The sequence below is a fragment of the Kitasatospora sp. NPDC059146 genome (genome assembly GCF_042786665.1).
GTDB lineage: Bacteria > Actinomycetota > Actinomycetes > Streptomycetales > Streptomycetaceae > Kitasatospora.
Genome location: NZ_JBHZCY010000005.1, coordinates 1 through 57,671, shown reverse-complemented (window position 1 = coordinate 57,671; position 57,671 = coordinate 1). Strand labels below are relative to the sequence as shown.

The 57,671-nt window shown below is 71.9% G+C and carries 42 protein-coding genes, 1 tRNA gene and 1 pseudogene (1 of these 44 running past the window's edge); 13 read left to right on the top strand and 31 right to left on the bottom strand.

Annotated elements, in window-relative coordinates; all coding sequences use genetic code 11:
• The 5 genes from ACFXPX_RS03435 to ACFXPX_RS03415 form a co-directional block, all read right to left on the bottom strand.
• Positions 1 to 736 carry the 5' portion of an FAD-dependent monooxygenase gene (locus tag ACFXPX_RS03435; RefSeq protein WP_375887173.1) on the bottom strand. 410 nt of this gene lie to the left of the window's left edge, so the window shows 736 of its 1,146 coding nt (coding positions 1-736); its start codon is at positions 734 to 736; its stop codon lies beyond the left edge, outside the window.
• A gap of 34 nt (positions 737 to 770) precedes the next feature.
• Positions 771 to 1,247, bottom strand: a complete 477-nt coding sequence (locus tag ACFXPX_RS03430) for a PPOX class F420-dependent oxidoreductase (protein ID WP_380523216.1) — start codon at positions 1,245 to 1,247, stop codon at positions 771 to 773.
• A 171-nt stretch (positions 1,248 to 1,418) separates the two neighbouring features.
• On the bottom strand, positions 1,419 to 2,657 hold the full coding sequence (locus tag ACFXPX_RS03425; RefSeq protein ID WP_380523217.1) for an MFS transporter: 1,239 nt from the start codon (positions 2,655 to 2,657) through the stop codon (positions 1,419 to 1,421).
• Positions 2,658 to 2,686: 29 nt separating this feature from the next.
• The gene (locus tag ACFXPX_RS03420; protein ID WP_380396542.1) at positions 2,687 to 3,511 is read right to left on the bottom strand and encodes an oxidoreductase; all 825 of its coding nucleotides are present in this window, start codon (positions 3,509 to 3,511) and stop codon (positions 2,687 to 2,689) included.
• 64 nt (positions 3,512 to 3,575) lie between these two features.
• Positions 3,576 to 4,391: an alpha/beta fold hydrolase gene (locus ACFXPX_RS03415; RefSeq protein ID WP_380523218.1), complete on the bottom strand. Its 816-nt coding sequence runs from the start codon at positions 4,389 to 4,391 to the stop codon at positions 3,576 to 3,578.
• Positions 4,392 to 4,681: 290 nt separating this feature from the next.
• Here ACFXPX_RS03415 and ACFXPX_RS03410 point away from each other — a divergent pair, with 290 nt between their 5' ends.
• Complete coding sequence (locus tag ACFXPX_RS03410) at positions 4,682 to 8,569, top strand: type I polyketide synthase (RefSeq protein ID WP_380639461.1); 3,888 nt, start codon at positions 4,682 to 4,684, stop codon at positions 8,567 to 8,569.
• 185 nt (positions 8,570 to 8,754) lie between these two features.
• Positions 8,755 to 9,336 (top strand): TetR/AcrR family transcriptional regulator, encoded by a 582-nt coding sequence (locus tag ACFXPX_RS03405; protein WP_375887159.1) that lies wholly within the window; start codon positions 8,755 to 8,757, stop codon positions 9,334 to 9,336.
• Between the two features lie 103 nt (positions 9,337 to 9,439).
• On the opposite strand, the gene ACFXPX_RS03400 is transcribed toward ACFXPX_RS03405, so the two are convergent.
• Positions 9,440 to 9,940, bottom strand: coding sequence for a PaaI family thioesterase (locus ACFXPX_RS03400; protein WP_380639459.1), 501 nt, complete (start codon positions 9,938 to 9,940; stop codon positions 9,440 to 9,442).
• A gap of 297 nt (positions 9,941 to 10,237) precedes the next feature.
• Between ACFXPX_RS03400 and ACFXPX_RS03395 the strand changes: the two genes are divergently transcribed.
• From ACFXPX_RS03395 to ACFXPX_RS03385, 3 genes are all read left to right on the top strand, one after another.
• A complete protein-coding gene (locus ACFXPX_RS03395) occupies positions 10,238 to 10,864 on the top strand; it encodes a TetR/AcrR family transcriptional regulator (RefSeq protein ID WP_380532898.1) in 627 nt (208 codons plus the stop codon).
• 251 nt (positions 10,865 to 11,115) lie between these two features.
• Positions 11,116 to 12,282 (top strand): serine hydrolase domain-containing protein, encoded by a 1,167-nt coding sequence (locus tag ACFXPX_RS03390; RefSeq protein WP_380639457.1) that lies wholly within the window; start codon positions 11,116 to 11,118, stop codon positions 12,280 to 12,282.
• Positions 12,283 to 12,405: 123 nt separating this feature from the next.
• On the top strand, positions 12,406 to 13,518 hold the full coding sequence (locus ACFXPX_RS03385; protein WP_380532900.1) for a serine hydrolase domain-containing protein: 1,113 nt from the start codon (positions 12,406 to 12,408) through the stop codon (positions 13,516 to 13,518).
• Between the two features lie 44 nt (positions 13,519 to 13,562).
• On the opposite strand, the gene ACFXPX_RS03380 is transcribed toward ACFXPX_RS03385, so the two are convergent.
• The 14 genes from ACFXPX_RS03380 to ACFXPX_RS03315 form a co-directional block, all read right to left on the bottom strand.
• A complete protein-coding gene (locus ACFXPX_RS03380; RefSeq protein WP_380586633.1) occupies positions 13,563 to 13,925 on the bottom strand; it encodes a hypothetical protein in 363 nt (120 codons plus the stop codon).
• Positions 13,926 to 14,320: 395 nt separating this feature from the next.
• A complete protein-coding gene (locus tag ACFXPX_RS03375) occupies positions 14,321 to 15,646 on the bottom strand; it encodes an MFS transporter (RefSeq protein WP_380586630.1) in 1,326 nt (441 codons plus the stop codon).
• Positions 15,595 to 18,132: an alpha/beta fold hydrolase gene (locus tag ACFXPX_RS03370; RefSeq protein ID WP_380586627.1), complete on the bottom strand. Its 2,538-nt coding sequence runs from the start codon at positions 18,130 to 18,132 to the stop codon at positions 15,595 to 15,597. Before ACFXPX_RS03370 ends, ACFXPX_RS03375 begins: the two co-directional genes overlap by 52 nt.
• A 19-nt stretch (positions 18,133 to 18,151) precedes the next feature.
• Positions 18,152 to 18,979 (bottom strand): aminoacyl--tRNA ligase-related protein, encoded by an 828-nt coding sequence (locus ACFXPX_RS03365; RefSeq protein ID WP_380586624.1) that lies wholly within the window; start codon positions 18,977 to 18,979, stop codon positions 18,152 to 18,154.
• A complete protein-coding gene (locus ACFXPX_RS03360) occupies positions 18,976 to 20,187 on the bottom strand; it encodes an acyl-CoA dehydrogenase family protein (protein ID WP_380586621.1) in 1,212 nt (403 codons plus the stop codon). The genes ACFXPX_RS03365 and ACFXPX_RS03360 overlap by 4 nt, the downstream gene beginning before the upstream one ends.
• Positions 20,184 to 20,459 carry an acyl carrier protein gene (locus ACFXPX_RS03355; protein WP_380586618.1) on the bottom strand — a complete coding sequence of 92 codons (276 nt, stop codon included), beginning with the start codon at positions 20,457 to 20,459 and terminating at the stop codon, positions 20,184 to 20,186. The genes ACFXPX_RS03360 and ACFXPX_RS03355 overlap by 4 nt, the downstream gene beginning before the upstream one ends.
• A complete protein-coding gene (locus tag ACFXPX_RS03350) occupies positions 20,456 to 21,355 on the bottom strand; it encodes a hypothetical protein (RefSeq protein ID WP_380586615.1) in 900 nt (299 codons plus the stop codon). The genes ACFXPX_RS03355 and ACFXPX_RS03350 overlap by 4 nt, the downstream gene beginning before the upstream one ends.
• Positions 21,348 to 21,986 (bottom strand): phosphopantetheine-binding protein, encoded by a 639-nt coding sequence (locus ACFXPX_RS03345; RefSeq protein ID WP_380586612.1) that lies wholly within the window; start codon positions 21,984 to 21,986, stop codon positions 21,348 to 21,350. The genes ACFXPX_RS03350 and ACFXPX_RS03345 overlap by 8 nt, the downstream gene beginning before the upstream one ends.
• A 26-nt stretch (positions 21,987 to 22,012) precedes the next feature.
• A complete protein-coding gene (locus tag ACFXPX_RS03340) occupies positions 22,013 to 22,822 on the bottom strand; it encodes a class I SAM-dependent methyltransferase (protein WP_380586610.1) in 810 nt (269 codons plus the stop codon).
• A gap of 2 nt (positions 22,823 to 22,824) precedes the next feature.
• Positions 22,825 to 27,483 (bottom strand): amino acid adenylation domain-containing protein, encoded by a 4,659-nt coding sequence (locus ACFXPX_RS03335; RefSeq protein ID WP_380639455.1) that lies wholly within the window; start codon positions 27,481 to 27,483, stop codon positions 22,825 to 22,827.
• Between the two features lie 70 nt (positions 27,484 to 27,553).
• Entirely contained in the window at positions 27,554 to 28,567 is a 1,014-nt protein-coding gene (gntD, locus tag ACFXPX_RS03330) for a guanitoxin biosynthesis L-enduracididine beta-hydroxylase GntD (RefSeq protein WP_380586604.1), read from the bottom strand.
• Positions 28,560 to 28,781: an MbtH family protein gene (locus ACFXPX_RS03325; RefSeq protein WP_380586601.1), complete on the bottom strand. Its 222-nt coding sequence runs from the start codon at positions 28,779 to 28,781 to the stop codon at positions 28,560 to 28,562. The genes gntD and ACFXPX_RS03325 overlap by 8 nt, the downstream gene beginning before the upstream one ends.
• Before the next feature lie 31 nt (positions 28,782 to 28,812).
• The gene (locus tag ACFXPX_RS03320; protein WP_380586598.1) at positions 28,813 to 32,190 is read right to left on the bottom strand and encodes an amino acid adenylation domain-containing protein; all 3,378 of its coding nucleotides are present in this window, start codon (positions 32,188 to 32,190) and stop codon (positions 28,813 to 28,815) included.
• Positions 32,187 to 33,008: a phytanoyl-CoA dioxygenase family protein gene (locus tag ACFXPX_RS03315; protein ID WP_380586595.1), complete on the bottom strand. Its 822-nt coding sequence runs from the start codon at positions 33,006 to 33,008 to the stop codon at positions 32,187 to 32,189. Before ACFXPX_RS03315 ends, ACFXPX_RS03320 begins: the two co-directional genes overlap by 4 nt.
• Before the next feature lie 319 nt (positions 33,009 to 33,327).
• Between ACFXPX_RS03315 and ACFXPX_RS03310 the strand changes: the two genes are divergently transcribed.
• Complete coding sequence (locus ACFXPX_RS03310; RefSeq protein ID WP_380586592.1) at positions 33,328 to 33,585, top strand: helix-turn-helix transcriptional regulator; 258 nt, start codon at positions 33,328 to 33,330, stop codon at positions 33,583 to 33,585.
• Positions 33,585 to 34,304: a hypothetical protein gene (locus ACFXPX_RS03305; protein WP_380586589.1), complete on the top strand. Its 720-nt coding sequence runs from the start codon at positions 33,585 to 33,587 to the stop codon at positions 34,302 to 34,304. The genes ACFXPX_RS03310 and ACFXPX_RS03305 overlap by 1 nt, the downstream gene beginning before the upstream one ends.
• 61 nt (positions 34,305 to 34,365) lie before the next feature.
• On the opposite strand, the pseudogene ACFXPX_RS03300 reads toward ACFXPX_RS03305, so the two are convergent.
• Positions 34,366 to 34,599: pseudogene (locus tag ACFXPX_RS03300) on the bottom strand (transposase); the annotation flags it as partial.
• Positions 34,600 to 36,706: 2,107 nt separating this feature from the next.
• Between ACFXPX_RS03300 and ACFXPX_RS03295 the strand changes: the two are divergent.
• Positions 36,707 to 39,418: an NB-ARC domain-containing protein gene (locus tag ACFXPX_RS03295; protein WP_380586586.1), complete on the top strand. Its 2,712-nt coding sequence runs from the start codon at positions 36,707 to 36,709 to the stop codon at positions 39,416 to 39,418.
• Between the two features lie 15 nt (positions 39,419 to 39,433).
• Here ACFXPX_RS03295 and ACFXPX_RS03290 read toward each other — a convergent pair whose 3' ends face one another.
• Positions 39,434 to 40,324, bottom strand: coding sequence for a serine/threonine-protein kinase (locus tag ACFXPX_RS03290; protein WP_380586583.1), 891 nt, complete (start codon positions 40,322 to 40,324; stop codon positions 39,434 to 39,436).
• Between the two features lie 117 nt (positions 40,325 to 40,441).
• Between ACFXPX_RS03290 and ACFXPX_RS03285 the strand changes: the two genes are divergently transcribed.
• From ACFXPX_RS03285 to ACFXPX_RS03270, 4 genes are read left to right on the top strand one after another with little or no spacing between them, the layout of a single operon-like run.
• Positions 40,442 to 41,947 (top strand): PD-(D/E)XK nuclease family protein, encoded by a 1,506-nt coding sequence (locus tag ACFXPX_RS03285; protein WP_380639453.1) that lies wholly within the window; start codon positions 40,442 to 40,444, stop codon positions 41,945 to 41,947.
• Positions 41,830 to 42,990 carry a hypothetical protein gene (locus ACFXPX_RS03280; RefSeq protein WP_380639451.1) on the top strand — a complete coding sequence of 387 codons (1,161 nt, stop codon included), beginning with the start codon at positions 41,830 to 41,832 and terminating at the stop codon, positions 42,988 to 42,990. The genes ACFXPX_RS03285 and ACFXPX_RS03280 overlap by 118 nt, the downstream gene beginning before the upstream one ends.
• On the top strand, positions 42,983 to 46,540 hold the full coding sequence (locus ACFXPX_RS03275) for a hypothetical protein (RefSeq protein ID WP_380639449.1): 3,558 nt from the start codon (positions 42,983 to 42,985) through the stop codon (positions 46,538 to 46,540). The genes ACFXPX_RS03280 and ACFXPX_RS03275 overlap by 8 nt, the downstream gene beginning before the upstream one ends.
• Complete coding sequence (locus tag ACFXPX_RS03270; protein WP_380586572.1) at positions 46,528 to 49,290, top strand: pPIWI_RE module domain-containing protein; 2,763 nt, start codon at positions 46,528 to 46,530, stop codon at positions 49,288 to 49,290. Before ACFXPX_RS03275 ends, ACFXPX_RS03270 begins: the two co-directional genes overlap by 13 nt.
• Positions 49,291 to 49,531: 241 nt before the next feature.
• Here the strand turns inward: ACFXPX_RS03270 and ACFXPX_RS03265 are convergent, their stop codons facing one another.
• From ACFXPX_RS03265 to ACFXPX_RS03225, 9 genes are all read right to left on the bottom strand, one after another.
• Positions 49,532 to 49,843 carry a hypothetical protein gene (locus ACFXPX_RS03265; protein ID WP_380586569.1) on the bottom strand — a complete coding sequence of 104 codons (312 nt, stop codon included), beginning with the start codon at positions 49,841 to 49,843 and terminating at the stop codon, positions 49,532 to 49,534.
• Between the two features lie 116 nt (positions 49,844 to 49,959).
• On the bottom strand, positions 49,960 to 50,115 hold the full coding sequence (locus ACFXPX_RS03260) for a hypothetical protein (protein WP_380639447.1): 156 nt from the start codon (positions 50,113 to 50,115) through the stop codon (positions 49,960 to 49,962).
• A 175-nt stretch (positions 50,116 to 50,290) separates the two neighbouring features.
• A tRNA-Pro gene (locus ACFXPX_RS03255) sits at positions 50,291 to 50,364 on the bottom strand.
• 149 nt (positions 50,365 to 50,513) lie between these two features.
• Positions 50,514 to 51,878 (bottom strand): MFS transporter, encoded by a 1,365-nt coding sequence (locus tag ACFXPX_RS03250; RefSeq protein ID WP_380639445.1) that lies wholly within the window; start codon positions 51,876 to 51,878, stop codon positions 50,514 to 50,516.
• A gap of 65 nt (positions 51,879 to 51,943) precedes the next feature.
• Positions 51,944 to 52,732 (bottom strand): DUF1684 domain-containing protein, encoded by a 789-nt coding sequence (locus tag ACFXPX_RS03245; protein WP_380586566.1) that lies wholly within the window; start codon positions 52,730 to 52,732, stop codon positions 51,944 to 51,946.
• A 239-nt stretch (positions 52,733 to 52,971) separates the two neighbouring features.
• Positions 52,972 to 53,832, bottom strand: a complete 861-nt coding sequence (locus ACFXPX_RS03240) for an acyl-CoA thioesterase (RefSeq protein WP_375887124.1) — start codon at positions 53,830 to 53,832, stop codon at positions 52,972 to 52,974.
• Between the two features lie 127 nt (positions 53,833 to 53,959).
• Entirely contained in the window at positions 53,960 to 54,655 is a 696-nt protein-coding gene (locus ACFXPX_RS03235) for an alpha-ketoglutarate-dependent dioxygenase AlkB (protein WP_375887354.1), read from the bottom strand.
• Between the two features lie 64 nt (positions 54,656 to 54,719).
• Positions 54,720 to 55,145, bottom strand: a complete 426-nt coding sequence (locus tag ACFXPX_RS03230; protein ID WP_380639443.1) for a transglycosylase family protein — start codon at positions 55,143 to 55,145, stop codon at positions 54,720 to 54,722.
• Positions 55,146 to 55,454: 309 nt separating this feature from the next.
• A complete protein-coding gene (locus ACFXPX_RS03225) occupies positions 55,455 to 56,240 on the bottom strand; it encodes a transglycosylase family protein (protein ID WP_380639441.1) in 786 nt (261 codons plus the stop codon).
• Between the two features lie 638 nt (positions 56,241 to 56,878).
• Between ACFXPX_RS03225 and ACFXPX_RS03220 the strand changes: the two genes are divergently transcribed.
• Positions 56,879 to 57,671: hypothetical protein (locus tag ACFXPX_RS03220; protein ID WP_380639439.1), on the top strand; the 793-nt coding region annotated here is incomplete at its 3' end.

Sequence of the window (57,671 nt, the reverse complement as noted above, 5' to 3'; positions counted from 1 at the left end):
GGCCGGTGTAGCCGGCCAGCCGCTGGGTGAGGTGGCCGTGGAAGTCCTCCCGCGCGTGGCGCGGGTTGCCCGGCTCGGGCGTCACGTGCAGCAGGTACATGACATCCGTATTGAGCGGGAAGAGCCCTGCCTTGGTGCCCATGCCCTGGAAGTACATGTTCCGGGTGACCTCGGGGTGCCGTTCGAGGGCCACCCGCCACACCGAGTAGCCGGTGAACCGGGGCTCGATGCCGAGGGCCGCCTTGCGGAAGGAGGAGCGGATCCCGTCGAACGCGACCACCAGGTCGTAGTGCTCGGTGCTGCCGTCGGTGAGGACGGTCTCGACCCCGCCGTCGGCGGTGGTGCTCATCTTCTCCACCGAGGTGCCGTAGCGGATCACCGTGCCCACGTCGACGCAGGCCTTCTCCAGGATCCGGGCCAGGTCCTTGCGCTGGATGGCGCAGTTGGCGGGCACGCCGTCGACCCCGAGCTTCGACCGCAGCGCGAGCAGCAGCCGGGAGGCGGAGTCGTGGAAGTCGACGCGGTCGAAGGTGAAGCCGTGGCCGAGGACCTCGTCGAGCAGGCCGAGCTGCCTCAGGGCCCGCAGCGCGTTGCCCGGGATGTTGATGCCGACGCCGGCGACGAGGTTCTCCGACTGGATCTCGACGACGGTGGTGTCGATGCCCTGCTGTCCGAGTGCGGCTCCGGCGGCGAGACCGCCGATGCCCCCTCCGATGATCAGGATGCGGCGCTTCACTGTGACTCCTCACGCATGGGTGGACGGTTAGCGGTCACTGGTGCTGTTGCTGGGGCTGGGGCAGGCCCGCCACCCAGCGCGCGTGGTCGCGGACGAGCTGCCGGTCGGGGGCGACGAGCAGCAGCACGCGGTCCGAGGCGATGAACTCCTCGGCGAAGGGGCCGCCCAGGTACTTGCGGGACAGCTCGTCGATGTGCTCGCGGGCCTCGGTGCCGAGGACCTCCTCGACCACCCGGCCGCGGATCTCGGCGAAGTTCAGCGGGTCGTCCTGCTGCCAGATGGTGACGGTGGCCCGCGGGTCGCGGCGCAGGTTGCGCACCTTCTGCCGCCCCACCTCGCTGTTGAGGGCGAGGTACTCACCCCGGGTGGAGACCCAGACGACCTGGGTCTGCGGGGTTCCGTCGCGCATCAGGGTGGTCAGGGCGGCGAAGTTGGGTCCGTCCGCGAGGGCGCGGACCTCCGGGGCGAGGCGGTGACCCGTCTCGACTTCCATCTCCTGGTGAGAAGACATGCTGTGTCCTTCCTGCGGGATGGGGTTCCTTCGTTCGGGACGCGCTTCCTTCGTCGGCGCCCGGCCGCCGGTGGTACGGCGGTGGACGGTGCTGGAGGTACTGGAGGTGATGGACGGCGGTGGACGGCGGTACGGCCGTGGACGGCCGTGGACGGTGCCGCGCGGCGCGGTTCAGCCCCGCAGCGCGGGGCTGGACTCCTCCGCGTCCGTGGGCGCGGCCACCGGCTGCGGGCGCTTGCGGTTGCGGCGCAGCGCTCCCACGCTGACGACGAGGGCGAGGCCGGCCAGCAGCTCGAAGCCGGCCCCGGCCAGGGGGTTCCAGCGGAGCATGTCCGCGTCGGCGAGCAGTCCGCCGACCGCGGCGGCGGTCATCTGGCCCACGTAGACGGCGCTGTTGTTCAGCGCCAGGAGCATGTCGCCGCGGTCCCCGCCGATGCCCAGGGCCCGGTGCAGCAGCAGCGGGAAGCTGGGCCAGTGCACCAGGCCCCACACGCCGACGGCGAGCGCCGCGACCAGCGGCCACTGGAGGGTCGGGGTGAGCACCACCAGCCAGAGGCCCAGCGCGGTGATGGTGATCGAGAGGCCGACGACCGAGCCGAAGCGGTCGGCCAGCCGGCCCCCGACGAAGACCCCGCCGAAGCTGCCGACGCCGAAGAGCAGCAGGACCCAGGACTGCTGGCCGGCCGACAGCCCGGTGACCTGCTCCAGGATGGAGCCGAGGTAGGTGTAGACGGTGAACGTGCCCGCCGTCCACAGCGCCGTCACCAGCAGGTGCGTGGGGGCCTGCGGGATCCGGATCGCGGCCATCCGCTCCCGGACGGTGGCGCCGGGGCCGGTGGGCACGTCCGGCAGGAAGAACTGGATGCCGGCCACGGTCACGGCCGCGAGCACCGCGACCAGGCCGAACGCCCAGCGCCAGGAGGAGAGTTCGCCGATCCAGTTGCCGATCGGCACCCCGAAGGCGATGGCGCTGGTCATGCCCGCGTAGACGATGGCCAGCGCCCGGCCGCGCACCTCGGGCGGGCTGATCCGGGCGGCCACCGCGGAGGCGTTGGCCGAGTACAGGGCGGCGCCCGCGCCGGTGATCACCCGGCTGATCAGCAGCACGGTGAAGTTGGCCGAGACGGCCGACAGGAGGTTGCCGAGTCCGAAGACGAGCATGACCCCGATGAGCAGCGGCTTGCGCCGGAACTTGGCGGTGAGCCCGGCCAGGATCGGCGCTCCCACCGCGTAGGTGGCGGCGAACGCGGTGGACGTCTGGCCCGCGAGTGCCGTCGAGAGGTGCAGGTCCCGCCCCACCGCCGGCAGCAGGCCGGCGACGATGAACAGGTCGGTACCGGTTGCGAACGTTCCCAGCGCGAGCAGCCAGACCCGAGGGTCCACCCGCCCCGCCGAACTCGCCGAGCTCATCGGGGTCCTCCTTCTCCGGAGACGGTTGATCAGATGGCGGTGTCCAGCGCGAGCTCCCGCCAGGTGTCGAGCTCCTTGGCGACGGTCTCGAGCTTGCTCTCGACCCGGGCGACGCAGTCCGCGCCGAGCGGCAGGCGCACCGGGGGCGCGTCCGACGCGGCCACGGTGACGATCGCGCGGGCGGCCTTGACCGGGTCGCCGGGCTGCTGGTGGTTGTTGTCCACCGCCCAGTCGCGGGTCTTGCCGACGGTCTGCGCGTAGTCGTCGATCGGGGTGGTGCTGTGCAGCGAGGAGGCGTCCAGGAAGTCGGTGCGGAAGACCCCGGGCTCGATGATCGTGACGTGGATGCCGAGCGGGGCGAGGTCGGCCCGCAGGGCCTCGCTGAGGCCCTCGACGGCGAACTTGGTGCTGTTGTAGATGCCCCAGCCCGAGCCGGCCGTGAACCCGCCGACGGAGCTGATGTTGAGGATCCGGCCGGACCGCTCCCGGCGCATGTACGGCAGCACCGCCCGGGTGACGGCGAGCAGGCCGAAGACGTTGATGTCGTAGACCGCGCGCGCCTCGGCGTCCGAGGCCTCCTCGACGGCGCCGAGCAGCCCCCGGCCGGCGTTGTTCACCAGGACGTCGATCCGGCCGAAGCGCTCGTACGCGGCCCGCGCGACCTCCTGCGCCTGCTGCTCGTCGGTCACGTCGAGCGGCAGGTACAGCACCTCGCCGCCGGCGTCGCCGAGCGCCGCACGCACGACCTCCGTGTCGCGCGCCGTCGCGACGACCTGGTGACCGCTGGCCAGCGCCTCCCGGGCGATGTGCAGGCCGAGGCCACGGGAGCTGCCGGTGATCAGCCAAACGGACATGAACTTCCTCCAACTATCGGTGTGTTGCGGCGGCCCGACGGGCCGGGACCAGCGGGTGTGGTTCTCAGGTGCCGGTGTGCTGCGCGAGGAACGGGCCGAGCACCGCGGCGAACCCCTCGGGGTCCTCCGCCAGCGCGTTGTGGCCGGTCTCGATCTCCGCGTAGACGGCACCGGGTATGCCCTCGCGCAGCAGCAGCTGCTGGTTGGCTCCGCAGACGCGGTCGTGCACGCTGGCGAACACCAGCGCCGGCGCGACGACGGCGCCGAGCAGCGGACGCAGGTCGACGGTGAGGCCGACCTCGAACTGCCGCGCGGTGCCGGGCTGGAAGTTGTCGGCGATCTGCCGGACGAGCTTCCCGTGCTCCGCCTCGTTCGTCGCCTCCCAGTAGCGGGGGCCGAGGGTGGCCAGCGGGAACATCTGCGGGACCAGCGCGGTGCCCAACTCCGCGTCGGTGCGCAGCAGGTCGAGCGAGTAGCGGAAGTCGGCCGTCATCCGCTCGTCGGTGTACGCCCAGCCGGCGTGCGAGACGACCGAGCGCACCCGCTCGGGGTGCTCGGCCGCGAGGCGCAGCGCCACCACGGCGCCGAGGGAGTGGCCGGCGAGGTGGAAGGTGTCCAGGCCGGCGTGGTCGGCCACCGCCAGCACCTCCGCGACCAGGTCGCCCAGGGTCAGCGGCCCGCCGTGGTCGACCGTGTCACCGGAGCCGGACAGGTCCGGGGTGACGACGGTGAACTTCCCCCTCAGCTCCTCGACCTGCTGGGCCCAGGCGGCTCCGCGGGTTCCGGTGCCGTGCACCAGGACCAGGGCCGGCCCGCTGCCTTCGATGCTGTACGCCACCTCGGCGTCGCCGCCGCTGATCCGTATCCCCGTGCTCGGCATGTCAGGTGCCTCCTCAGGATTGGTCGACTACCGGACAAGATGGGACCATGAGTCGAGGTTGGATGCAAGTATCACTTTTTACTGAAAGCCAAGTAAGCGAGCGATCTGGACCACACCCGGAGGCGCCGCGCGACCGCCCGACGGCGGAGCGGCGCAGGTGAGGGGCCCATTCGGTGGCCAGCGATGCAACTAGGCGGCGCGGGTTCAATCTTGACCTTGCATCAATGATTGAACGACTATCACTTCTGTAGCACCGATGCTTCGCTCGTACATGAAGGCAGGTACGCCCCATGGATCAGCCCGAAGTAGCGTCCGACCGCTCGATCGCCGTCATCGGCCTGGGATGCAGGTTCCCCGGCGCCTCGAACGCCGACGAGTTCTGGGAGCACCTGATCGGCAATGCCGACAGCGTCACGGCGATTCCCGGCGACAGGTACGACGCGGCCGCCCACCACTCCCCCGACCCGGCCACCCCGGGCAAGTCCATCTCCGCGAAGGGCGGGTTCATCGACGACCCCTTCGCCTTCGACCCCGGCTTCTTCGGCATCTCGCCCGCCGAGGCCCGCGCCATCGACCCCCAGCACCGCGTCCTGCTCCAGGTCGTCTGGGAGGCGCTGGAGGACGCCGGCATCCGCCCCTCCGCCCTGGCCGGCAGCCGGACCGGCGTCTTCGTCGGCCAGGCCACCGCCGAGTACGGCGACGAGCACCGGCCGCTGACCGAACAGGACATCTGGCGCACCGTCGGCAGCCAGCTGCGCTCGATGGCCTCCGGGCGCATCTCCTACGCGCTGGACCTGCGCGGCCCCAGCATCGTGCTGGACACCGCCTGCTCCTCCTCCCTGGTCGCGGTGCACATGGCCCGGCAGAGCCTGCTCACCGGGGAGAGCGACCTCGCCGTCGTCGGCGGCGCCAACATCGTCCTCTCCCCCCGGGACGCCGTCGCCTACTCGCAGGCGGGCATGCTCTCGCCGGAGGGGCACTGCGCCTTCGGCGACGCCGACGCCGACGGCTTCGTGCGCAGCGACGGCGTCGGCGTGGTGCTGCTCAAGCGCCTCGCGGACGCCCGGCGCGACGGCGACCCGGTCCTGGCGGTGCTGGCCGGCAGCGCGGTGAACAACGACGGGCGCAGCAGCGGACTGCTGGTCAAGCCCTCCGTCCCGGGCCAGGTCGAGATGGTCCGCGAGGCCTGCCGCAGCGCCGGGATATCCCCGGCCCGCCTCGGCTACGTGGAGGCGCACGGCACCGGCACCGCCGTCGGCGACACGGTGGAACTGTCCGCGCTGGCCGCGGCGGCCGGCCCGGCCCGCGCCCCGGGGCGGCCGCTGCGGACCGGCTCGGTGAAGAGCAACATCGGCCACGCCGAGGCGGCCGCCGGCATGGCGGGGCTGATCAAGACCGTCCTGATCGCCCGCCACGGCGTCATCCCGGCCTCGCTCCACCTGAACAGTCCGCACCCGCTGATCGCCGCCCCGGACTCCCCGGTCCGCGTGGTCACCGAGAACGAACCCCTCGGGGACGGCGACGACACCTACCTCGGGGTCAGCTCCTTCGGCCTGTCGGGGACCAACGCCCACGTCGTCCTGAGCCCGTACCCCGCCGAGGCCGCCGCGGCGGACGCCTCTGCCGCTTCGGCCGCTTCGGTCGCCTCGGCCTCCGGTGCGGACGCCGCGACGGACACCGGAGCGGCCACCTCGACGGACGCCGCGACGGACGGGCGCCCCGAACTGCTGGTGTTCAGCGCCCGCTCCCAGCGGTCCCTGGAACGGCTCGCGACCGCCTACGCCCGCCACCTGCGGCCCGGCGGCGCGGGCCACCGGGAGCCCCTGCGCGACGTCTGCGCCGCGGCCGCGCTGCGCCGCGACCACCACCCGTACCGGATGTGGGCGATCGGCGACAGCCACGAGCAGCTCGCCGACCGGCTGGAGGCACTGGCGGCCGGCGAGGAGATCGCCGACGGCGGACGCGGCGAGGCCGGCTTCGGCCCGCAGCGGCGGACGGTGTTCGTCCTCCCCGGGCAGGGCGCGCAGTGGCCGGGCATGGGGCGCCGGCTGCTGGCGGACTTCCCCGCCTTCCGCGAGCGCATGGCCGAGTGCGACGCGGCGGTCCGGGCCGAACTGGGCTGGTCCGTCGTCGAGCTGCTGAACCGCGAGCAGGAGGAGTTCCCCACCGACATCGACGTCGTCCAGCCGGCCCTGTGGGCGATGGAGGTGTCGCTGGCCGCCCTCTGGCAGGACCTCGGCGTCAGCCCCTCCGCATGCGTCGGGCACAGCATGGGCGAGGCGGCCGCCGCCGTGATCACCGGCGCCCTGTCGGTGCGCGACGCCGCCGCCGTCATCTGCCGCCGCAGCCGGCTGATGGCCCGACTCGGCGGCCGGGGGCGGATGCTGGCCACCGACCTGTCCCCGGACGAGGCCGAGCGGATCGCCGCCCGCTACCCCGACGCGCTGTGCGTCGCGGTGGAGAACTCGCCGCACTCCACCGTCCTCGCCGGGGATCCGCAGCACCTCACCAGGCTCGCCGAGGGCCTGACGGAGCGCGGCCGACTGGCCCGGTTCGTCAACGTCAGCGTGGCCTCCCACTCCCCCGACATGGACCCGCTGCGGTCCGAACTGCTCGACGCCCTCGCCGACCTCGCCCCGCGCGGCACCTCGCTGCCGCTGCACTCCACCGTGCGCGCCGAGCCCGTCCCCGGGACGGCCCTCGACGCCGGGTACTGGATGGACAACCTGCGCCGCCCGGTGCGGTTCGCCGGTGCCGTGGCGCGGCTGGCGAAGCAGGACGAGAGCGTCTTCCTGGAGATCAGCCCGCACCCGCTGCTGACCTCGGCCGTGGAGGAGACCCTGGAGGCGCTCGGCGCCCCGGCCTTCACCGTCGCCTCGCTGCGCCGCAGGGAGCACGAGGGCGCCGAACTCGCCCGCGCGGCCGGCCGCCTGCACGCCGCCGGCGCCGGCCTCGACTTCACCCGGTGGTTCCGGGGCGCGGTCCGCCCCGTGCCGCTGCCCCGCTACCCCTGGGACGACGAGCACCTGCGGGACCCGGCCGCCCTCCCGGCGGCCACCGGCTTCACCTACGAACGGCCGCTGGACATCGAGGCGTTGGGGGTGTCGTTCCGCGGCACGGCCGTCGTCCCGCCGATGCTGTACGTCGACGCCGTGCTGAGCGCGGCGCGCTCCGAACTCGGCGGGCAGCACCGCCTGGTGGACGTCACCCTGACCGGGGAGCTGGTCGACCGCAGACAGGCACTCGGCGCCACCCTGCGGGTCCGGCTGCGGCCCGAGGGCGCCGACCACCTCGCGACCGTCCAGGTCGTCGGCCCGGGATCGGCCGGCGAACCGGCCCTGACCTGCCTGACGGCCCGCGTCACCTCCTCCCCGCCCGGGGGCGGCGCCTCGCCCCGGAGCCTGGACGCGCTGCTGGCGCAGTGCGGCGAGTACCTGCCCGGGCCGGACTTCTACGACGAGGTCCGGGGGTACGGCTACGACGTCCCCGACGAACTCGCGGGCGTCCGCCGGCTCTGGCGGCGCCCGGGCCTCGCGGTGGCCCGGATGCACCTGCCGGCCCCCGGGCACCCCGCGGCCTGGGAGGTGCCGCTGCAGCCGCTGCTCGCCGTGCTGCCCCGCGGCGGTCCGGACGGCACGAGCCACAGCTACCTGGCCGTCGGCATCGACGCCGTGACGGTGCACGGTGACGCGACCGCCCTGGCGAAGCCGGTGTGGAGCTCGGCCGCGCTCCGGCCGGTGGCGGAGGGCACGGCGTCCGGCGACTCCGTCGTCCGCGCGGACGTCGTGCTGCACACGGACGACGGGGACCACGTGCTGGCGGAGCTGCACGGGGTCCAACTCCTGCGGCTGACCGGCACGGTGGCGCCGGAGGCCGGGCCCGGGCACGCGCCCGCGACCGTACCGGCAGCTGAGGCCACCTCCGTCCCCGCCACCGTTCCTGCCCCCGCGCCGGCCGCCGACCGCGAGGCGGCCGTGCTGACGCACGCCGCGGCGCTGCTCGGCACCACCCCCGAACGCATCGACCGCCGACGGCCGTTGCGCGAGCTGGGCCTCGACTCCATCACCGCCGTCCGGCTGCGGCAGCGCATCCGGACCGCCATGGGCATCGACCTGCCCGTGGGGCGCCTGCTCGGTCAGGAGACCATCGGTCGGCTACTGGAATCGACTGAGGTTTAAACGAATACTACGCATCAAAGTTAACTTCTGGTATAACTCCGCAGAGGAGGACCGGGCCCGGCCGTACGGGCCGCGCTACAGATGGTTACAAGGTCCACTCCCTTGTCGCTGGAGAACGTATGTATGCTGCTGAACCCCCTCTTGCGCCCGTTGCCACGGGCCGCCGCGAACGCAACAAGCAGCGGATGAGGGAACGAATCTTCTCCGCCGCCCTGAGCCTCTTCGCCGAGAAGGGCTTCGAGCAGACGAAGGTCGACGACATCACGGAGCGCGCCGACGTCGCGCGCGGCACGTTCTTCAACCACTTCCAGCACAAGGAAGAGCTCGTCACCACCTGGAGCAGCCAGCGCCAATCGCGATTCGAGGAGAAGATGCGCCAGAGGACGCCCTCGAACGACGAGCTGTGCGTCGCCCTCGGGCGCTGCATGACGGCACTCGTCGAGATCAACGAGGAGGAGGAGCCGGAGTTCAACCGGGTCATGCTCACCTCGTGGGTGCGGGCGGGCCTGCCGATCACCGAACCGCCGCGCACGGCCGAGGTGTTCGCCGACGTGATCCGGGCCGGACTGGCGGAGGGCAGGATCAGGTCCGGCGTGGACCCGATGCAGGTGGGGTACCTCCTGCGGGACGCCTACCTGGGCGCGCTGTTCCGGTGGTGCCGCGGCGACCTGAAGGACGACGGCCTGGCCGCGGAGCTGCAAAGCATCGTGGACTTCCTGCTGCCCAGCATCGTCCACGACAGCCCCGTCGCCGGCCGCGCGAGGTAGCCGTCTGCGCACGACTCACCGATGGGCCCACCCACGACGCCGAAGGCGCCGCCCGATCGCCGGGCGGCGCCTTCGAAGTCGGTGGATCCGAGGTGACGGACCGTCAGTCCGACGCGCCCGTCCCGCGCGGGGCCACGTCCCGGATCAGACAGGTCAGCCGCGAGGTGCAGACCCGGCGGCCCTGGTCGTCGGTGATGACGACCTCGTAGGTCGCCGTGCTGCGGCCGCGGTGGACGGGAGTCGCCGTGCCGGTGACCACCCCCTCGCGCATCCCCCGGTGGTGGGTGCAGCTCAGCTCCACCCCGACCGCCACCCGCTCGGGGCCGGCGTGGAGGGTCGCACCGATCGAGCCCACGTGTTCCGCCAGGACGGCCGAGGCGCCGCCGTGCAGCAGGCCGTAGGGCTGGGTGTTGCCCTCGACCGGCATGGTGGCCACCACCCGGTCGGCGGCGGCCTCGACCAGCACGATGCCCATGCGGTTGCCGAGGTGCCCGGAGGCGAACATCGCCTCCAGGTCCACGCCGCCGTCGGCGAAACGGCTGAGGACCTCAGGCGGGATCGCCGCCGTGCGCGGCATGGTCTGCGTCTGGGTCTGCTCACCCATGGGTGCGGCTCCGATCGGCGATGGGGTCGGGAAAGGGTCGCTCGTAGGACTGTAGTTTGCCCCATCTGTCCATCGCTGCACTGTGATTGACGTCTCGCCGTCAGAAAGTGTGCGGCGCCGCGGCCCCGACCGACATGAACCTGGCATGTGACTCTAAACTTAAATCCTAGTATAAGTTATGCAAGGGCCGACCCAGCCCTCCGCGGGCTCGTTCGGATGCCGTACCGGTGACCGAGGAGCTCCCCACCCGTGGAGCAGGACCTCAGGAACTGACACCCTCACCCCACAGGAGAACGCATGGCCGACGAAGCCTCCGTCGCACTTGTCCCGACGGGCCGCCGGGAGCGCAACAAGCAGCGGATGAGGGAACGTATCTTCTCGGCCGCCCTGAGCCTCTTCGCCGAGAAGGGGTTCGAGCAGACCACGATCGACGACATCACCGAACGCGCCGACGTCGCCCGGGGCACCTTCTTCAACCACTTCCAGCACAAGGAAGAGCTCATCACCACCTGGAGCAACCGCCGCAGAGAGCGGCTGGAGGACAAGCTCCAGCAGGAGGCGCTCGCGGAAGTGGACGTCAGTAGAGCCCTCGCACGGTGCATGACGGCCCTCGTCGACATCAACGACGAGGAGCCGGCCGAACTCAACCAGGTCATGCTGATGTGCTGGGTCCGGGCAGGCCTGCCGATCACCGAACACCCCTACACCGCCGAGGTGTTCGCGGACGTGATCCGGGCCGGCCTCGCCAAGGGCCGGATCCGCCCCGGCACCGACCCCCTCCAGGTCGGCCACCTCCTGCGCGACGCCTACCTCGGCGCCCTGTTCCGACTGCGCCGCGACGACCTCAAGGGTACGGACCTGAGGCTCGAACTCCAGCGCGTCCTGGACACGGTCCTCCCCAGCATCCTCACCGACGCCCACTGATCCGTCCCGGCTGATCCGCCCCCGCTGATCCACCGCCGCCGATCCACCGCCGCCGGCCCACCCCCGCCGATCGCGGCGGGTGGTCCGGTCCCCGCCCCGGGCCGGGAGCACGGTCCTGCCCGGGGGCGCCTCCCGGAGCCGACTCCCGGGTTCGGTCTCGTCCTGGGCGCGGACGAACTCCCCCACCTCTGAATGGTCCTCTTGACCCAGGCCGGAAATCACCGGCACGGTCCGTTCAGAGGGGTTCCTCCGTGTACGAGAACACACCGCACAGCCGCGTCCAGCGCTCCCGCCGACCCGGCCGGCACCGGGCGGCGGCGGTCGTGACCGCCGTGGCCGCCGGTGTCCTGGCGGCCGGCGCACTGGCACCGAACGCGGCCTTCGCGGGCGGCAGGCCGGACACCGTCCAGCAGAGCCTGAACTCGCTGGTCAAGGACGACGGCCTGCCCGCCGCACTCGCCTCCGTCAAGGGCCGCGACGGCCGCACCCGCACCTACACCGCCGGCGTCGGCAACCTCGCCACCGGCGCCAAGCCCCCCGTCGACGGCCAGGTGCGCGCCGCCAGCAACACCAAGACCTTCACCGCCGTCGTCGTCCTCCAACTCGTCGCCGAGGGCAAGGTCGGCCTCGACGAGCCCGTCGAGACCTACCTCCCGGGCCTGGTGCGCGGCGACGGCATCGACGGACACACCATCACCGTCCGCCAGCTGCTCCAGCACACCAGCGGCCTGCCCGAGTACGTGGACAAGGGCGCCATCCTCACCAGCCCGAAGCGGTACTACGAACCGCGCGAGCTCCTCGACGCGGCCCTGGCCCAGAAGGCCCACTTCGCCCCGGGCTCCAGCTGGGAGTACTGCAACACCAACTACCTGCTGGCCGGCCTGATCATCCAGAAGGTCACCGGGCGGCCGCTCGGCGAGGAGGTCACCAAGCGCGTCATCGACCGCATCGGCCTGCGCCACACCTACTTCCCCACCCCCGGCGACACCACCGTCCACGAGGCCCACCCCCAGGGCTACAACCGGGAAGCCGACGGCTCGCTCCGCGACTACACGGAGCTGGACCCGTCCTGGGGTTGGGCGGCCGGGGCGATCGTCTCCACCAACACCGACCTCAACTCGTTCTTCTCCGCACTCCTCGGCGGCCGCCTCCTGCCCGCGGCCCAGCTCGCCCAGATGCGCACCACCGTCCCCGCCGAACTCCTCGGCCCGGGCGTCCGCTACGGCCTGGGCCTCCAGAGCAAGCCGCTCCCCTGCGGCGGCCTCGCCTGGGGCCACGGCGGCACCATCCCCGGCTACCGGACCTCCGGGGGCGTCACCGACGACGGCCGCGCCTTCAACATCGCGGTGACGGCGATCCCGGGCGACGAGGCCGGGAAGCACATCGAGGCCACGGTCGACGCGGCCCTCTGCCGCTGACCTCGCACACCCGGCAATTCCCCCCTTCGGCAGAGGAGTTCCCCAGTGAACGAGCACATCCAGCACAGCCACGTCCCACCTTCCCGTCGACCCGGCCGACACCGACCCGGCCGGCACCGGACGATCGCGGTCGTGACGGCCGTGGCCGCCGGCGCCCTGGCGGCCGGCGCGCTGGCACCCAGCGCGGCCTTCGCGAGCGGCAAGCCGGACACCGTCCAGCAGAGCCTCAACGCCCTGGTCAAGGACGACGGCCTGCCCGCCGCACTCGCCTCCGTCAAGGGCCGCGACGGCCGCACCCGCACCTACACCGCCGGCGTCGGCAACCTCGCCACCGGCGCCAAGCCCCCCGTCGACGGCCAGATCCGCGCCGGCAGCAACACCAAGACCTTCACCGCCGTCGTCGTCCTCCAACTCGTCGCCGAGGGGAAGATCGGCCTCGACGAGCCCGTCGAGACCTACCTCCCGGGCCTGCTCCGCGGCGACGGCATCGACGGACACACCATCACCGTCCGGCAGTTGCTCCAGCACACCAGCGGCCTGCCCGAGTACATGGCCGCCCCGGCCCTCGCGGACTTCATCCCCATCCAGTTCCGCTACTTCGAGCCCCGCGAGCTCCTCGACGGCGCCCTCGCCCAGAAGGCCCACTTCGCTCCGGGCACCAGCTTCGAGTACAACAACACCAACTACCTGGTCGCCGGGCTCCTCGTCCAGAAGGTCACCGGACGACCCGTCGGCGAGGAGATCACCAAGCGCGTCATCGACCGCATCGGCCTGCGCCACACCTACTTCCCCACCCCCGGCGACACCACCGTCCACGAGGCCCACCCCCACGGCTACCTCAGCCTGCCGGACGCGCCCCCGGTCGACTACACCGACATGGACACCTCCATGGCCTGGGCGGCCGGAGCGATCGTCTCCACCAACACCGACCTCAACACCTTCTTCACCGCCCTCCTCGCCGGCCGCCTCCTCCCCCCGGCCCAACTCGCCCAGATGCGCACCACCGTCCCCGCCGACCCCCTCGGCCCGGGCGTCCGCTACGGCCTCGGCCTCCAGAGCCGCCCCCTCTCCTGCGGCGGCCTGGCCTGGGGCCACGGCGGCACCATCGTCGGCTACCGCTCCCGCGGCGCCGTCACCGACGACGGCCGCGCCGCCAACATCACCGTCACCACCGTCCCCTCCGACGACGCCGCCCACCACATGTCCACCGCCCTGGACACAGCCCTCTGCCACTGACCCACCCCCCTCGGCCCAGCTCCCCCGGCCGACCGGTTCACCAATTACCGGTGATCGGAGTCCAGCCCGGCTTGCCGACCTTCGCCGAACCCAGCGTCGCGCCCCGCTGGTTGCCCTCGCAGAAGGCCGCCGGTGCCCGGGTCGTACGCGCCGATCGAGCTCGGCTTCTTGTCGTCGACGATGTTCTTGTACCGCAGGCCGGTGTCGTAGCTGGTGGGCCAGCCTGGTGAGGGGCGCTGCTCGGCCGCCGCCGGTGTGGCGCTCAGGCAGGCGGTGAGGTTGCTCAGGGTGGCCCGGTCGTCGGCCGCCGCCAGGGCGCCGGCTCCGGGGGTTCCTGCGGGAATCGCGGACTGCGGGGCGGGCTTCCAGCCGTGCGGGAGCCCCGACGGGGGCTCCCGCGCGAACACCCATGGCGCCCGGATTCCGCACACTCGCACCCGATGGCGCGCCTGTTCACCGAACCACGGGTAGGCGGATCACCGCCGCCGCCCTGCGAAACGCAACGCACTGGGACGAGGTGGTGGTCACGCTCGACTTCGAGCACCTGCGCCGCCACGACCTCCAGCGGTTTTCGACCGGAGCGGCACGGCGACGAGCTGACAGTTCGCCAATGTTTACTTTGGACACGGACGCTCCGGGCCCACCGAAATCGGCAGGGGCTGCCCCCTGTTCTCCCGCACAGGTTCCCGCCGGTCTGCGTCCGCCGGCCGGGAATGCACGGCGGCTCGCCTGGCGGGCTGCGGGAAGCGGAAAGCCGCCGGCCCGACGGTTACGTCGGCCCGGCGGCTTGGTGGCCGCGGCGTCAGCTGGCGGGCTGCGGGTCAGCTTCCTCGACCGGGGCCTGCGCCTGCGCCACCTGGTCGGGCTCGTTGCGGCGGGACCACGGCAGCGACAGCAGGGCGGTCAGGCCTAGCAACGCGGCCCCGCACCACAACGGGGCTCGCAGTCCCAAGTGGGCGGCCAGCAGGCCGCCGCCGAGTGACCCCACCAGCAGTCCGAGCAGGCTGAAGGTGCGGGTGGCCCCGGTCACCCGGCCGATCAGCTCGCCCGGGATCAGGCTCTGGCGCAGTGAGGAGACCGTGATCGTCCACACGGTGGTGTAGAAGAAGTAGACCGCCAGCATCGCGGTGACCACCAGGGCCGAGTCGGTGACGGCCATCACCAGGTAGGCCACGGCGCCCAGCAACAGGGTCGCGCCGACGGTGCGCCCGGTGCCGAGCAGTCGGCGCACTGCCGGGGCCACGAAGCTGCCGACCAAGCTGCCCGCCGCCGAGACGGTCAGCGCCAGGCCGTACTCGGCCGGGCTCAGTCCCAGGGTGTTGGTGGCGAAGAGCACCAGCACCGAGAACGGCAGCATGTATGCCAGGTTGGTGACCACCGACATCAGCGCCAGGGTGCGCAACAGCCGGTGCCCGGCCAGGTAGCGTAGGCCCTCACCAATCTGCGCAAGGGCGTTCGGTCGCGGCTCCCCGGGGCCGTCGGCGGCCTCCCCGGTGGCGGCTGGTCCGGGGGTGAAGTCGCCCTTCAGCCACCAGAAGCAACACGCAGCGAGCACGAAGGACGAGGCATCCAGTAGCACCGGCAGGATCGCGGCGATGCCGAACAGCAGGCCGCCCAGCGGCGGCCCGGCGATCTCGTCGCAGACGGTCTGCGCGGCCGCCAGCCGTCCGTTGGCACGGTCCAGGTGCCTGGGGGCGACCACGGTGGGCAGCACCGAGAAGGACGAGACGTCGGCGAGCGTCTCGAACAGACCGAGCACGACGAAGACGCCGTAGAGCGCCCAGATCGAGGCCAGGCCCAGCCAGACCAGCAGTCCGAGCACTGCGAGCACCGCACCGCGGACCAGGTTCACGCCGACCAGCAGCCGACGCCTGTCGAAGCGGTCCACGGCGACGCCGCTCAGTACCGCCACCAGTAGCCGTGGCACCGCGTAGGCGGTGGACAACCCGGCCACCAGCTCCGGACGGTCGGTCAGGGACGAGGCGAGCAGCGGGACCGCAACGAAGCTCGCCCCATCGCCGAGGTTGGAGACCGCACTTCCCAGCCACAACTTGCCGAACTCCGGCCCCAGCCCCGTCACCGCGCGCCCGCGGAGTCCGCGCCGTGCGTCGGACGCCGTTTCCACCATGTATCTATCTCCTCCGCGATTCGCCGGACCCGGGGCCGGGTCATGACGCTGAAGTGGTCCCCCGGAACCAGACGGACGGTCAGCCCGGCGGACAGGGCAGTCTCCCAGGGCACCCAACGACGGTCGGCGACGTCCCGCTCGGCAGCCAGGTAGAGCACCTCGCCGTCGTACCCGGGTACCCCGGGGCGGGCCAGCACGCCGACGTTGGTCCGGAACACCTCGACCATCGCGCCGAAGCGGCTCTCGTCCAGCTCAGGGCCGATGATGCCCTGCTGCCGCACCCAGGCCCACAGCGCCCCGTCGTCGGGACACTCGACCTTGGTGGTGCCCACCGAACCGATGTGGCCCGCCGCGGCGGCCAGGTAGCGGCTGAACTCGGCGGTCAGGTCGGCGTCCTCGTCGCCGGGGCCGGGCATCGGGGTGTCGATCAGCACCACCTCGGGTCGCGGGCCGGTGGCGGCCAGCCGGTGCGCCATCTCCACGGCGACCACCCCGCCCAGCGACCAGCCGACCAGGGTGACCGGCCCGGCAACTCCCCCGGCGGCCAGCAGGCCGAGGAAGTGCTCGGCCAGTTCACCGGCGGTGCGCAGCGGGGCGCGGTCGTCGTGCAGGCCTGGGACGGCGGCTGCGTACACCGGCCGGTCGGTGTCGAGCGCGCCGGCCAGCGCGGCGTAGCACAGGATGTCCCCGCCGATCGGCGGCAGGCACAGCACCGCCGGGCCACTGCCGGGCCGGATGGTGCGCAGGGTCCCGGGGCCGGCGCCGATCCCGGGGCCCGTGCTCTCGCCGAGCAGCCGAGCGAATGACTCAACTGTGGGGGCCTCGAAGAGTTCGACCGGGTGGAGGTCGGTGCCGCAGATCTCGTTGAGCCGTGCGACGGCCTGCAGGGCGACCAGTGAGCGGCCGCCGAGTTCGAAGAAGTCGTCGTCCAGGTACACCTCGGGGCGCTCCAGCATGGCGGCCCAGGTGTCTGCGACGGTGCGCTCCAGTGCGGTCACCGGTGGCCGGCCGGTGCGCTTCCCCGGCTCCGCGCCCACGGCCTCGGGTCCGGCCGCCACATCAGGAAGCGCCTCGCGCAGCCGGGGGGCCAGCGATTCGACGGTCGCGGACAGATCGGCCGCCGCCGTGCCCAGCAGCCGGAGCAGGTCGTCGGCCAGGCGCTCGGCGGTGGTCGGGGCGACGCGGTCGGTCGCGTAGGTCAGGTCGATCCGCAAGCCGCCGTCGCGGCGCTCGCCGATCCAGAGGCTCAGGTCGAACCAGGCGGTGGCCGAGTGCGCCTCCACGTCCTCGCCCGCCAGGCCGCCCAGCCGGACGGGCCGTTCGGAGAAGCCCTCCACCGACAGGAAGGCCGAGAACAGCGGGTTGCGCCCGGGTTCCCGGCGCACCCCCAGCCGGTCCACGAGCCAGTCGAAGGGCACGTCCTGGTGCGCGTAGGCCCGTAGCGCCGAGCCTCGCACGGCCGACATCAACTCCTGGAAGGAAGAGTCCCCGTCGGGCCGGACCCGGAACACCGTCGTGTTGACGAACAGGCCCACCACCTCGGACCACTCCGCCTGCGCTCGCCCGGAGACCGGGCTGCCGATCACCAGGTCCGCCCGGCCGGTGTGCCGGCGCAGGACCGCCGCGTAGGCGGCGAGCATCACCATGAACAGCGTCGCGCCCTCGGCCCGGCCGAGCTCGCGCAGCGCACCGGTCACCGTCCCGGACAGCTCCCGGGAGACCACCGCGCCCTCGCCGGGCCGGCGCGCCGGGTCCACCTCGTCGGCGGGAAGCCCCAGGTCGGCCGGAGCGGAGGCGAGTTCGGTGCGCCAGAAGGCCAGGCTGCGCTCCGCGTCCGGACCGTCCAGCCACTCCCGTTGGCCGGCCGCGTACCCGGGGTAGCTGGCGGTCGGCACCGGCTCGGGGGCCGGACCGCCGGCCAGGTGGGCGTCGTACCGGGACTCCAGCTCGCCGTACAGGAGGTCCAGTGACCAGCCGTCGGCGATGCTGTGGTGCAGGTTGAGAAGCAGGACGTGGTCGTCCTGGGCCAGCCGCAGCACGGAGGCCCGCACCAGCGGGCCCCCGGCCAGCAGGAACGGCGTGCGCGCGTCCGCCTCGGTGTGCCGCAGCAGTTCGGCCTCGCGCTCGGCGGCGGCCAGGTCGCTCAGGTCGACCAGCGGGCACTCCAGCGGTGCGCCGGAAGGCAGTTGCAGCGGTTCGCCCAGCACCTCGACGTAGCGGATCCGCAGCATCTCGTGCCGCTGCGCCAGCTCGGCCAGCGCACGGCGCAGCGCGGACACGCTGAACCGCCCGCGGAAGCGGTGCGCCGACGGCAGGTTGTAGAGCGCGCCGCCGTCGGTGAGGCGCTCCAGGAACCAGAATCGCCGCTGGGCCTCCGAGAGCCGGAGCCGGGCGGCCGCCGCGGGGTTGGCCGCGGCGCGCGCCAGGAAGGTCTGCCGCTGCTGCGCGGTCAGCTGGGTGAAGCGTTCGAATCCGCCGGTTGCCATGCCGTTCCTCGAGACGTCGTCAGACTGCGGTCAGGGCGTCCGGCGCAGTGATCCGGGGCCAGTTGCGCCGGTCCTCGCCATGCGCGTGGACCAGGGCGAGGGCGATCCGCTCCAGGCCGAAGGCCACGCAGGAGCTGTGCGCGGCGTCCTCTCCGTGGCGGATGTCGAACCGGCGGCCCAGGTGGTCCCGGTGCCGGTTGGCCGAGGCGATCGCCGTCCCCGGGTCGGTGTCGGTGAGCTTGGCCACGAACTCGTACTTGAGCCCCTGTTCGAGCTGGGTGGAACGCATCAGCCGCCCGCCCGGACCGAAGAACGGGTCGGTCGCGGAGACCACCCGGACGTCCAGGCCCAGCCCGCCGAGGAACGTCTCGCAGCGCGGTATCCAGGAGTCCCGCCAGTCGGCGGCCTGCTCGGCCGAGCCGACGGTGACGAACTCGCGCATCCGGAAGCTGCGGAAGCGACCGGTCTCGCTGGTCGCCTCGTGCCGGTAGCAGTAGCCGGCCGCGTCGAGGACGACCTGGTCGTCCAGCTGCTGGCCCGCCAGTTCGGCGTAAAGGTTGTAGCAGACCGCCGGGGCGAGCACGACATCGGTGGCCGGGCGCTCGTCGGCCGGTCCGCCGCGCTGGTCGGACCGGTCGGACGCGTAGGCGTGCACGGTGCCGAGCAGGTGCGGGAAGGACTCCGCGTACTCGGCCCGCTCGATCCGTGCGGCGCTCATCAGCGGCGGGTACCAGACCGGACCGTGGCCGGTCCCGGCCGTGGCGGTGAGCGCGTCCTGGAGCTCGGCGACGGTCCGCTCGAACGCGGGCCCGAGCGCGGGCGCTCCGGGGATTCCGGTGTCCTTCACAGCTGAAACGCCCTTTCGCCGAGGAGCAGCAGGTCGGAGGTGGCCAGGTCGATCTGCCGGTTGGAGACCATCAGCCGGGCCGAATGGAGGTCACGGATGTGCCGGGCGACGGAGTAGGGGCCGTCTTCGGTGTAACCGGCCATGCCGCAGATCTCCAGGGCCGCCTCGGCGATCCGGGCGGCCTCGACGGAGACCGAGGTCTTCAGGGCGTTGGCCCGGGTGGTGACGGTGTGTTCACCGTCCGCGTCGCCGTCCCAGCGGGCGTAGTCCGCGGCGAAGCTGCGGACCGCGCCCTGCAGCAGGGCCAGTCGGGCGTGCACCTCGCCGAGGCGCTCATCGGCGAAGGTGCCGCCGTTGCCGAGCGCGGCCCGCGCCCGGGCGCGGGTGAAGCGCGCCGCGCGGCGCACCGCGTCGCCCGCCACGCCTGTCCAGACGCCGGCCCACAGCACGTGCGAGAGCGGCACCATGCAGCGGGTGGCGGTGGTGCCGAAGGGCTCGGCGAGCACCTGGTCGGCCGGGACGGCGGCCCGCACCAGGAACGGCGGGCTGACGGTGCCGCGCATGCCGAGGGTGTTCCACCCGCCGGTCTGCTCCAGCTCCAGCTGGTCGCGCCGGGCCAGCACCAGGACCTGGTCGGTGGCCGCGGCCTGCTCGTCCCGGCGGACGGTGATCAGGAAGGCGTCCGCGACCGACCCGTACGAGACGGTGGTGGCCCGCTTCTCCAGGCGCAGCAACCCGCCGTCCGGGACGAGCGCCGCCCGGCTGGTGCGCAGGTTGCCGCCGATGCCCGCCTCGGAGGTGACCGAGGCGATCAGGTGCTGCTCGCGGGCCGCCTCGGTCAGGTACCCGGCGAGCGCCGGGGAGGCGGCGGCCGAGCGGGCCAGGCAGGCGACCTGGAGCTGGTGCATTGCCCAGATCATCGCGGAAGCGGCGCAGTGCCCGCCGAGCCGGGAGCCGATCCGGGTGAGCTGCTCGACGCCCAGGCCGGGGCCTCCGTACTCGACGGGCACCGCCGCGGACCACAGGCCCGCCTCGCGCAGGGCGGCGATGCTCGCAGCCGGGACGGTGGCGGTGCGGTCGGCGCGGACTGCCTCGCGTTCGAGCAGTTCGGCGCGGACTGCGATCGCGGCGAGCGCCGCCTCCTCGGTCAGCGTCGCGGCTCCGGCCGGCCGGGCGGGTGCCGGCACGGTATCCAGGTCGGTCGTCACCGTGCGGCTCCCTCGGTCTCCAGCACCTCGACGCAGGCGTCGGTGAGCCGGTCGATGCTCGCGAACAGGGCCCGAGTGAGCATCCGCTCCGGGAACTCGATCGCCAACGCGCCCTCCACGGCCAGCATCACCCGGGCGGAGGCGAGCGAGGTCAGGCCGTGGTCGTACAGGTCGTCGGTGACCGCCAGCAGGTCGGCGGAGGGCTCCACCTCGGCGTTGCGGGCCAGCGCGTCCCGGACGGCGCGCTCGCAGCGCTCTCGGGTGGTGGTCATTGGTCCTCCTCGTGGTTCCGGTGGATCGCCGAGAGCAGCTCGGCCGCGGCCCGCCGCTGCTCCTGGTCGCGCTCGCCGAGGTCGCGGACCAGCCGCAGCTGGCGCTGCGGCGGGACGCCGCCGGACTCCAGCGCGATGGTGTGGGCCAGGTACCAGCGGCGTTCCAGGGCGGCCAGGCCCTCGGCGACCGGCCGCAGTTCGGGCAGCGGGCGGGCCAGCGCGGCCAGGAACCGGGCGAGGTACATCCGCTCGGCGGCGACCCCGCTGACGTCCGGGGCTCCGGTGGCATCAGCCGCCAGGTGGTCGGCGAGCGCGGCGGCGTCCTGCTCGTCGTGCGCGCGCAGCTGTTCGCCGAGTTGCCGGGCGAGGGCGACCGGCCCGGGGCGCCGGGTGGGCCCCGATCGGACCAGCAGAAGCCGGGAGTCCTGGGCGCTCGGCCCGGAGCGCAGCCGCGCCCAGTCGACCGGGCGGTACCGGACCGGCTCGGGGTTGTTCATCGGGTCGACGACGACCACCCCATCGGCGTCCGCAGCGACCGCGATCACGCAGTGGGTGATGTGCTGCTTGCCCTCGAACGGGGAGGGCAGGTGGAAGGCGTCCACGGCGGCGGCCACCGGCACGCCGGCCGCCAGGCTCTCCCGCTCGTACGCGCCCGCCTGCTCCGGGTCGGCGAACCGCAGGTCGGCCACGTCGAGGCCGTACCCGGCGCCGGCCGCCGCGAGCCAGCGGCCGCTGCCGTCCAAGGCCGCACCGCCGGGCCGAGAGAAGCCCCAGCTCATGCCGACGGCCTCCTCGGCGGCGGGCACGCCCTGCCAGTCGAGCAGGTTGGCGACGCACTGCTGGTAGCAACTGCCGTACAGCGCGAGGCCGGTGAAGCGCGGTGCGAGGTCAGGCACGGGCGGCCGCCGGTTCGTCCGCGTCCTGGCCGTACACCTCGGCGGCGACCGCGACGATCGCGGCGAAGTCGGGCACCCGGTCGGCCTGGTCGCGCACCAGCGCGGCCAGGCCGGCGAGCGTCGCGTCCTCGAACAACCGGGCCAGGCGCAGTTCGACGCCGATGACCGCCTCGATCCGGGAGAGCACCCGCACCGCGCGCAGCGAACTGCCGCCCAGGGCGAAGAAGTCCGCCTCGACGGTGCCGACCGGCCGCTCCAGCACGTCGGCCCAGACACCCGCCAGCCAGCACTCGACGTCGTCGGCGGGCGCGGTTCCGGTGCCGGCCGACTCGTCGGACCCGGTCGGGGCGGGGGCCGCGGCCGGCAGCGCGCGGCGGTCGATCTTGCCGTTGGCGAGCCGGGGCAGTTCGGCCACCGCCGTGAACCGGACCGGCACATGGGAGGCCGGCAGCAGCGTGGCGACGTGGGCGCGCAGTTCGGCGGCGAGCGGCGCCGGGGCGCCGTCGGCCGGGACGTAGTAGGCGACCAACTCGTGCGGCGCCGTCTCCCGGTCGGACGTCCCGGTCGGGGACAGCAGCCGTTCCAGCTCGGCCAGCTGGTCCTCGGTCAGGTCATCAAGGCTGGGCAGCATGGGGGTGTCTTCCTCTCTCACCGGGTTCAGCGGGTGGCCGTGACGACCGTCATGCGGTCCGTCCACCAGTACTGGCAGTCCGCGGGCGGGACGAGCCCGTCCACGACCTCCACCGAGAACGAGCTGAAATACCGCAGCAGACTGCGCTGGTGGCGCCGGCTGAGCGAGTCACGCTCGTTGGTGTAGTAGGTGAACACCCCGCCGGGCCTCAGGTGGGCGGCAGCCTCGGAGAAGAACGCCTCGGCCACCGTGCTGTCCCGCAGGACGTACTGGTCGAACTCGTCCTCACTGGTGGGGAAGGCGTCCCAGAAGATCCCGTCGAAGTCGCCCAGGGTGGGCATGACGGACTGCCAGTTGCCCTGGATCAGCTCGATGTCGGAGTCCGGGCGCCGAGCGCGCCAGGCCTTGGCCACCTCCAGCACCTGGTCGTTGAACTCGACGATGGTGTGCGAGCGGACGCCCTGCTCCTCGATGAAGGTCGCGGAGAGGCCGAGGCCGAAGCCGATCTCCAGGATGTCGCCGTGGCCGGCGCCGACCCGTTCGGCCATCCGGCGCATCAGCGCGGCCTCCCAGTCCTGCATCACCTGCTGGCCCTCGATGATCAGCGAGCCGTCGTGGTAGTCGGCCTCGCTGTCGTGCCATTCGGCGTTGATCTCGCCGCGGGTGGTGCCGTCCACGAACTCCGGGGCGATCACGTCGAGGTGGCGCAACTGCTCGGCCAGCTCGTCCACGGCCCGGTGCACGACCCAGCGCTGCTGCTCGGCACGCGGGGCGGCGATGAACGAGCCGCGGTGCAGCCCCACTTCGATGGAGAAGTCCTTGTAGCGACGCAGCATGGTCAGTGCTCCGGATCTGTGGTGGTGGTCGGGGCGATGCCGGCGCGGGTGACGCGTTGCCAGGCGGCGGCGGCCAGTTCGGCCGGCGCGGCAGCGAGCAGGGCGGCGACCCGCTCCCTGGTCCGGTCGCCGGCGCCGGCGACGGGCGCCGCGAGGACGGCAACCTGGGCGACCCCGGGGTGGGCCTCCAGGGCGGCGACGACCTCGGCGGGTTCGACCCGGACACCGCGGATCTTGATCTGCTCATCGGCGCGGCCCCGGAACTCCACCTCGCCGTCGGGCCGCACCCGGGCCAGGTCACCGGTGCGGTAGAGCCTGGTGCCGGGAAGGTCGCCGGCGAAGCGGTTCTCCACGAACCGGCGCCGGGTCTCGCCGGCGTTGTCGAGGTAGCCGAGGCCGACGCAGTCGCCGGCCAAGTACAGCTCGCCGACCACGTTGACCGGGACGAGTTGGCGGCGTTCGTCCAGGACGACCGCGCCGGTGCCGTCGATCGGCCGGCCGATCAGCACCCGGCCCCGGTCACCGCCGGTGACCCGGTGGAACATCGAGCCGATGCTGGCCTCGGTCGGGCCGTACAGGTTGTACAGCCGGGCGGGCAGGCCGAGTTCCTCGAAGCGACGGGCCACGCCCCGGCCGAGTTCCTCGCCGCCGACGATGGCGACCCGCAGCGAACCCAGCGCCTCGACCACCTCGGGGCGGCCGACCGCGTGCCGCACCAGGCCGTCCAGCATGGCCGGGACCAGGTCGATGGTGCGCACCCGGTGAGCGGCGATGACCTCCAGCAGCCGCTCCGGCGAGGCCTGGAGGGTCGGCCCGGACAGCACCGCACGTCCGCCGAGGGTGAGCGGCCACAGGTACTCCCACACGCAGCTGTCGTACACCGGCGGGGTGGTCTGCAGCACGGTGTCGGCCGCCTCGGCGCCGAACTCGCGGTTCATCCAGGCGATCCGGTTGGCGACGCCGAGGTGGTGGACCACCGCGCCCTTGGGGCGTCCGGTGGAACCCGAGGTGTAGATCGCGTACATCGGCCGGTCGCCGTGCTCCGGGGCGAGCTGCCACGGGGTCGGGGCGTGCTCGCCGACCGGCGCCGAGGGCGCCCGCACTGTCCGGACGGCCCGGACCGCGGACTGCGCCGCCTCGTCCGCGGCGACCACCGCGAGCGGGTTGCCCAGCTCGGCGAGGATGTCCGTGATGCGCTGGGCGGGCCAGTCCGGGTCGACCGGGACGAAGGCCGCGCCGAGGCTGTTGACCGCGACCATGGCGGCCAGCATCGCCGACCCACCGGGCAGCACCAGCGGGACGAACTCCGGCACCGGTCCGGCCGCAAGCAGCCAACCGCGGATGTCGTCGACCAGCGCCAGCAGTTCCTGGTAGGTCAGGCTCGCGCCGTCGGCGACCACGGCGGTCCGCTCGGGGTACCGGCGGGCGGTCTCGGCGATCTGCAGGGCGAGCGGCGCGCGGGGCCCGGCGGCGGGCTCGCCGACGGTCAGCGCCCGGGCCCCGGCCGGAACGAAGGGGATGTCCTTGACCTTGAGGTCGGGGTCGGCGACGACCCGGTCGACCAGGGCGAGGAAGGTCTCGACCAGCCGGTCCGCGCTCTCCTCGTCGAACAGGTCGGCGGAGTACCAGAGCCGGCCCTCCATCCGTCCGTCGTACTCGCCGAGGATCAGCGTCAGGTCGAGCGTCGAGGTCCGGGCCGGCAGTTCCAGCGTGGTGACCCGGGTGCCCACCAGGTCGAGGTCGACCCGCTCCTCGTCCATCAGGAACATGGTGCGGAAGATCGGGTTCTCGCCGGGCGTGCCGGGCCGGCCGGTGGCCCGCGCGATCTCGTCCAACGGCAGGTCGGCGGCCCCCTGCGCGGCCAGCGTGCTGTGGCTGAGCCGCTGGACGGCCTCGGCGAAGCGCGGGTTGTCGGTCAGGTCGGCCCGCACCGGCAGGGTGTTGACGAACAGTCCGATCAGCCGCTCCAACTCCTCCGAGCCGCGGTTGGCGGTGGGCACGCCGATCGCCAGGTCGTACTGGTCGGCGTGCCTGGCCAGGAACACCGCATACAGGGTGAGCAGGGCGTGGTAACGGGTGACGCCCTCGCGCTGGGCGAGCGCGGTGAGGGCCGCGGTCTGCCGCGGGCCGACGGTGAAGGCCCGGGCCCCGCCGGCACCGCTGGGCTCGCGCGGCGCCTCCCGGTCGGCCGGCAGCGGCAGGCTCTGCGGCAGCCCGTCCAGGTACTCGCGCCAGAAGCCGTGCAGGCCCTCGGCGTGTGCCCGGAACTCGGAGCCGGCCTGCCAGGCACTGAAATCGAGGTAGCGGGCGCCGAGCGGCGGCAGGGCCGGCTCGGCCCCGCGGGCGGTGGCCGCGTAGGCGGCGCCCAGCTCGGCGACGAACAGCCCCGAGGACCACTCGTCGAACGCGGAGTGGTGCACCGCGAAGGCCAACAGCCGGTTCCCGTCCGCGCAGTCCAGCAGCGCCGCGCGCAGCAGCGCGCCGGCGGCCAGATCGAACGGGCGGGCGACGAAGGCGGCCAACAGCCCGTCGGCGGCCCGCAGTTCCTCCGCCGAGGTGGCGGCGGTGACGGCGGTCTCGATCCGGACGGCGACCGGGCGGACGGACTGCACCAGGCGGCCGTCCTCGAACCGGATCGCGGTGCGCAGCGGCTCGTGCCGCTCCAGCACGGTGTGCAGCGCCCGCTCCAGGGCGCCGAGGTCGAGCGGGCCGGACACCTCGAAGACCAGCGGCAGGTTGTAGGCGGCTGACTCGGGGGCGAGGCGGTTCAGGAACCACATCCGCTCCTGACCGGACCAGGCCGGTCCCTGCTCGGCGCCGGTACGCGGCAGTTCGCGCGGGGTGAGCACGACCGGGCCGGTCTGCCCGGTCACCGGGGCGTCGGCGGCGACCACGGCGGCCACCACCGCGGCCACGGTCGGCGCGGCGAAGAACTCGGCGAAGCCCAGCTCCACCCCGAGCCGGCTGCGCAGCCGGGTGACCAGCTGGGTGACCATCAGCGAGTTGCCGCCGAGGTCCAGGAAGCTGTCGTGCGGGCCGATCTCCTGCGCGCCGAGCAGCTCTTGCCACAGCGCAGTGACGGCCGCGACGGCGGCCGGGTGGCCGAGGTCCTCCGGCGCGGACCCGGCCGCGGCGCGGGCGGCGGCCGGGCGCAGGGTGCGCGGCTCGTCCGCGTCGTCGGTGTGAACGGTGTAGCGCTGTGGCTGCGCCGGGGCGGGCAGCCGCTCGGCGGTCGCGGCGGTGAGGGCGGCGACCAGCCGCTCGACCTCGCCGCCGGGGACGGTCGCGAACACCTCGGCGACCACGCGGTCCCGGCCGTCCGGGCCCGGCTCGGCCGCGACCACGGCCTTGGCCACGCCGGGCACGCCCAGTAGGACCAGCTCGACCTCGCGCGGCTGCACGGTGAAGCCGCGGACCTTCAACCGGTCGTCGATGCGGCCGGCGAAGCGGAAGCTGCCGTCGGTGAGGGCCACGGCGCGGTCGCCGGTGGCGTACATCCGGGCGCCGGGCTCCTCCGCGAACGGGTCGGGCCGGAACCGGGCGGCGGTGCGGGCGGGCTGGCCGGTGTAGCCGCGGGCGACGGCCAGGCCTCCGACGTACAGCTCGCCGGGCGCCCCCGGCGGGACCGGCCGCAGGTCGCCGTCCAGGACGTACGCTCGGACGCCGGGCAGCGGGGTGCCGATGACACCAGTGCCGATCGGATCGCCCGGGGCGATCGGGCCGGCCACGATCGAGGTGATCGCCTGCTCGGTGGAGCCGTACATGTTGTAGACCGCGCCGTACGGGCCGGCCACCGCGTGCCAGCGGGCGATCTCGTCGGAGCCGACCTCCTCGCTGCCGACCGCGACGACCCGCACGGTGGCGGGCGGCGGCGGGACGTCCCCGGCCTCGACGGCGGCGAGCCAGGTCGACCAGAAGGAGGTGGGCAGGTCGAGCGCGCTGACCCGGTGTTCGGCCAGGAAGGCGGTGAAGGCGGCGAGGTCAGCGCCGACGGCCGGGTCCATCAGGACCAGCGCTGCCCCGGCCACCCAGGCCGAGAACGCCTCCTCCAGGGTGATGTCCACGCCGAGCGTGGTGAACTGGAGCACCCGGTCGTCCTCGGTCAGCCCCCAGCGTGCGGCGATGCCCGCGCAGTTGTTGAGCAGCGCGGCGTGCTCGGTCAGCACGCCCTTGGGCCGACCGGTCGATCCGGAGGTGAAGACCACGTAGGCGAGATCGGCCGCGGAACCGTCCCGGCGCACGGCGGGCGCGGGCGGCTCGGCGACGGCGAGCACCTCGTCGACGTGGACGACGTCGGCAAGGCCGGCCGCGGCCGCCACGGCCGCGTGCGCCCCGTCGACGAACACCCGGGCCAGGCCGGACTCCTCGGCCACCTCGGCGATCCGCGCGGCGGGCCAGGCCGGGTCCAGCGGCACGTAGGCCGCGCCGCTGCCCAGCACTCCCAGCACCACGGCCAGGAAGCGCTGGTCACGGGCGCCCAGGTAGCCGACCCTGGCTTCCCGGCCGGCGGGCACGGCGGTGGCCACCCGGTCGGCCAGCAGGCCGAGTTGCTCGTACGACCAGTCGCCGTAGCTGCCGGTCACCGCGGGGGCGTGCGGCCGTTCGGCCCGTTGCGCCGCGAATGCCTCGATCACCGATGTCCAGTCTGTGGGCACCGCCACCGTCGTCTCCCCGTTCACCGTCGTCCCCGTGCTCGCCGTTCCAGTGGGCGCCGTGCCAGCGGCGGCCGTATCAGTGCTCATTGCCGTCCAGAATCTGTCGTGCGCCCGCGGCCCGGGCGGGCCAGCTGCGGCGCAGGTCCCGACTCACCGACATCCGCTTGAGCCAGCGGTCGCGGCCGTCGTAGTTCGCCCGGAAGGGCTTGCGCCCGTGCACGGCACGGTGGTTGTCCACGACCAGGATGTCGCCGGGCACCAGCACCACTTGCTGCAGCGCCGCCTCGACCACCGCGTAGAAGTCACGCAGGACCGCCGCCACCACCGGGTCGGCGGGCTGCTCCAGGAAGTACGGGTCCACGCAGACGAAGGGGTGGGCCCGGTCGCCGGTGAGCAGCGCGCGGGGCTTGACCGGTTCGGCGGCGTCAGCGTGCGACTCGTCCGGGCGGTGCCGGAACCGCTCCTCGAAGAGCAGGTCGTACTTCGGGTCCGACAGGTCCCAGTCGGCGGCGCAGCTGACCGTGGTGGCCGCCCGCTGCGGGTTGCGCAGGCACAGCAGCCCGACGTAGTCGGGGCGGTGGCTGTGGAACGCGTCCTCGGTGTGCCACCAGATCGGTTCCTGGCTGGCGAAGTTGATCTGGGTGTTCTCGAACTCGCGCATCGGCAGCACGTCGTGGATCATGGCGCCGCCCTGCTGGGTGTTCCAGCCGAACAGCTCTCCGAACACCGACCCCACCAGGGCGAGTTGGCTCTCGTACCGGTCGGTGCGGCGGACCGCCGCCGGGTCGCGCCAGGTGTCCGGGGTGTCGCCGAGCGCCTCGTCGTCCACCGGCAGGCCGGTGACCAGGGCGAAGGCGGTGTCCTCGCGCTGGCGCATGCCGGTCAGCGCAGCGCGCAGCCGGTGCGGCAGCTGCTGGGCCAGGACGGGCGCCTCGCGGAAGAAGGCGTGCGCCTGCGGCCCGATCGCGGCACCGGCGTGCGCGGCGGCCAGCTCGGCCAGCTGCCGGCGCTCCTCCGGCTCCAGGGCCAGGGTGAGGCCGGGGCTGAGGGGTCCGGCGCTGAGGGGTCCGGCGCTGAGGGATTCAGCCATCGAGCCCTCCGACGGTCTGGGCACGGCGGGCGGCGAGCGGGCGCAGGTCGGTCCAGTGCTCGGCAATGTACGCCAGGCACTCCTCCTCGCTCGCCGGCCGGCCGAGCACCGCCCATCCGAGCGGAGGCTGCCGGTCGGCAGGCCAGAGCGAGTACTGCTGCTGCTCGTTGACCACGACGGTGTGCGAGCCGGTCGCGGCGGGTGCTGAGCTCATGGGGTGGTTCTTCCTTCCGTGGGCGGCGCGGCTACTGCGCCGGGCCCAGCAGGTCGTCGAAGAGGTCGTCGAGGTGTTGGCGTGCGCGCTGCTCGGCCGTGGCGGCACCGGCCGCGTCCCCGTCCGAGGCGTCGGCGGCAGGGTCCGGGTGGGGGGCCGGAGCGACGTTGCGCACCAGTTCGGCCAGCCCGGCCACGGTGGGCCGCCCGTAGAAGTCGGCGAGCGGAAACTCGACGCGGTGGCGGGCCTGAACGGCCCACAGCAGCTTGGTGGCGAGCAGGGAGTGGCCGCCGAGCTGGAAGAAGTCGTCGTCGCGGCCGACCCGTTCGGCGCCGAGCAGGTCGGCGAGCTCGGCGGCGAGCTCCCGCTCCAGCGCGTCCCTCGGCTCGGCTTCCGGCCCGCTGCCAATCGTGAACTCTGGCGCGGGCAAGCGCCGTTGGTCGACCTTGCCGTTGACGGTGAGCGGGAAACGCTCGAGCGCAACGAACGCGGCCGGGACCATGTAGTCCGGCAGCCTGCGGCGCAGGAACTCCCGCAGCTCGGCCGGTCCGGGCGCCGGGCCGTCCTGCGGGACGACGTAGGCGACCAGGCGGCGCTCCGCCGAGCCCTGCCCCTCCACCTTGACGAAGGCCGAGCGCACCGCCGGGTGCGCGTCCAGGCCGGCCTGGACCTCGCCCAGCTCGACCCGGAAGCCGCGGATCTTGACCTGGCCGTCCGCGCGGCCGAGGAACTCCAACTCGCCGTCCGGCAGATGGCGGGCGATGTCGCCGGTCCGGTAGAGCCGGGCACCGGGCCGGTCGGAGTACGGGTCCGGCACGAAGGCGAGGGCGGTCAGCTCCGGCCGTCCCAGGTAGCCGTGGGCAAGCCCCGTGCCACCGATGTACACCTCGCCGCGCGCTCCCACCGGTACCGGCCGGCGCGCAGCGTCGAGCACGTACACCCGGGAGTTGGCGATCGGGCGCCCGATCGGCGCCCAGCCGGTCCACTCCGCGGGGTCGGCCGGCAGGTGGTGGGCGGTGGTGACGTGGGTCTCGGACGGACCGTACTCATTGTGCAGCCGGCCGTTCGGCAGGTCGGTGAACAGCTGACGCAGGTCCTCGGTGACCACCAGCTGCTCGGAACCCGCGATCACCGTCTCCAGCGTGTGCGGCAGCCGACCGCCCCGGCGGTAGCCCTCGGCCACCTGCTGGAGCGCCACGGCCGGGATGAACAGCCGCTGGACGCGGTGCCGGTTCAGCAGGTCGACCAGGCCGTGCACGTCGCGCCGCTCGTCCTCGGTGATCAGCACCAGGGTGCCGCCCGCGCCGAGGGTGGAGAAGATCTCCTGGAACGAGACGTCGAAGCTGAGCGAGGCGAACTGCAGGGTCCGGTGACCGGGCTGCCGGTGCCGGTAGCGGTCCAGCTGCCAGGCGACCAGGTTGCTGACCGCCCGGTGCGGCATCAGGATGCCCTTCGGGCGTCCGGTGGAACCGGAGGTGTACGTCACGTACGCGACCGACTCCGGGTCAGCGGGGACGGCCGGCCGGGCCGGACCGCCGGCTCCGGGTGCGGCGGGTAGCGCGCCGACGTCGATCAGCAGGGCGCCGGTCGCGGGCAGCCGGTCGGGCGTCCCCGCGGCGACCAGGACGACCGACGGAGCGGTGTCCTCCAGCAGCAGCGCGATCCGCTCCGACGGGTGACTCAGGTCCAGCGGCACGTACGCCGCACCGGTCCTGAGGGTACCCAGGACGGCGGCCAGCATCGCGACCGAGCGGGGCACCGCGATGCCGACGAACGCGCCCGCGCCCACGCCGGCCTCCGCCAGCGCTCGGGTCACCGCCTCGGCCCGCCGGTCGAGCTCGGCGTAGGAGACCCGCTCGTCACCGGCCTCGACCGCGATCGCGTCCGGCGTCCGGGCGGCCTGCCGCTCGAACCAGTGGTGGGCCAGCGGCTCGGCGCCCAGATCGGCGGCGGTGTCGTTCCAGGTCCGCAGGACCAGCTCGCGCTCGGCGGGGTCCAGCAGCTCGTGGTCGGTCAGCGGGCGGTCCGGGGCGTCGGCGAGCGAGCGGACCAGCCGGGCCAGCTGCCGGCCGAGCTGCTCCACCGTCGCGTCGTCGAACAGTGCGCCGTCGTACTCCAGGACGAGCTCGGTGTCGGCGGCCCGCCGGGCGGCGAACAGGGCCAGATCGAACTTGGCCCGGCCGCCCTCGGCCTCCAGGGGGGTGCAGACCGTCCCGGGCAGATCCAGCCCGGCGGCGCCGACCTCGTCGGCGGCGAACCACACCTGGAACAGCGGGTGCCGACCGCCGGAGCGGTCGGGTCGCAGTGCTTCCACCACCTCGTCGAAGGGCACCTCGGCCCGGTCGTACGCCTCGGCGACGACCGTTCGCATCCGGCCGAGCAGGGTCCGGAAGGTCGGCGTCCCGGTCAGGTCCGCGCGCAGCGCGAGGGTGTTGAGGAAGAAGCCGATCAGCTCGTGCGTCCAGGCCGGGCCGCGCTGGGCGTACGGCGTGCCGATCACCAGGTCGTCCTGCCCGCCGACCCGGTGCAGCAGGGCCGCCCAGGCGGCCAGCAGGACGGTGACCGAGGTGCAGCCCTCGGCGCGGCCGAGCTCCTCCAACCGGGCCAGGTCCGCCGGGTCGACCGGCACGGCGAGCTGGCGGGCCGGGCCGGGCCCGGACTCCTGCCCCGGGCGGGCGGGGAGGTTCACGGTGGTCGGCGCGCCCTCCAGCCGTTCGCGCCAGTGGGCGAGCTGCTCGGCACGGCCCTCGGTCGGCTCGTGCTGCCGGGCGGCCCAGTCGAGGTAGTGCGCCTTCGTCGGCCCGAGTTCCCCGCCACCGCCGGTGGCCCGGCGGTACAGCGCGGCCAGGTCGTGCTGGAGGACGCCGGAGGACCAATCGTCGAACAGGATGTGGTGGACGGTCAGGGTGAGCGTCCACCGCCGGGCACCGTGCGGGTCGCCGTGTCGGTGCAGGCGCAGCCGCACCGGCGGCTGCGCTCCGGCGAGGTCGAAGGGTTCGTCCGCCTCTGCCCTGACGGCCGCTTCGACCGCGGCCTCGCGTGCTCCCCCGGGGAGCGTGCCGTGGTCCACGATCTCGACGACGGGCGCCTCGGCGAGCACGGTCTGTCCGGGCTCGCCCTGGGCGTCCACCGTGATCCGGGTACGCAGCGCGGCGTGCCGCAGGCACAGCGCGCGCAGGCTCTCCAGCAACGCGGCCTCGTCGAGGTAGCCCTCGATCCGCCAGGCCATCGGCACGTTGTACTCGGCGCTGCCCGGGTGCAGCCGATCGAGAAGCCAGAGCCGCCGCTGACCCGGGGAGAGCGGCCCCTCGACGCGCGCGTCCGGACCTCCGGGGCCGGTCGGGGCAGGGGCGCGCAGGCCGCGCCGGGCCAGTAGTTCCTCGATCCGCCGCTCGCGGGAGCCGGTCACGCCCGCCCCGCAGCGGCGTGCGGGAGGGCGAGCAGGGCGTCGTCGGCGACCGTGCCGAGCGGAGTGAAGTCGCGGGAGGCGAGGAACTCCGGCCGGGGTGCGGGCACCTCGCCCAGCCGGTTGCGGACGCCGTTGTAGCTGATCAGCACCAGGGTGCGGTTGTTCGGCGACATGTTGGGCACCGATCCGTGCAGGATGTTGCTGTGGAACAGCAGAACGCTGCCCGACTCCCCCTTGGGCGCGACGATGCCGCGCTCGCGGGTGGCCCGGGCGAGGGTCTCGGCGGTCAGGGAGTACTTCATCTTCGCGGAGAGCGTCCGGCTCCAGTCCGCGTCCTCCTGCACGGTGGTCTCGTACACGCCCTCCCGGTGCGAGCCGGGAACCACCATGAGCGGGCCGTTGAACTCGTCGACCCGGTCCATGAAGACGGCCGCGCTCAGCGCGTGCGGCGCGGGCATGCCGTCCTCGTCGCGCCAGAAGCGGAAGTCCTGGTGCCACTCCCAGACCTCGCCGACCAGTGCCAGCTTGGCGTTGATCTTGAACTGGTGGACGTAGACCTCGTCGTCGAGCAACTGCCGGGCCGGCTCCACCAGCCGGGGCAGCCGGGCCAGCGCGCCGAACAGCGGGTGGGTCGCGTGCACGCCGTGCACCCCGCGCACCACACCGGTGCCGGCCTCCAGCACGCGGTGCGGGCCGAGTTCTGCGAATACCTCGGAAAGGCCGCCGCGAAGCGCCTCCAGCTCTGCAGAGTCGAAGACGTCAGGAATCAGGATGAACCCGTCCTCGCCGAATAGCCGGATTTGTTCTTCGGTCAGCATGTCGTCAATCAGTCCTCTCCGATGGGGCTGCGGCCAGGCCGATGTCCAAGGCATTCGACCGCCACCTTCACCCACCCCCGGGTCCCGGGCGAGTCACTGCAACTGGTGACTTGACATGCTCACCAGCTTGTGTTTTACGAGGGCCCGCGGGCCGCAGTTGACAGGGTGTAGCGATGTTCGCAGGATGCTCTCCGACCTGCCCCTCAAGCCTGTGACTCGACAAAACCCGGTGGTAGCCTGACGACTCGGCGGCGGGTGGGGCCCCTTGTGGTGAACGCCGGTCGCCGCGCAATGGTCGATAGTTCAGACGGGGGCGGTCATGGACCTGGATTACGTGAATGATTTCTCACCACGCGAGCGCGAGGTTCTGCATCAAATAGCCGGCGGCTGCACCTACGAGCAGGTCGCCCGCCGCCTCGGAATAAGTGTCCACACGGTCAACACCTACCTCCGCCGAATTCGGGCCAAGGCACCCGCCGGCACCCACGCCGACCTGGTCCGGCTGAGCCTGCGGGTCAACGGCCAAGCGGGCAAAGGGCAGGCGGGCAACGACTGGATCGACAAGGCGGTCGCGTGATGGTCGGGCAGCCGACGGGCAACCCCACCGTCAGCGCCGCCGAGGCGCTGGCCTACTACGCCAACGGCTGGTACGCCGGCGGCGACACCCGCAAGCCACAGGCACCCCTCGCGTGGGAGAACCCCGAGGCCCGCTGCATCATCGACGTCCGGGGCAGCACCTGGACCCGCTACCTGCGCCGGGCCCGCCGGAAGGTCGAGGCCGGCGGCTTCGAACTGCGCTGGAACACCGCCTTCGACGAGGTGCTCGCCTCCTGCGCGGTGGGTCGCAAACCCGGCGAGGGCACCTGGATCGACTCCTCGATGTCCACGCTCTACCGGGAGCTGCACCACGTAGGCGCCGCCCACTCCGCCGAGGCCTGGCTGGACAACCGACTCGTCGGCGGCGTCGTCGGCATGGGCATCGGCCGCTGGCTCTCCATGGAGACCACTTTCCACTCCGCCCCCGACGCCGGACACGCCGCCGTCGCAGCCATGGCGGAACTGATGGACCGCCGCGGCTGTCTACTCGTCGACGTCCAGCAACTCCACTCCTTCACCCGCAAGTTGGGTGGCGTCGAGATACCCCGCGACAGCTACCTGCGACTGCTACGGGCCGCCCTCGACCCCACCCTCGCCCCACCCCCGCCGGCGGCCAGCTCCCCGACCCTTATCCACGACGCCCCACCAGGAGCTACTCCTGGCCGGCCGCCAGGGCATCACGGAGGACCTGCTCAATAGGAGATCAAGAGCGGACGTGTTCGGTCACGTCCGCTGGAGTGGCGTATCGACGGCCACTCGGTCATTCGCTAACACGCCATGCGGTGAGGGATGTTGGGGTCCTGTCGAAGCCGGTTTCTCCCTCGATGAGGTGAACGCAGCAGCGGCCGAGGATCTCGGGTCCCATGTAGCGGCGCCGTTCAGCCCACTCGGCACTCTGCTCGGCGAGCAACGCGCCCACGAGCCGGATGACGGCCGTACGGTCGGGGAAGATACCGACCACGTCGGTGCGGCGGCGGATCTCCTTGTTCAGCCGGACGAATCAGGGTGGTCGACGCCACCCGCTTGTCCACTCCGACTACCACCGCCATAGCGGTGTGCGAGCGGGCCCCGGCGTCCGGAGCCCGCTCGCCGATGGTCGCTGGTCAGGGCCGGCGCCGGCAGCTCCGCTTGGCGGTGACGCCGTTCGGGCTGGAGAGCACTATGCCGAAGCCCTCGTCATCGACGCTGTACATGGCCATGGTCTCGGTTGCGCCCGCCTTGCGCTGCAGTAGGAGGCCTCTGCGTTGCCGTCGACAGCGGCACGCTGCCACTGGATCTCGCACTCCTGCAGCTGTCCTCGGTCGCGCAGCAACAGGCCCAGCGCGTACGGGACGTCCTCGTACCCAAGATCCGCAGCGCGGTGCAGCAGGCCCTCAGACTTCGCCTGACCCCCTTGCTGGGACCGCAGGAGGGCGACGCGAAACAGTGCATCCGCGTTCCCGGAGTCGGCTAGTGGGCGCCATATGGACTCGGCGACGTCGTCTTCTCCGAACGCTGCCGCGAGCACTCCCACGAGGTACAGATGGAAGTCGTGCCGGATGTACCTACGGACGATGTCCCAGGTGTCCCGGTGGACAGGCTGCTCGCCCCGGGAGAAGTGCTCCACGAGGTAGTCGAAGGGTTTGCGACGGAGTCGATTCCCACCGGGTTGATCATTCCCGTCGCCCCGTAGTGGACCCGGGTCGCCCAGGTGAACGCATCTGCGGCCGGTTCCGGCCGTGCGCCCGGGGTTCCCTCCACGTAAGTGAGATGCAGCTCCTCGATGGCAATGAAGGGAATCTCCAGCAGACCCGCACGGTGCAGGTCAACTGCGGCCCTGACATAGGCGTATCCTCGCAGACTTCCGCCAGCCCGGCAGGCCCGGTTCATCTCGTCCAGCAGCGCCGGCCCTGCGCCCAGGTACTCAGCGATCCCGTAGTCGCCCCGGTGTCTCAGGGCCTCCTCCAACCCAAGGTCATCCACCTCCTCATGCCGGGTGGCATTGGGCCCGCCGGAGCGGCGGAGAAGTAGTTGTTCTGCGTCCCGAGACCTGTGTCGGTCCGTCGATGCGGTTGCCGTGCACATCGAAGGAGATGCGCTCGTTGTCAATTCCGGTGTCTCAGCCGTGGTTGTTCTGGACACCCTTCAGCTGGACCGGTCCGTGGAAGGTATTGTGGTGGACCTCCAGATGGTCCCGATCGCGAGCGGCACTTGCGCTCCGGGCCCGCTCGAAGTCAGCCAGGATGAGCCGCAGTTCGGCCGCCGCTGCTGGGGCCTCCAGGAGGGAAGAGTCGGAGACGGTCCCGCCATGCCTGTTCCACATGAGCCATGCGGTCGAGGTCACCTGCCGCGTCGGCGGCAGTCAGCGGTTACAGGCAAGAGGAGCCCGGAGTGACGGGTCCGTCTGTCGCACGAAGTCAAAAAGCGGTGCTGAACGGTGAGCTGCGCAAGGTGTACGAGGACAGCCGCATCACGGCGGCGAGCCTCCTGCGGAAACAGCTCGCCGCGAGGGAGGAAGTCGGAGTCTTTACTCGTTCTGCCATCGGGCTTGTCGGACACGCCGACGACTCGGTTGAACTCCCCAACCCCCTCGTCGGCGTGTCCGCCCTCAGCTTCTGCAGAAGCGCCCCTACTCGAGATCGTCGAAGAGCTCAACCTCGTAGATCCGCTGGGCCGTCGGACGGACCGGCCGCAGCCGGCCCGGGTGCGTCGTAGTAGCACCCTGCTGCGGCGCCGGTACCGGCTTCGGGCGGGGCTGGCGCTTCCGGCGGGGCGGGATCGTCGCCTTGGGCCGACGAGTGGTCGCCGGGCGCGTGCTGCGCTGCCGGCTCTTGCGCTGAGTCGTAGTCATAGTCGTCTCTTGAGTAGTTCGTTGGATACCGATGAGCCCGAGCCGCTTCACCGGATGGATTCCGGTCACCGGCCAGGATGACCGCGGCTCGATGGCGCACCGGGCGGCCACCATCGAGCTCGGGCCGATGACGCAGCAGCGTGGCAGATACCGCGGCAGACCATCAACTCTGAGGCGTTAACCGAACGTTAAAGGCCTCTCGGAGCCTCGTGCGATGCTGTCTCAGGCGAGGATGCCAGAGCCAATTCACGCTTCGACATTGGGGATTGACATGAAGTTCCGCCTGCTCGGACAGCTGGTCGCGCTAGAGAACGAACAATCGGTCATCATTCCGTCAGGAAAGACCCGTGAGCTCCTGGCCCTTCTGCTGCTGACCCCCGGCGAGCCAGTGTCCCATCGCAAGGTTTTTCGATTCCTATGGTCGGACGAGGACGTGAAACCCTCGAACATCCGGCAGTACTCCCTCAGATTGCGCCGCGCCGTAGGGCTGCAGGTAGGAAACAGCGGCGGCTTCTCCCATATCCAGGTCGACCCCGCCAGCGTCGACCTGGTCCGCTTCCGGAGCCAATACGCCAGCGCGCTCCACACGGGGAGTCCACAGCACCGGCGCAGCGCGTTGGTGGCCTCGCTGGCCGAATGGCGCGGAGCCACCCCGCTGGAAAGCCTGCCGGGTGAAGCCTTCGCCCAGCAGCGAACCCGGATCCTCCGCGAGCTGCACGACGCGTTCGCGGAGTGCGTGCGCACCGACTTGGAGTGCGCCGAGCCCCACATCGCGCTCGAGCGGGCCGACAGCGGGCTTGTGCACTGGCCCGACAGCGAGACCCTGCTCGGCCTCAAAGTCCAGTCGTTGGGTGCGCTGGGCCGCTACCACGAGATCGACCCGCTGCTCGCTGCCTGGAAGCGCCGGTTCAACCAGCCGATCGCCCACCTGCTGCTGGCAAGGACGAGCAAGGACGTCATCACCCCCCGCGTCACCTCCCCGGATCCGGCGCTCCCGGAGCGGCCGAACCAGCTGCCAGCCCAGCAGGAACGGCTGATCGGCCGCCGATCAGAGCTGAGTCTCCTCACCGACGTCGTGCTGGGCAGGGAGCCCACGACGGGGCGGATCGCTGCCGTGGCGGGCCTGGCGGGCGTCGGGAAGACCTTTCTCGCGGTGGCCGCGGCCCAGCAGCTCGCACCACACTTCCCGGACGGGATCCTGTACATCGACCTCAGGGGATTTTCCGTCATCGAGCCCGAGGAAGTCGCTTCCGTCCTCGCCCGGTTCCTGAACGACCTGCGGACGACCCCGGCCACCGTTAACCTCGACGGGCTGGTATCGGCTTACCGTTCCGCGCTGTCGGGCCGCCGAGTACTGGTCCTCCTGGACAACGCCAGAAACGAGGCGCAGGTCCGACCGCTGCTGCCCGGGCCGGGCCGAAGCGCCGCAATCGTCACCAGCCGTCGACGGTTGGAGGGGCTGGTCGTCAAGGAAGGTGTGAAGCTGATCGATCTCACGCCACTGGACCGCCCCGAGGCAGCCGAGTTGCTGGAAGCATCTCTGGGAGAGGAACGGATGGGCCTTGCCAGACCAATCGCAGGTTCCTTGCTCGACTACTGCTCCGGATTGCCGATCGCACTGCGCATCGTGTCTGCCCAGATCACCCGCCGTCGGCCCCGGGACCTGCCTGGGGTCGTCCGCAGACTGTTGGAGGAGAGTTCTGGGCTGCGCCCCCTCAACCTGCGTACCGATGAGTTGAACGTCGGCTCCCTGCTGGAGAACTCCTACCGACTCTTGCCTGCCCCTGCCGCCAAGCTGCTGTGGCAGCTCTCCGTGCATCCCGGCCCGACGATCAGCTGGCGTGCGGTTCAGGCACTGGGGCACGGCCGTGTCGCAGTCGACGGTTCGCTGGATGACCTGATCGATATGAGCCTGGTGACCGAACCGACCTTCGAGCGCTATGCGATGCACGACCTGGTGCGCATCTACGCTGCGCAGCTGGCCGAGCAGCAAGATCCTGGAGATCGCGATGAGAGCCTCTCGCGGGTACTGGAGTTCCTCCTGCAGAACGCATGGTCCTGTGATCGGGTGCTCGACCCGGACCGGCGGCTGCCGATCACCGCGGACGGCGAGTTCGGAACAGTCTCGCCCCCCGACCACGCGGCGGCGACGGCCTGGTTCGACGCCGAGTACGCCACCCTGACCGCTGCGCTCCGCCTCGCCGGGAAGCTCCGACTCGACCGGTACACCTGGCTCCTGGCACTCACGGTGCTGACCTACCAGTGGCGGTCCAACCGGTACCTGGACGCCCTCGGCCACCTCACCGACGCCCTCCCCGCAGCCGAACGGATCGCAAGCCCGGGAGACGTGGCCATGATTCGGCGCTTGCTCGCCGGAACCCACCGTGGACTCGGCGATCGTGTGCGGGCCATGGCGGAACTGCGCGGGGCGGTCCGCACCAGCCAGGACCACGGCGACCTGACGGGCACCACACTGGGCCGCTACAGCCTGGGTGTCCTGATGCACGAGGACGGCGACACCGACCAGGCGATGGTGGAACTCGGAGCCGCTCTGGCAGGCTTCGAAGCTCTGGACGACCGGCTCGGACAGGGAGCCGCGCTCGACGGGCTCGCCAACGTCCACCACCGGGCCGGCGACCGTTTCTCGGCCCTCGAGTACTGCCGCCGGTCATTGGCCCTGCTGAACGGCACTGCAGATCTCAATGGTCAGGCACACGGCTCGTTCACCATGGGCCGGATCCGGGCTGCGATCGGCGAGCACGACGCGGCCGCCGCCGCCTACCGCCACGCGCTCATGCTCTACAGCTCGATGGCGTACCCGAGCCGGGAGGCCCGGACGCTGGTCTGGCTGGCCGACTCGCTCAGCGCACTGGGCCGCGACCAGGACGCGGAACTGGCCGTCGAAGACGCCCGTGCGCTCCTGGCGAGGCTCGGCGAGGAAGACCTCGACGCCGCGGTGGAGCGTCAGCGGCAACTCTCGTGACCCTCCATCCCGGGCTCACCGGCCCGGCTCGACCAGCCGGAAGTACGTCGAGGGGTCGGGGCGGGGGGCCTTCGGGCCTCGAGAGGAGTCGAACGCCGGCAGCCAGGGGCGGAGGTAGCCGCGGACCTCCGAAACGCTGGGACGTTCGCGCGGGTCGACGGCGACCATGGCGAGGCCGAGGCTCCGCAGCTTTTCGGGCATATGCGCGTCGAGTCCGTTCGGGAAGGCCGGCTCCGTCCCGCGGGGCGGGCCGTCGACACTGCCGTAAGGAAGTTCCGAGGTCATCATCTCGAAGAGCAGGGCGCCGAGGGCGAAGACGTCGGACTTCGCAGTGGGCTCGGAGTTCAGCACGTACTGCTCGGGAGCGGCGTACTTGGGCGTCCCGCGGGGGTCGTAGTTCCGGGTCCCGTAATCCGTGGAATTTCCCACATCGAGGAGTCGAATCCGCCCGTCTGGTTGGATCATCGCATTGTTCGGTGTCACGTCCCGGTGGACGTAGTGCGCGTGCACCAGCGCCAGGGTGTCGCAGAGCTGGGCCACCACACAGGCCGCGTCGGTGGCGAGCACCGGCTGATGTCGGCCCATCCAGGATCGAAGGGTGGAACCGTCGATCAGTTCCATCACGATGTACCGGCGCTCGCCCCAACCGGAGTGCCAGCCGTCGTCCAGTACGCGGGGAATCCCGGGCACCGATTCCATGAACCGTAGCCGATCCAGTTCGTCCCCGAGAGGTTCGGCAAGTTCGGCGTACTCGGTCAGTGATTGACCGAAGCGTCGAAACTGTGCCTTGACAGCAACATCCCGGCGGTCGTATTCATCACGGGCGACGAAGAGTTCACCTTCGCCACCTTGGCCGAGTTCCCGCAGGATCCGATAGCGGTTGTTGAGGAGAGTGCCAGGAAGCAAGACGCGAACTCCAGGACCAGATCCGCCCGGTACTCGGGTTCGGAGAGCGATGAACGAGAAGTGGGGGACAGTATGACAGGAACCCGGCCACCCGAAGGCCTGATCGGACGAACTTCCGTGATCGACATCCGCTTGGGGATGTTCGGACCGGAACGCTATCGATGCCCGGCGTCAGATGCGCTCAAGGCTCGGGGAATGCGACCGGCTCGGCCGACCGCATGGAAGCCCGAGGCATTGGAAACATTCACCAACGGCCCGTTCATGGCCGCACTCGACCGGATCGAACTTCCGGACGACGAGACTGAGTCGAGCAGGCCCTCCAAACCCGCCCACGACGGGGTGCGCCAATGGACCCGACATGCCCTCCGGATGTACGAGACGGCGTTCGCCGGTAGCTCGGAACTCCGGCCGGCCCCGCGCCACTGGAGCTACCGGCACCGCGGCTCGCGAGGCGACGGGTCCCCGAACACGGAGTACCGGATCAGCGCCTGGGGGCGGTGCTTCGAATCGGTGGACGGCCGGCTGAGGGAGCTGCGGCTTCCGGTGAACCGCCTGCGGAAGCGCACGGACGCCGAGCGGGCGATCGCGGCCCTGGTCGCGGCGGAAGGCGATCCCGACGAGCGGCTGGAGCGCATCCGGGTGACGCAGTTCGCACTCTTGGACGGTCGGACCGAGAAGCTGTTCGACGGCACACGGGCAGAAGCCCTGGCCCTCTATCGGGAGAACGGCGCGCCCGCGATCCGAGGACTCTTGGACCGTCCGGAGTACCTGCCCGGGTCGGCCTGCGCGTCCTGCCGGGTGGCACCTGTGTGCCCTGCCCTGCCGCGGGCCCCGGGGCTGCTCGGGATAGCCGATCGCACCCGGCCGCGCCGGAGTTGGTCGCCGACCACGGGCCGCGGGCACAGCTCCTGCCCGGCGCGCGGCTACCTCCGCAGCCTGCGGCTCCCGGTGGACGACTCCGTCGAACGCAGTGCCGCGGCCGAGCGCGGGCGCGCCGTCCACGCCTTCCTCTCCGCTCGGCACGGCCAGGAAGAGCGGACGCCGTGCACTTCCGACGTACCCGCCGACTGGGTACCGGACGGCTACCGGCTACCGCAGTCCGAGCTCCTCCTCGGTACCCGCCTCCTGCGCCACCACGCCGAGGTGTGCCCGCTCCGCATCGCCGATCCGGAGTCCGACAGGACACCGGAACCCCTCCTGGTGTTCGATGATCCCGCAGCCGATCTGCTGGTGCTGACGGAGCCCGATCTGCTGTACCGCGAGGGCGGCTCATGGGTGTGGCGCGAGACCAAGACCTCCGGCAGCAGAAGGATGCCGCGCGACCTGCTCGCGGGCTACCCCCAGCTGGCACTGGCGGTACGGATCATCGCCAAGGGCCTGCTGGCCGCCGACCGGGTGGAGCTCGAACTGCTGCGCCCCGATGGTGTGGACCTCCGGAGCCTCGACCCGTTCGCGCCGGAGACCGCGGCGGCAGCCGAAGCAGTGCTGCGCAACCAGGTCGTCGGATGGCACCAGGAACGACTTTTCGAAGCAGTCCCGGGCGCGGAGTGCGGCAGCTGCGAGATGTCACGCTGGTGCTCGGCCCGCCGACCGCCGGAGCCTTCACGGGAGGCGGCGACGTGAGCCCAGACTTCGAACTGCTGGCGGCGGTAGCTCGCGGGGTGCTGGACCTGAGTGATGTGACCCGTCCGACAGCACTCCGACTCCCGTACCCAGCGAGCACTCAACTCGCCTTCGACCGCGTCGTGTTGGCATACCTCCGGCAGGACCAGCCGGCCCCCTTGAGCGTTCCCGATCTGCTGTCGCGCTGCCGGGACCGCCTCACGACGTGGCCGCTGGCCCTCCCACCCGACGTGCTGACCGATGACGCCCGGCTGATCGACCGCAGCTCGGCCGAGCCGACCCGCACCTGCGCCGAACTCGCCTCGTACGGTCGGCTCGGCAACGTGGAGCAAGGCGGAGCCCAGGTGGTCGCCGATCTCGCCGACGCTTGCGGGACCCCCGAGCGGTTCGCCGCCTGTCGGGACTTCCTGATCACGCATCCCGTCATCCTGCACCCTGACATCTCCAAGCTCATGCGTCCGACCACCATCCGCACCTGGCGGCTGGTCCGGGAGCTGTACGAGCCGGTGCCCGAGCACTTCTCGATCGACCGCGTGGTCTCCACCTGCGCCGAGTGCCGGCTGTTCGCCAAGCCGACAGAGGGCGACGGGACATGGTGCGAGGGAGGATGCACGAAGCGGCGCGGAGGGCTCGAAAGGGTGGAGGAGCCCAAGCATCCGATCGCCCTCCCCCGCGCGGTTCGACTCTTCCTCGCCCTCCCCGGCCACACCGAACTCGTTCTGCGCAAAAGGCTGTCCGACGGGCCCCGGCTGGTCCCAACGGAGACGGGCGGCCTTCGGCTCGTCCACGAGGGCGGGGCGGGCCGGACCGTCCGGGTCCTCGACCGCGAACAGCCAGCGCTGGCCGCCTTCAGGGCTGCCGAGTTGGCTGCCCTCGAAGACTCCCCGCTCGATGTCGTGATGCCTGACGCGGTCGTCGACCGACCGGGCTACCGAAAGGCCTTCGACCGCAACCTTCCCAACGGCGCCCAGGTGCGGCTCAGCTCCGTCAGCGAATTCACAGCTCCGTACCGGAGCGACCGATCCGGGAGGACTCGTGCGTAGCACCGCCAAAGCCCTGCACCAGGTGGTGCGGGAGCTCCGTTCGACCGGCTCGGAACTGCCGCGCCGCAAACTGGTCGACCTGTGCGAGATCGAACTGGGCCTGTTCCTCCAAGAGCAGCTCACCCCTGGTGCTCCGGCCTCGGAGGGCTGGACCCTGTTCAGCGGCTACCCGTTCGCCCGCGAGCGCGACGACATTACCGACCGGCAGGAGCGCATCCGTCGCACCGCTCGCTATGCCCTCTGGACCTGGGGGCGCCGACTCGCCTGGTCCGAGGCGTTGAAGGATTACCAGCAGCAAGACCGCCAGCTCAGGGCCTTCGACGTACCCGACCTGGACGCCCCCGCCATCCGTCGTCCGTCACTCTCGGTGGCGGAGGACCGTTGGGCCTCCTACGAGCGCCTGCTGGACCAAGCACCGCCGTTCACCGGCGAGCCGGCAGCCTTCGCCGGCCCCGGCCGGTACGCCTTTCCGATCGGTCGACACCTGACCACGGTGCTGTTGCCTGAGCACGCAGCTCCCACACCGCCGGGTCACGACCTCGGACGGCTGCCGGTCCACGAGGGGAGGCCGCTGACCTTCAAGTGGAAGAAACTGATGATCACGGCCGCGGCTATGGACGCCCGGAAGCCGGCCGGCTGGGCCGCCCGGCTGAAGGCGATCCGGCTGTCCACACGCCGCCGCCGGGGCTTCCGTCCCGCCCGCAGCTTCTCCGTTTCCGGCATCGAGCACCTGCTGGGGATCGTCGGCGCCGGCAAGAGCACGCTGCGGGACGTTCTGACCGTGCACCTCGCCAAGCAGGGCCGGAACGTGACGGTGGTGGTCGGTGACGTCGCGGAGCAGCTCAAACTGGTCGAGCTCTACAACACCCACGTTCCCGGTTCCGCCGCACCCGTCCTCGGCGCGACGGGCCGCCAGCAGCACGCCGAACGGCTCCACCGCAGGATCGCAGGACGCGGCGAGCCCAACCTGCTCGCCCATCTGGACTCCAACTTCCAGTACCTGAGCACCTCCTGTGCGTTGAACGCGCTGCGCCACGCCGACGGCCACTCCGCCGACGACCTGCTGGGCTTCGGCGAGGCACCGTGCACCAGGCTCCAACCACCCAAGAAGCGCGAGAAGGACCCCGACGACCCGTGGACCTCGTACCGAACGGCCTGTCCGTTCTGGTCCCAGTGCCCGCGCCACCACGGGCCACGATCCCTGGTCGACGCGACGGTCTGGGTCTCCACCCCGCCCAGCCTGGTGGATTCCCGTGTCCCACACCCGCAGAACCCGGAGCGCATCCGCTACCTCGAACTCGCCTGCCGACGCAGCGATCTGGTGATCGTCGACGAGGTGGACCGGGTGCAGATACAACTTGACCGCATGTTCGCACCTGCCATTCCGCTGCTCGGCGGTGGCCCTGACACCCGCTCGTTCCTCGACGAGGTCAATCAGCACCGCATCCGGGAGCTGGCCAACGCCGGACGGGTGCAACTGTCCGATCGCGACGTGGAGAACTGGTCGGCGGCAGTGAACACCACCCAGGCGGCCGCCGATCGACTGGTGGCGATGCTGGTCCGCGACTTCGACCTGCGCACATGGGTCCGAACCGGCTACTTCAGCGCCGGAACGCTCCAACTGCGCCTGCTGGAGGAACGGTTCCCCCTCCCGGAGGACCACGACGGCCAGGCCGGTCCCACCGTCGAGCACCCGCACCGGGAACCGCGGAAGCACCTGATGGAACTCCTGGACGCCTTCCGGGACAACCCGTTCGGCGACCGGCGTCCACCCAAGGACGACACCCTGCCACTTCTCGGGTTGCTCGGCGAACTGCTCCACACCAACTACCGCGAGCACACCCGTGCCCGGCTGCGGGACGTGGTGTGCGACCTCTTCGACCTCGCCCCGCTCCTGGGGGAGGAACAGAAGAACCAGGACCGGTACCACAAGCTCAGAGCCCTGGTGAACGGGGACCGGGACACGTCGGCCGGGCAGCAGGAGAGTGCCGTCAAGCACACGAAACGACGCCGGCGCCCTTCCCTGCCCGAGGACTCGGACGACTGGCTGGAGGCCCTGCTCGACCGGTTCGAGTTCACCCTGCTGCTCAGTGCCCTGGAACCCAAGCTCGCGCTGATCAACACCATGTGGCCGCGGGTCGCAGACGCACTCAGCCTCGGTTTCAACGAGATGTACCGTCGTCCCCTCGACTACGCCCCGATGGTCCCCGAGTCCCCGATGGGCAATGTGATCGGGTTCCAGTTCATCCTGGAGGGACGGGACGAGGGCGGTGTCCGAACGGGCGAGCTCCGCTTCTTCCGCTGCAGCGGAGTGGGCCGGGAACTGCTGCGAGCCATGCCGGACCTACCGACGGTAGACGGTCGGCCCAGGACCAATGTCCTGCTGATGTCAGGCAGCAGTTGGGCCGACAAGTCCAGCCGTTACCACGTTCCGGTACCGATCGGCACGCTGATCGAACCCGACCCTGCGGAACTGGAACGGATCGCCCGCCAGAGCGAGTTCCGTTTCGAGTTCGTCCGGGAGGCCTGCGACTGCGCGACACGATGCACCTGCGACACTCCCCGCGAGGCCCTGCGGCTGTCCGGAGTGCCGATCGACCGGCGCGAAGACGTGTTGCGCCGGATGGCCACCGAACTCGGCCGCAACGACCGCGGCCAAGGACGGCTCCTGCGGGAACTACACCGGCTACCGGAACCCCGTCGGCATATCCTGCTCCTGGTCGGCAGTTACGACGAAGCCGCGCTGGTGGCAGACACGCTGCACACTCTCAACGACCGTTGGCGTGGCAAGGTCCGTCGGCTGGTGTCCGACGACGACCCGGACGCCGCTGCCCGTCCACTGGACGACGAGCACCACGCTCCGGTGCTGCGCCGGGGCGATGTCGAGACGCTCGCCGCCACGGACGCCGAGATCCTGGTGGCGCCACTGCTCGCGGTGGAGCGTGGGCACAACATCCTCGCCATCGGCAGCAAGGAGGCCGCGATCGGCTCGGTTTACTTCCTGGCCCGGCCCAACCCCCGCCCTGACGACCTCGGCCTCGCGGTGCACGCGATCAACGACTGGACCGTCCGGCTCATGGACGGCACAGAATTCTCCGATCTGGTGCGCGGCGCACCCACGCTCGGTCTGGGCGCGCGCAAGTTCCGCGACGCCGCCCGGTCCAAGTGGTTCCACGTCCTCGCCAGGAGCATGGCCTGGAGCCACCTCGGCGAGGAGGACCGTACCCAGGTCACCTGGGACATGCTGGTGCTGATCTGGCAGGTCATCGGCCGATCCGTCCGGGGTGCCGTTCCCACCCGGGTCGCCTTTGTCGATGCGGCGTTCGCCCCCCGCCTCGCGGCTGCCGGCCCGGCCGGGCCCACCGATACACCGCAAACGAGCCTGCTGCACAGCATCCGCGCCGTGCTCACCCCCTACTTCGGCCCGGACAGCACCGCACCGAAGGCCGAGCGCCGCATCGTCCAGGCCCTCTATCGGCCGCTGTGGACCGCACTCGACCGCTGCCTGACCGAGACCACTGAAGAACGAGGCCCCGCGTGTACCCACTGATCCACCACACCGCCTACGAGCCCGATCCCGACCACGGGCCGTGGTTCGAGCAGTTCCGTGTCATGCACTTCCCCGAGGAGTGGCGTACCGAATTCCTGGGCCTCTACCAGCGCCGGTGGCGCCGCCGGGACCAGCCCCCAGGCCTGCCGATCCGCAGGCTCAATGCCCTTCTGAGGGCCACCGCGCCCGGTGTGATGGCGACCGGCCGGGGAGCGGGATCCAGCTCCGAGGTACCGTGGTTCTACGCCACCGAGGACCAGCCGGCCGAGTTGGTGGCCCCACTGCTGGCGTCCTGGGTGATGACCTTGCCCCCTGGCACGGACAAGGATCCGGTCCGGGCCGCCGGACACGAGGCCGCACTGGACCGGGCGCTCGCCCTGATCGACGATGAAACCCCTGGCTGGCGCCACGAGTCCGTCGACCTCACCGCCACGGAACTCTCCGCAGGCGGCACCGCCGAACCCGACCGACGGCTCTACCACCTGCTCCCGGAGCGGATCGGCGCGCTGCTCGCGGCCCGGCCGCTGCTGATGGACGGCATCGAACTGCGTTTCCGTCAGGTCACCCGGGATCAAGGGGTGGAGCTGGTCAGCTGGCCACCGCGCACCTACACCAAGTACAAGCGCACCTGGTACTACTCGGCGCTGGTGACGGTCACCGTGCAGACCGTGCCCTTCACCGATCGCTTCCGGGTACACGTCTCGTACGGCGTGCGGCGCTGGGCCACCGGTTCTCCGGTGAAACTGCAGAACGGCAGCGGGGCAACCGTCCTACTCGACGCACCGATGCCCTGGTCCGAGACTTCCGAGCCGCGCCACCGGCTCGCCGTCAACTCGATCTTCCTCGACCGGACCCTCGGCACACCCGTGTGGAGCAGGCAGAGCCTGGTCGACCTCTTGCCGGAGCTGGACATCCAGCACGTGTACCCGAAGCCCGCCGAGCTGACCGCCGAGGCGGCCGGCTGGCTGGCCGGCCGTGGCGGAATAGCCGCCGGCATCCTCCACGACACCGCCTTCGGCAAGCACGGGGTCGGCGCCGGCCTGATGCCGCTGGAGCGCATGCTCCTCGACCGGTGGGTCGAGGAGGGCGTCCGCCCGTTCCTGCGCCGGATTCCGGCCCTCGAACGAGTGCACCGTCGGTCGAACCCCAGACTGCTCGCCGCCTCCCACACCAAGGATCCGGGAAAGCTCGCCGAACGCTCCCGGCGGCGCGTCGACGCCCGGCGCGCCGCCATCCGCGCGGTACTCGACGGACAACCGCTGTCCGTCGACGTGCTCTGGCAGACCGAGGAGACCCGGGACGGACTCGTCGCGGCACTGCGCCAGTGGCTCGACCTCCCGCCTGCCGTCCCCGATGCGGACGGCACGTACGAGTGGCACGCCGACGGGTTGCTCGTGGTGCTCCGTGCCCGTCCGCTGAAGTTCCTCGGCAGTGCCCTCCGGCTGGTCCGGGAGACCGGCCTCTCACGTGCCCAGGCGGTGGCGACGGCCGTTCGGGAGCGCGCGGCCCGGATGACCGCCAGGCTCGGCACGCACCAGGAGACAGTCGGGATCGCATTCGTGGAAATCCTCGGACGCGACCGTTTCCCCGTTACCGAGACCGACCCCAAGTCGGCACTGCGTCTCGGGTGCGCTGGAGCCGGGCGGGTGAGTCAGTTCATCGTCGTCCCGGAGGACGCCGACGGCCCGCTGCTCGAGAGGGCCGGCTCGGCCGTCGCGGACGGAATACGCCAACTCGGTGCGATGGTCCCTCCTGAACAGAAGCTCGACGAAGCCCTGACCGACGACATGCAGTACCTGGCGCTCTGGCACGTCCGCCATCAGGCTGGCGGCTCCACCCGGCAGGCCGGCCGCCGCCTCGTCGCACTCCGCATCCGCCCGCGCGACACGGTGCACCCGGTCCGGGGCTGGGACGAGGCCAAGAAGAGCTGGGTCCCGTACGCCCGACTGCTGCTCACCATCGCCGCCTCCGGCGCCGCTCCGGTTCACCAAAAGGAAGCGGACCAGGCTGGCACAACTGCAGTGGAAGCCCGCTACGAGGCTGAACGGCAGATCAGGTCACTGCTGTACCAGGTCCGGGACCGCCCCACCCTGTTGCTCGCCAACAGCGGCAACCTGCGCAAGGTCTGGCCCGGCCTGAACAATGGCCAACTGGTCAAGGACAGCCTGGTCTTCCACGGAGAACAACCCGCCCGGCTCTCGCTGTTCGGCGCCGACCTGCGCGTGGTCCTGCTCCGGGACGCCAACAGTCGTGAGGAGACCGCCGAGTGGTACGCCCCAGGGGCCCAGGAGGACGACACCCCAGGGGTGTCCATCGGACTGTGGGCGCCCCGGGGGGCCGATCCGGACAACCGGGTCTTCACCAGCACGGTCGGGAAGCCGCCGACCGCCGGAACGGTCCGTACCGACCTGCGCAAGCTCGTCCCGACCACGCGCTGGCCACACGCCCCCGCCGCCACCGCCTGGAACCCACAGGCACTCGAACTCACCGTGCTCGGCTGCCTCTCCGTACAGGCGCTGGCGCAGGCCCGCCGAACCGACTGGCCTGCGGACCGGCCCGCGCTGCTGGCCGCTGCCGTGCACCAGTTGCGCCTCCACGACGAGTATCATCCGCTCTCCCGGCCGCTGCCGCTCCACCTCGCCAAGCTGGCCGAGCAATACCTCCTGCCTCTCGCCGCAGAGGCACCGTCGACGGCCGAGGCGGCAACCAGCGACGACGTCGAAGCCAGTAGTCCGTCAGTGGAGCAATAGCACCCGTAGGTCCGTCGCCGTCCCTGCTTCTGGGCAACCGCCCTGCGAGCATCCGGAAGCAGGGGCCGCGCTTGCCTTGATGCGTGCGATCTGGGGGAGGCCAACCGAACGCTCATGATGAGCAGCGGAGGTTCGGCGTCTGGTCAGCGGATGATTGGAATCGACCGGCACAACTACCCTCACCGGATGAATCCGGCACAGGTTCCCCTTCCTGCGCCGCCTGGCACCCATCGGATGAACCTCAAGAGGCGTAAGGATCGCGAAGGGGCCGCGGTTCCCGTACGCCTCGAACGATGGGTTCGGGAAGGTCCGAGCCTGCAGTGCAGTAGCGGCCCTGCGCCTCGCCTTGGGCTGCAAGCGAGCCGGCGCGGACGAGTTCGCGGATGTCGCGTTGGGCCTGCTGTTCGCTGAGTTCGGCGTCGGCCTGGTAGGTGGCGCGGCGTAGGTGGTTGCCCATGGCCGCGGGATCGAGGGCGTAGAGCGTGCGGTCGGGCCAACCACGTTGTTCGATGGCTTCGTCGAGGGCGGTCCAGACCTCGCGGGTGGTGTTCACCTGGCGCTCGACGCTCTGGGCCTGCTGGCGGTGGGCGCGCAGGGCAGAACCGGATCCAGGGCAGGGTGTCGCGGTCGGGTCCAGACGAGGCCACCGACCTCGGCGAGAATGTCGTATTAGCGGTAGGTGTTGCGGGCTCGGCCGATCCATTCCTTGATGCCGGAGAACTCCGGCGCCATGCTCCCTTCGCGAGCCAGGACCAGGGTGTGCAGGGCACGATCCACCTGCGGTCCGACGGCAACGGGCGGATGTCCCGCGCTCTCGCGCTTCACCTTGAGATCGAAGAGCAATCCGCACGCCAGCTACCGGAGCAACGGGTGGCGACGCACTCGCGGCCAAACCTGGGGACCATTTTGGGACCACCCGGGACCAAAGAACGAGCCCCAAAAACCAGCAAGAGCGGGCACCTGGTTTCCCAAGTACCCGCTTTCACAAGCGACATCACTGTCGGGACGACAGGATTTGAACCTGCGACCCCTTGACCCCCAGTCAAGTGCGCTACCAAGCTGCGCCACGTCCCGTGGTCTCGGTGCCTTGCGGTGGGGCCTGGGGGGCCTTGCCGGTTGGCTTCTCGACCTTGTCTCCGGTTGTTGTCCCGGCGACGTGGAAAACAATACAGCACGTCGGGGGGTGCTCGCTGCCAGGTTTCGGGGGTGGGGCGGGGAGGGGGTCAGGGGGTGGGGCGGCGGGCGTCGTAGGTGAGGAAGGCGGGGCGGCGGGCGGCGAGGAGGAGGACGCAGGCGACGCAGGCGAGGCCGCCGGTGATGACGGAGGTGGCGGGGTTGGTGAGGGCGGAGACGGCGCCGGATTCGAAGTCGCCGAGGCGGGGGCCGCCGGCCACGACGACGATGAAGATGCCCTGGAGGCGGCCGCGCATCTCGTCGGGGGCGGCGACCTGCATCATCGTGTTGCGGAAGATCATGCTGACGGTGTCCGCGCAGCCGGCCACGGCGAGCAGGAGGAGGCCGAGCCAGAGGTTGTGGAGGGCGCCGAAGGCGGCGATGGCGAGGCCCCAGGCGGAGACGGCGGCGAGGATCGCGACGCCCTGGCGGTGGACCCGCCCGACCCAGCCGGAGAAGAGAGCGCCGATCAGGGCGCCGACGGCCGGGGCGGAGACGAGCAGGCCGACGGTGCGGGCGTCGCCGGCGTAGAAGGTGACGGCGATCGCCGGGAAGAGGGCCCGGGGCATGCCGAAGATCATCGCGGCGAGGTCGGCGAGGAAGCTGGTGCGCAGGTTGGGCTGATCGCGCAGGAAGCGCAGGCCGTCGAGGACGGAGGCGCGGCCCTTGCGCTCGCCCTCCGGCCGCATGGCGGGCAGGCGCCACACGGCGTACAGGGTGCCGGCGAAGGCGACGGTGTCGACGAGGTAGGCGGCCTGGGCGCCGAAGGCGCCGATCAGGACGCCGCCGAGCATCGGGCCGACGGTGAGGCCGAGGTTCATGCTGACGGTGTTCAGCGCGTTCGCGGCCGGGAGCTGGTGGGCGGGGACGAGCCGGGGGATCATCGCCGAGCGGGCGGGCGAGCTGATCGCGAAGAACCCGGCCTGGAGGGCGACGGCGGCGTAGAGGAAGGCCACCAGATGGAAGCCCGCCAGGGCCTGGGCGGCGAGCAGGGCGGAGACCACGGCCAGGCCGGCCGAGCCGATCAGGCCCAGCTTGCGGCGGTCGACGGTGTCGGCGATCGCGCCGCCGTACAGGCCGAAGGCGACCAGCGGGACGAGCGAGAACAGGCCCACCAGGCCGGTGGCGAAGGCGGAGCCGGTCAGGTCGTAGACCTGGACGGAGACGGCCACCGCGGTCATCTGCTGGCCTATGGAGGACACGGCCTGCCCGGACCAGACCCGGCGGTAGTCGGCGTTCTCGCGCAGGGGGCTGAGGTCGGCGAAGGCCCGTCGGTACCAGGGCACCTGCACCGGTACCGCCGGAGCAGCGGTGGTGGCAGGAGCAGCCGTGGCAGCAGGAACGGCGTCGGCAGGAACGGCGTCGGCGGCAGGGGCGGCGGCGGTCGGGGTATCAGGGGGTTGGTTGGTGGTCACAACAGTCCATGGTTGCCCCGGCCTCCGCCGCAGCCGACACCGGGGCCCCTGTACGCCCGCCCGCACTACCTGGTGAGCACCTGCTTCTCCCCCGCCTCCACGGCGAAGTCCAGCCGGTTGCCCGGCGGCGGGAACGGGCAGATGAAGTGGTCGGCGAAGGCGCAGGGCGGCAGGTAGGCCCGGTTGAGGTCGAGGACCGTCCGGCCCTCGTCGTCCGGCGCCGGCAGGGTGATGAAGCGGAAGCGGTAGGTGTCGATGCCGCTGGTGGCGTCGGCGATGACGCCGGTGAGGTTGTGGCCCGAGCGGCCGACGGTCAGGGTGCGGTGCTCGCCGGCGACGGTGAACTCGATCCGCCCGGTGACCGCAAGCGGCCGGTCCTTGCCGTCCGCGTTCGGGACGAGCACCGACTGCCCCTCCTCCTCGAACGGGGTGTAGACGGCGGGGACGGCCCACTCGGGCGCGTACGGGTAGGCGGCGATGCCCGCGAAGCCGGTGCGGGTCGGCGCGGCCGGGTCGAAGACCCGCAGGGCGAGCTCGCCCTCCCGCTCGATCGGGACGAGCAGCAGGTCGCCCAGGGTGGCGGTGCCGGCGGCCGGGTCGGTGTCCGGGCGGAGCAGTACCTCGCCGTCGATCGGCCCGTCGGCGCCGTCGACGGTGATGCCGTCGCCGGCGGCGGCCCGTACCCGGACGCCCTCGGTGTCGGCCCACCAGAGGCCGGGCAGGCCCGGGACCTCGGCCGGCTCGGGCTCCAGCCAGTGCGTGCCGGTGAGTGCGAGCTGTCCGTGCAGCGCGCTCACCGACGCCGCCCGCCCGTCACTCCAGTGCTTCCAGTCCTCCGCGGCCGTCGCCGTCATCGGTCAACCCTCCCGTTCCGGTCCGCGGACGGCCCGCTGTTCGGGCCGTCCGTATCGGTCATCCTGCACAACACCGCCCGCCGGTGCGGATCATTCCCGGCTTCCGGCAAGCCGCCGGACCCGTAAGGAGACTGCAATGCCGCGGCAACAGAGGGCGGCCGGGAGCCCGGTCCTCCGACGACCGTCACCACCACCGCCACGACAAGCGCCACCGCCACGACGAGCGCCACCACCAGCGGTCAGCCCTTCAACGGCCGGAACAGCCCCTCCTGCACCACCGACACCACCAGCTGCCCGCTCCGGTCGTAGATCTGCCCGCGGGCCAGGCCGCGCGCGCCGTGGGCGATCGGGGACTCCTGCTGGTAGAGCAGCCAGTCGTCGGTCCGGAACGGCCGGTGGAACCACATCGCGTGGTCGAGCGAGGCCATGTCGAAGTGCCGGGTGCCCCAGAGCGGCTCGACGGGGGCTCGGACGGCGTCCAGCAGCGTCATGTCGCTGGCGTAGGTGAGGGCGCAGACGTGGATCAGCGGATCGTCCGGCAGCGGGCCGTTGGTGCGCAGCCACACACCGCTGCGCGCCTCGACGTCGACCAGGTCCTCCTTGTTCCAGCGCAGCCGCTCGACGTAGCGGATGTCGAAGGGCTGGCGACGGCTGATGAACGGGGGGAGCTCGCCGAGCCGGGAGCCGACCTCGTCCAGGGCGCTGGGCAGGCCTTCGGGGGCCGGGACCTCCGGCATCGGGTACTGGTGCTCGATGCTGCCCTCCTCCGGTCTGTGGAAGTCGGCGGTGAGCGAGAAGATCGACCGGCCGCCCTGGATGGCGAGCACCCGGCGGGTGCTGAACGAGCGGCCGTCGCGGATCCGGTCGACCTGGTACACGATCGGCACGCCGGGCACCCCGGGGCGCAGGAAGTACGCGTGCAGCGAGTGGACGGGGCGCGCGTCGTCGATCGTGCGCCCCGCCGCGACCAGTGCCTGCCCGGCGACCTGGCCGCCGAAGGTGCGCTGCAGGGCCTCCTCGGGGCTGCGCCCGCGGAAGATGTTCAGTTCGATCTGCTCCAGGTCGAGCAGATCGACGAGGTCGTCGACGGGGGTACCCATGCGCGCGCTCCCTCTCGTAATGGTGTTCGGTTCTCCAGCTCACTCGAATTGTCCGGCGACCCGGGGCATTCCCGCTCACCGACCCCCACCCACCGATTCACTCGAACGAGTAAGCGAACCGCCCGGGCTACGTCGCCAGCCCCGACTGCCGCACCGTGATGTTCAGCCGCCCGGCCAGCTCCAGCCCCGAGCCCGGATCCGCCGTCCCCGGCAGCGTCCGCACCACCCCGTGGTACGCGAACCGGGCCGGCCCGCCGAACACCAGCAGGTCCCCGCTGCGCAGCTCCAGGTCCGTCCACGGCCTGGTCCGGGTCTCCGTGTTGCCGAGCCGGAAGACGCAGGTGTCGCCGAGCGAGAGCGAGACCACCGGCGCGTCCGCGCGCTCGTCGCGGTCCTGGTGGAGGCCCATCTTCGCGCCGTGGGGGTAGTGGTTGACGATCGCGGTGTCGGGCTCGTAGTCCGCCGCGCCCGCGATCCCGCCGACCGCTCCGCCGTACGCGTCCGCCACCGCCCGCCGGGCGAGGTCCCCCAGCAGGGGCGGGAACGGCTTGACGGGGGTGCCGTCCTCGGCGGTCCGCGCGTACCCGTAGGGGTACCAGTGCCAGCCGAGGCTCACCATCCGCACCGACATGAGCCCGCCGGTGGGCATCCGCACGCTGTGCAGCCCGGCCGGCGGGCGGGCCCACTCCCGACAGGCCGCGACCAGCCGCTGCTGCGCGGCACGGTCCAGCCAGCCGGGCAGCAGCACGGCGCCGGGAGCCGGTTCGGACCGCTCCCGGACGGCCTGCTCGCCGGACGGCTCCCCGAACAGCTCACCCTGGATCACCCCACCATCCTCCCGCAGCCCCCACCCCGGCACGAGCCGCTCCCCGGCCACCGGACTCCGACTACGGCTCCGACGACGGCTCCAGCTCCGGCTCCGATGTCGACCCCGACCCCGACCCCGGCCCCGGCCCCGATGTCGGACCCGCCCCCGGCCCAGGCCCGATCATCCCCAGCTCCCGCGCACAGGTCGGCCACGCCTCCCACCCCTGCTGCCGCAGGATCTCCTCCCCGACGGTGGTCTGCTCCCGCCGGCTCCCGTGGTCGGGCCGGTCGGCGAGGCGCAGCCCGCCCGCCTCCGCCCAGGTGGTCGGCCGGATCTGCAGACCTCCGTAGAAGCCGTTGCCGGTGTCCGCGTGCCAGTCGCCGCCGCTCTCGCAGTCGGCGAGCTCGTCCCAGACGAGGTCCGCGACCCGCGTCGCCGCACCGGCCCGTACGTCGCCCGCGACCACGGCCAGCACCACCGCCACGGCGGCGCCCGCCCGGATCACGACCCGGGCTGTCCGACCATCACACCGCCCCGGCCACCCCTGCCCCGGCCCCTGCCCCGGCCCCCGTCCGCACCCGCACCCGCACCCGCACCGGACCTCGACCCCGCACGACACGGCACCCCCGCACGACACGTCAGACGAATGCGGCACAGCAGCCGACCCTAGGGAGCCCGGACCTCACCCCACCCCGCCACGCCGGGAACGCCGACGGCCGCTCCCCCGCGTGGCGGAGGAGCGGCCGTGACGAACAACCGGGCACCCAGAGACGACCGGAGGCGACCAGAGGTCAGCTCAGCAAGCTTCAGGGCCTCAGATGCTCAGGGTCTGACCCGGGAAGATCAGGTCGGGGTTGCCACCGACGACCTTGGCGTTGTTCTTGTACAGGTCGTGCCAGTCCAGGCCCTGCGCGGCGGCGATGGAGCTCAGGGTGTCACCGGACTTGACGGTGTAGTTGCCCTTGGCCGGCTTGGCGTCGTTGGAGGTGTTCCAGGACTTGGCACCGTTCGAGGACTTCGCGGCGTCCTTCTTCGACGGGGCGTCGGTCTTCGGCGCGGCGTCGGCCTTGGGCGCGGCGGCCTTCGGGGCCACGTCGGCCTTCGGCGCGGCCGCGGCCTTCGGGGTGGCCGTCTTCGGCGCGGGGGTCTGCGCCGGCTTGGCGGCGGAGGTGCCGGCCGAGGTGTCGACGGCGGCCGGGGCGCCGCCCTTGGTGAGGCCCGCCTTGACGGAGCACACCGGCCAGGCGCCGGGGCCCTGCGAGGCGAGGACCTTCTCGGCGACGGAGATCTGCTGCGTCTTGGTGGCCTGGTTGGCCTGCGCGGCGTAGGCGGTGCCGCCGAAGGCGGCCCAGGTGCTGGAGGTGAACTGCAGACCGCCGTAGAAACCGTTGCCGGTGTTGATGGCCCAGTTGCCGCCGCTCTCGCACTGGGCGACGGAGTCCCAGGTGGAGACGGGGGCGGCGGAGGCCGAGGTGGCCGTGACGAGGCCGGCCACCGGCAGGGCCGCGACAGCGGCGCCCGCCACGACGGCCATCCGAACGCGGTTGCGCTTGGTGGCGGCGGTGGTGGTGGCAGCGGCGTTCTCGTTACGGAAGGTCATGGGGTTCCTCTCGACAGCCCCGGGCGGGCATGCGGAACCAGACCCTGGGGAGGGTCGCGTTTCGCTTGCCGCGTCCGTCGGACGGCCGTGCACGTGTCGGACGTGCCTCTGCCGCCCTGGCCACCCAGCCGCTCGCCGGCGACCTGTTCGAGCGATCGCGTCGGCGGGCACCTGCCGCGCCCGGCCGGAGCCGGGGAGCGGTGCGTCGGGGGTGAACCCGGGTGGCGCTCGTTGCGCCGCCAAGAAAGCTAGGGGTCGGTCGGCGGGGAAACCAAAACACCACCGGTCTTCCCAGCTCAGCAAAGGGTTACCGGCGGTAATGGCCACACATTCTTGCCCGAAATGTCCGCTTTGGCCATCGATTCCTAGATCAAACATCAAGTCGGCGTGACTCACCTCACCGTTTCATTCCGGCAGTCCTGGCACCGACATCGACAGATTGCGACCACGAGAACACGCGGCGCGGTCGGATCCGGGGCAATTCCCGTCAGCCTCACCGGGCACCCGTGACGCCTGACACAAGGGCCCGTTGGGCATGGCGACCTCCCCATGCCCCGCCCCATGCCCGCCCCGTGCCCCGCCCCGGGCCCGCCCCCGTGCCCGCCCTTGACCCACCCGCACCCATCCGAGGAGAACCCGTGCCGCGCATGCTCGACGTCAGCGACGAGGTCCGGTCCGAGATCGGCGACGACGAGGCCGACCGCCTGCTCGGCGGCGACCGCGCCCCCGACAGCTACGAATGCACCTCCTGCCGCACCCCCGGCGACACCCACGTGGAGCCCACCAGCACCGTGCTGTTCGTCGGCGACGAGACGGCGGTCCTGGCCTTCGCCCACGCCCGGTGCATCCCCTCCCAGGTGGTGCCGGTCGCCGAGGAGCAGCTGGTCGGCGCCGTCCGCAGCATCAACCAGTCGCAGCCCGCCGCGCCCGGCCTCACCGTCCCGGCCCCGGACCTCACCGCGCCCTCCCCGGACCTCGCCCTCCCCGCGCCGGCCGCCCCCCAGCCGCCCGCCCCCGGCCAGGCCGCCATCCTCGGCATCACCTGCGGGCTCGTCCTGCACGGCAAGGTCGGCCACGCCTCCCTCGTGGTCGAGCCCACCGGCCCGGTCGGCCGGCCCGGCAGCACCACCGGCGAGGACGAGTTCCTCGACCTGCTCCAGGACGCGGGCTTCCAGCCGGTCACCGACCTCGACGAGACCCCGGAGCAGCTGCCCGGCTGGTCGGTCCTGGTCGCCATGGGCAAGCTGCACGCGATCCTCCAGCCCGCCGCGGCCGGCGGCAGCACCGGCTGGTGGCAGGCCCACCAGCCGCTCCAGGTCACCGACGCCTGGCGGATGGCCGCCAGCCAGCTCTCCGAGGTGACCATGTACGCCGTCCCGGCCGGGATGGTCGGCCGCCAGCCCCGCGAGGACCTGCTGCGCCAGGCGCTGG

Bases quoted from the DNA above. Each gene is read 5' to 3' on its own strand.
- ACFXPX_RS03430 (WP_380523216.1), bottom strand. From the start codon at position 1,247: ATGTCTTCTCACCAGGAGATGGAAGTCGAGACGGGTCACCGCCTCGCC.
- ACFXPX_RS03425 (WP_380523217.1), bottom strand. From the start codon at position 2,657: ATGAGCTCGGCGAGTTCGGCGGGGCGGGTGGACCCTCGGGTCTGGCTG.
- ACFXPX_RS03420 (WP_380396542.1), bottom strand. From the start codon at position 3,511: ATGTCCGTTTGGCTGATCACCGGCAGCTCCCGTGGCCTCGGCCTGCAC.
- ACFXPX_RS03415 (WP_380523218.1), bottom strand. From the start codon at position 4,391: ATGCCGAGCACGGGGATACGGATCAGCGGCGGCGACGCCGAGGTGGCG.
- ACFXPX_RS03410 (WP_380639461.1), top strand. From the start codon at position 4,682: ATGGATCAGCCCGAAGTAGCGTCCGACCGCTCGATCGCCGTCATCGGC.
- ACFXPX_RS03405 (WP_375887159.1), top strand. From the start codon at position 8,755: ATGAGGGAACGAATCTTCTCCGCCGCCCTGAGCCTCTTCGCCGAGAAG.
- ACFXPX_RS03400 (WP_380639459.1), bottom strand. From the start codon at position 9,940: ATGGGTGAGCAGACCCAGACGCAGACCATGCCGCGCACGGCGGCGATC.
- ACFXPX_RS03395 (WP_380532898.1), top strand. From the start codon at position 10,238: ATGGCCGACGAAGCCTCCGTCGCACTTGTCCCGACGGGCCGCCGGGAG.
- ACFXPX_RS03375 (WP_380586630.1), bottom strand. From the start codon at position 15,646: ATGGTGGAAACGGCGTCCGACGCACGGCGCGGACTCCGCGGGCGCGCG.
- ACFXPX_RS03370 (WP_380586627.1), bottom strand. From the start codon at position 18,132: ATGGCAACCGGCGGATTCGAACGCTTCACCCAGCTGACCGCGCAGCAG.
- ACFXPX_RS03355 (WP_380586618.1), bottom strand. From the start codon at position 20,459: ATGACCACCACCCGAGAGCGCTGCGAGCGCGCCGTCCGGGACGCGCTG.
- ACFXPX_RS03345 (WP_380586612.1), bottom strand. From the start codon at position 21,986: ATGCTGCCCAGCCTTGATGACCTGACCGAGGACCAGCTGGCCGAGCTG.
- ACFXPX_RS03340 (WP_380586610.1), bottom strand. From the start codon at position 22,822: ATGCTGCGTCGCTACAAGGACTTCTCCATCGAAGTGGGGCTGCACCGC.
- gntD (WP_380586604.1), bottom strand. From the start codon at position 28,567: ATGGCTGAATCCCTCAGCGCCGGACCCCTCAGCGCCGGACCCCTCAGC.
- ACFXPX_RS03325 (WP_380586601.1), bottom strand. From the start codon at position 28,781: ATGAGCTCAGCACCCGCCGCGACCGGCTCGCACACCGTCGTGGTCAAC.
- ACFXPX_RS03315 (WP_380586595.1), bottom strand. From the start codon at position 33,008: ATGCTGACCGAAGAACAAATCCGGCTATTCGGCGAGGACGGGTTCATC.
- ACFXPX_RS03310 (WP_380586592.1), top strand. From the start codon at position 33,328: ATGGACCTGGATTACGTGAATGATTTCTCACCACGCGAGCGCGAGGTT.
- ACFXPX_RS03305 (WP_380586589.1), top strand. From the start codon at position 33,585: ATGGTCGGGCAGCCGACGGGCAACCCCACCGTCAGCGCCGCCGAGGCG.
- ACFXPX_RS03295 (WP_380586586.1), top strand. From the start codon at position 36,707: ATGAAGTTCCGCCTGCTCGGACAGCTGGTCGCGCTAGAGAACGAACAA.
- ACFXPX_RS03280 (WP_380639451.1), top strand. From the start codon at position 41,830: ATGGCACCAGGAACGACTTTTCGAAGCAGTCCCGGGCGCGGAGTGCGG.
- ACFXPX_RS03245 (WP_380586566.1), bottom strand. From the start codon at position 52,732: ATGACGGCGACGGCCGCGGAGGACTGGAAGCACTGGAGTGACGGGCGG.
- ACFXPX_RS03240 (WP_375887124.1), bottom strand. From the start codon at position 53,832: ATGGGTACCCCCGTCGACGACCTCGTCGATCTGCTCGACCTGGAGCAG.
- ACFXPX_RS03225 (WP_380639441.1), bottom strand. From the start codon at position 56,240: ATGACCTTCCGTAACGAGAACGCCGCTGCCACCACCACCGCCGCCACC.